This is a genomic window from Mesorhizobium sp. YL-MeA3-2017, from assembly GCF_030814575.1.
Taxonomy (GTDB): Bacteria; Pseudomonadota; Alphaproteobacteria; order Rhizobiales; family Rhizobiaceae; genus Mesorhizobium; species Mesorhizobium terrae.
The window spans coordinates 2,278,015-2,334,744 of record NZ_JAUSVH010000001.1; the positions used below are offsets into that span (position 1 = coordinate 2,278,015).

Sequence of the window (56,730 nt, forward strand, 5' to 3'; positions counted from 1 at the left end):
CATTCTTTACCGCCAACCGGCTGATATTGCCGGAGCGGTCCACTTCCTGGTAGCCCATGAACTTCAGGAGCTCCTCCGTTGCACCGCCGTCCTTCAGGCGCAGCGACACCGAATGGAACCCGCGGATAGCCTCGTCGCCGGGGACACCACCCTTCAGCCAGGGTGCACGGTTGTCGGCCTTGTCCTCGACCAGCGCAAACCCGTCGCCGTCGGGACCAAAGAATTTGAGCCGTTTCTCGCCAAACTTTTCCTCGCGTCCTTCCACGGTCACGCCATGTTCCGAAAAGTGCTTTTCCCAGAAGGGAAGCGTGCCCTCCGGCACCGAGAAAGCCGTGGTGCCGACTTCGCCAACGCCGTGCCTGCCGGAACCGATGTTCGGGAACGGGAAATAGGTCATTACGGAACCCGGCGTACCGAATTCGTCGGCGTAGTAGAGATGATAAACATCGGGCGCGTCGAAGTTTACGGTCTGCTTGACCCTGCGCAGGCCAAGCTTGTGGGTGAAGAAATCGTTGTTCTGGCGCGCATCCGCCGCCATTGAGGTGACGTGATGCAGGCCCTTGATCTGGGTGAGCATGGTCTTGCCTTTCTCTCCGCTGCGGCCCCAGCCGCTGTCCTCGCCAATATGAGCATATGACCCATGGCGGCAAAGACAGTGGAGACAGGATAGACTGTGCTCTAAATGAGAACGATGAGAATGCCTCTGTTCACCAAGAGCGCACGACGTTATCCGCGACGGTCCGCGTCACTCGATGGCTCCTGGTCACCATTTTTTTCTGCATCGCCCGGAAAATTCTCCCGATAGAGCGCATAGGCAAAAAGAGCGGCGAGCGGCCCAAGCAAGGCACCCGTGCCTTCCCGGCTTCGGAGCAGCCCTGGGAGAGCAGCGATGCCGGCGGCAATGCCGAGCGCCGCGAGATTCGTCCGGCGCTTCTCCGCCCGTCGACGAGAACGGCTCTTGGCGGTCAGTCGATATGAGATGACGGTCAGACCCGCAACGGCAAGAAAACCGCCACCGAAGCCCAAAGACGCCTCGATGGCTCCGAACCGTTTGGCGGCCCAAAGATAGGCGGCGGCCAGAAGAAAGCAGAAACCGAACAGCGCCGCGACAAGCGCCACCCCATAGACGATCGCTGCGCCCCGGACCTGCTTGGCTATGGCGCTGGCCTCACCGGTAACCAGGCCAGCCAGAAGCGAGGTGAGAGATCCCACGCGGCGCGACCCTACCGCTCAGCGCCGCGACAGCAGCGCGAACAGGAAGCCAATGCCGACCGCGACAGCGAGCGCCGTCATGGGCTTCTCGCGAACGCTGGCAACCACCTGCGCTTCGATATCGCGCGCGTTGCCGCTCAAACTCTCCATCGCGGCTTCACCCTTCTGGCGCAACTGCTCGACACCTTCAGCGGCGGCGCGCTTCGCTGCGCCGATGTGCTGCTCGCCCGCCTCTGCCAGTTGCCTGGTCAGCTTTTCGATATCGGCTTGCAGTCGACGGATATCGGCTTCGAGTTCGGTCGTGGATTTGGGTGTCTCGGCAGTCTTGTTTACAGGCTTGGCCATACTGCACTCCTCATGGTCGCCACACCGCCTGGCCTTTACTCAACCCTTGGGCGAGAGATGGGTTCCATTGAAGGGATTTTCGCTGTTTTCGTCCAGCGGCAAATAGGCAATGCCTTCAAGCTGCCGAGGTCGATCCCGTAACCTGGGCGGAAATCGCATCCGGCCCGAAATCGTCTTCGCCGGAAATCTTCAGAATTTCCTGCAGCCGCACCCGGGCACGGCTGACCCGGCTCTTGATGGTTCCGACGGCGCAACCGCAGATTTCGGCCGCCTCTTCATAGGAAAAGCCAGACGCGCCGATCAGAATGATCGCTTCGCGCTGATCCTCCGGCAACTGCTCCAGCGCGGTGCGAAAATCCTTGAGGTCGAGTTGTCCGTGCTGGGCAGGATGAACGGCAAGCCGCGCGGTCATAATGCCGTCGCTGTCTTGCACTTCCCGGCCACGCTTGCGCATCTGCGAATAAAATTCGTTGCGCAGGATCGTGAATAGCCAGGCTTTCAGATTGGTGCCGAGTTGAAAACTGTCCTGCTTGTCCCAGGCCTTGACCAGCGTCTCCTGTACCAGATCGTCGGCCCGGTCGGCATTCTGGGTCAGCGATACGGCAAAGGCGCGCAGGCTCGGAATGGCGCCGAGCAGATCGGTCCGGAAACCCTCGGATGCGGACATTCGTCAGTCCTTCTTGCGCCCTGGTTCGACTTGATCCAACTGCGCGAGCAATTGGGCGAAGCGATCCGGCACTTCGTCCGAAACGAGTTCGTCGTAATATTGCTTGAGTTTGCGGCCGATTTCCGAATTGGCGCCAAGCGGGTCGACAATGCCGACCTGGCGTTCAGGGACGCCAGTCTTTTTAGTGTCCTTCATTCGCCTTTTATCCAGTCCCCCGGGCTGTTTCCGGCCTAGTCCAGTCGACGACATCCTCCCTGTCGTCTAGCTGGCCCGTAACGTCTCCCCCATGACAATGGTTCCACCGCAGTGGAACTTTTTCATTGCAACGACGTTCGTTGGCCAAGTTATATGTTCTTCTAACCTGTACTTTATCGATACGCCATCCGAGGGAGCCATACGTCATGGGTTTATCAGCCGCCATCGCCCCGCACCTGCCTTACCTGCGCAGGTTCGCGCGGGCCGTCTCCGGCTCCCAGGAAAGCGGTGACGCCATGGTAGCGGCAATGCTGGAAGCCATCATCGCCGATACCTCCATCTTCCCCGAGGCTTCTTCGGATCGCATAGCGCTCTACAGGATTTTCGCGAAGCTGTTCACCTCTGTGGTTATCCGCGTCCCTCAAGGCGACGCGACCACCAGTTGGGAACAGCATGCCGCCGCCAATCTGGAGGCGCTTGCGCCGCTGCCACGCCAAGCCTTCTTGCTGATCGCCGTCGAAGGCTTCAGCGAGGCCGAGGGCGCTGAAATCCTCGGCGTCAGCGAGAGCCGGTTCGCCGATCTTCTGACCGAGGCCAGCAGCGAGATTTCCCGCCAGGTGGCCACCGACGTGCTGATCATCGAGGATGAACCCCTGATCGCCATGGATATCGAGGAGATGGTCGAAAGCCTCGGTCACCGGGTGGTCGGCATTGCCCGCACGCATTCCGAGGCTGTGGCGCTGTTTGCCAAAACGCACCCGAAAATGGTGCTTGCCGACATCCAGCTCGCCGACGGCAGTTCGGGTATCGACGCGGTCAACGAAATCCTGCGGACGACGTCCGTGCCGGTGATCTTCATCACCGCCTTCCCCGAACGGTTGCTGACCGGAGAGCGGCCTGAGCCCACTTTCCTCGTCACCAAGCCCTTCAACCCCGACATGGTCAAGGCTTTGATCAGCCAGGCGCTGTTCTTCGACCGTCAGGCCAGAGCTGCGGCTTGACGAAGGCGGCTCGGATCGTGTTTTTCGCGCAGGAGCGGAACAAACAATGGCGGCAGCACGTTCTGCCGTATCAATCGAAGGAGTCGGTTTATGCTATACTGGGCGCTGGTGTTCTTGGTCGTTGCGATCGTAGCCGGCGCACTTGGTTTCGGCGGCATAGCCGGGGCGTCGGCGGGTCTGGCCAAGATCTTGTTCTTCATCTTCCTGGCTTTCCTCGTCATTTCTCTGCTCGCCGGCATCTTCAAACGAGCATGACACCCCGCGGCACACAGCCTGCCGAATTTGGAAGTCGCCATAAAGCGGTTTTCGATGGAATGACCCGCTGGTCGGGCTGGCGTCTCGGTGTCGACGCTTCAGCGGAAAGACAGGGCGCCAGATGAGCCTGTCCGCCAAGGAAAAGCTGAAGACCACGGTTCCGGATCTGGCCGTTGTGTCGGATGTCGGTCAGGACGACCTGCCGCCTGGCTGCGATGCACAGATCCGGCGAGCCTTCGGTCTGGCGGTCCGGCATACCGGCATCTATGTGGCGTACCACGATCGAACCCTGAACAAGATCTGGACCCGAAACATCCTGGCGCCGCTGGCGCCGAAGAAGAAGGGCGGCGGCCTTCCACCCGCCCAGGCCGAGCGGATCGAAGCCGCGCAGCGGCACGTACTCGGAACCGGAGAATCGCAGCGCATCGAGGTCGGCCTTCCACATGAGGAGGGCGTCCGCTGGTTCGACATCTGGATCGACGCAGACCGGGACGAGAACGGCACCATCCAGGGCGTTGTCTCGACTTGGGTGGAAATCACCGAGCAGAAACGCCGCGAACAGACGTTGAAGACGTTGCTGCGTGAGGTCAGTCATCGCTCCAAGAACCTGCTCGCCATAATTCAAAGCATCGCCAGCCAGACCGGCCGCTACTCGGTCGATATCGGCGACTTCCTGACCCGCTTCCGCGGAAGGCTGCAGTCGCTTGCCTCTTCGCAGGATCTGGTGACGTCATCCAACTGGCGCGGTGCGCGGTTGCGCGAGTTGATCGAGGGCCAGATGGAGCGTTATGGCGCCGATCCGGCACGCGGCCTGAATTTCGATGGCGTCGATCCTTTCCTCAATCCCAACGCTGCTCTTCACATCGGCCTTGCCGTGCACGAATTGACGGTCAATTCGATGAGCTACGGTGCCCTGTCGCAAGCCTATGGCACTGTTGAAGTGAAAGCTGGCTTGGTGGAACCGGGCGAAGGCGCACCAGGGCTGTGGTTGCATTGGAGCGAACGGTACCCCGTCTGCAAGAAACCGCTCGATCAGAAGCGCTTCGGCTCGGTGGCGCTGGAACGCGTGGTGCCCAGCGCCCTCGATGGCATGGCCACCTTCGAAATTTCCGACGACCGTATCGAATATCAACTCGTCGTCCCGGCGGGCAATTTCGCCGCGGATTGAACGCGCACGATCGTGGTTAACGTCATATTCACCATGATTTTCGATACTTTGCCGGCGTCCTTGGGATCCGGGCAGACGCGCAACATGGGGGAATTGGTGCCGTGACCGCCGACATGCAGGGCTTGGAGCGCGCAGCTCGCCTTTCGCTGGGCAATTTCGAAGATCAGCCGAGTTCGGCGGAGAGGAAACCAATCCATCGGCACCGACTTGCGGTTGCGTTGGTTGCTTGCGGGGCGATCCTTCTGGTCCCGCTCGCCATACTGATTGCCAGTTGATATCCTGATGCCGTAGAGCGGATCAGTTCGCCAGCCGCCTCGAAAAAACCTGCCAAAAGGCGGGGCAATCGAGGGGGGCAGACAATATCCATATACCCATGCTAAACAACCGCTTGGAAGTGGATAACACGCGGCGACGCGAGGACTTCAAGCGAGAGGAGTAAATTGATGCGTAAGACTATTTTGGCTCTGGCGGGCGTGCTCGCGCTTAGCGCATGTACCACGACCGAGCAGGACGTGTCGGTGGGTACCGCCGCCGGCGCGCTGATCGGCGGCGCGGTGGGTGGCTGGAAGGGCGCGGCTATTGGCGCTGCTGTCGGCGCCGGCTCGGGTCTGCTGGTTCGCAACCTGCGCAATGGTTATTGCCAGTACCGCAATCCGGACACCGGGCGCATTTACACCCGCCGCTGCAACTGATCTGCACGGCACGAAATCGAAAGAGGCCGGCTTGCCGGCCTCTTTTGTTTTTGACACCTGTCCGCTCGCAACCTCAGTTCGAGTGCGGAATCCGGATTTTCACCTGTAACCCGTCTTCGCGAAACTCGCGCTCGATCGTGCCCCGCAACTCGCGGGTGATGTTCATGTCGATCAGCTTGGTGCCGAAGCCCGTCTTGGCCGGTGCCTCCAGATTGAGCTTGCCAGCCTCGATCCAGTTGAGCGCCAGCATTCTCTCGCGCCCTTGCCCGTCCACGGACCAATCGACCCTAAGCGCGCCGACCGAGCTGCCGGCCTCCCCATATTTCAGGGCATTGGTAGCAAGCTCGTGAAAGGTCAGGCCGAGCGCCTGGGTCGTCGTCTCATCGAGCAACACTTGCGGGCCTGAAAGCAGCCCGTCCGGCAGATCCTTGCCGAAAACCTGACCGAGCTCGATGCGCAGCAGATCGCCCAGATCGGCCTGCTGGCGGCGCGAGCGCGTCAACATATCCTGCGAGGCAGCCATCGATTGCAGCCTGGCGGAAAACGAACTCGAAAACTCCTTCAGATCGGCGGAATGCGCCGCCGTCTGACGGGCGATAGCCAGCACCCGGGCGATGGAGTTCTTGATCCGGTGCCGCATCTCCTGCAGCATCAGATCCTTCTCCATCAGGCTCTTCTCGGTGGTCTCATGCAGCCGTGTGGCCGCGTCGAAGGCACGTTCCTGGTAGCGGGCGATCATTGCGATGGTGCCCGCAAGCAGCAAGCCGAACAGCCCGAGCACCACTGGCACGAAAGGCGAGGATGGCTCGGTGAAGGCGGCAGTCGGCCGCAGCACGACGGCCCATGGCCGGCCGGCCACCTCGATCATGCGCATCGTCTTGAGACCGTAACCGTGTACGGGCGAAATTTCCGAGCGGTACAGCAGATTGCCCAGATCGATGGACTGGTCGTAGACCTCGAGATTGACCGGCAGCTGCGGCGCTTTGCCGAGCGCCACCTCAAACAGATCGCGCGCACGGAAGGCCGCGTAGAGAAACCCCTTCGTTTTCGCGACCGCATCTTGGCCGGCAGGCACGCCGTCCACTCCCAAGCGCGCAAAGATCACGAAACCCGGAACGGCCGACTTCGCCTCGCCCTTCGCATCGGGGAGCGGGTCCAGCATGCGCCGGCCACTTGCATGAAGGGCACCATCCGCCATCGCCTGTTCCATCGCGGCGCGCGACACCGAGTCAATGGCCACGTCGTAGCCGAGATAGCGCTGGCTTTCCCCATCGTGGGGCTCAATCAACGTGATCGGCGCGTGCCATTCCAGCCCGTCGGCCAACGGGAAGGCCGGGTCGATACCGTAATTGCTTCGGATTTCGTCCCTGGCGGCAGCTTCGCCGCCTGGTCTAATCAACTTGAGGTAGCCAAGGCTGAGCAGGCCCGCGAAATTTCCGTCGACATCGAGTGTCTGATAGAATTTGTCGAATTCCGCGCGCGAGACGCCACCGGTGCGAGCACTGAAAAACGCCTCGGTCGCCCGCAACAACGATGTGTGCAGGTCAAGCCGGCTTTCGATGCGTCCGACCGCATCGTCCGCCGCTGCCTCGAATTTTATCCGTGCCGCCTCGCGTGCCGCAAAATAGGCAAAGCCAGCCAGAACAAGGCTGGCCAGGGCGACGGCAACGAATGCTATCGTCGGGAAAAATTTTCTCAATTCCGCAGCTAGCCCGCAAAAGCCCCCGCGAATCTTTTAGCCCACGAAGGCCTCGTCCGAAAGCGGTATGCTTTCTTAGCCTGGTATCGATCACGTGATTGGTAAACGCGGCTGAGCGCGTCAGGCAGCTTCCCTGATTGCACCTGGGCCTGGAATGGCACCGGGCGGACATTTGCCAAGGATGATCATGCCGAGCACCTCGTCCTTGGTGACATCCTTTGTCCGTGCCGTCCCCACAACCTGGCCATTCTTCATCACGCAGACACGATCGGCGAGCTCGAACACGTCCTGGATGTCATGGCTGATCAAAAAGATGCCAAGCCCGTCGGCCTTCAACTGCTTCACCAGTTCGCCGACTTGCGCCGTCTCCTGCGGACCGAGCGCCGCGGTCGGTTCGTCCATGATCAGGATGCGCGCGTTGAACAGGATGGCGCGCGCGATTGCCACCGACTGGCGCTGGCCTCCCGACAGCTTGACGACCGGTTCCTTGAAGCGCTGGAAGCGCGGATTGAGGCGCCCCATCACCTTGCGCGCTTCCGCCTCCATGGCGACGTCGTCAAGCGTGCCGTATTTGGTCATCACCTCGCGGCCCAGGAACAGGTTGGCTGCTGCATCCACATTGTCGGCCAAAGCCAGCGTCTGGTAGATCGTCTCGATCCCATATTTCTTGGCATCGCGTGGATTGGAGATCGTCGCCTCCTCCCCATTGATGAAAATCTGGCCCGCGTCGCGCTTGTAGGCGCCGGACAGGATTTTGATGAAGGTCGACTTGCCGGCGCCATTGTGGCCGAGAAGCGCCACCACCTCGCCCGGATAGAGGTCGCAGGAAGCGCCATCCACGGCGCGGATGCCACCGAAGGCGATCGAGATGTCCTTCATCTCGACGAGAGGGGTGCTGGTCTGTTCCATGATCCTGCCTCCTTCCTAGACGCGCTTGCGATACATGGTGTCGAGCCAAACGGCGACGACCAGCACGAGGCCGACCACGATATTCTGAAGCGGCGTATCCAAACCCAAAAGCACCATGCCGGACTGCAACGACTGCATCAGCAACGCACCCAGCATCGCGCCGACCACGGTGCCCGAGCCGCCAGCCAGCGAGGTGCCACCGATCACGGCGGCCGCGATAACCAGCAGTTCGTCCAGCGTGCCAAGCGAATTGGTCGCCGCATTAAGCCTGGCCGACGAGATCGCCGCGGCGATTGCCGCCAGCACACCCATGATCATGAATACCTTCATCGTAACCCAGCGGGTGTTGATGCCGGCAAGATTGGCTGCCTCCGGATTGCCGCCGATGGCAAAGACGTAGCGACCAAACCGGGTACGGTTGGTGACGAAGGTCATGATGAGCCCGACAGCCACCGCCATCAGCACGGGAATGGCGATGCCATGCGCGATGAACAGGCCGCCTTCGGGTATCGGAATGTTATTGGCCGCAGCGTATTTGCTGACAACGCCGGCAGGCCAGGGGTAAGAATTGGCGACCTTGACCGCGCCAAGAATGGCAACGCAGGTCATCACGCCCAGGAAAATCTCGGCCCAGACAGGCCGCAAAGGAAACTTGAAGCGCTGGCGTTGCACACGGCCGTTGAGAAGCATGGCGATCACGCCCGCACAGGCCACAAGGCCGAGTATCCAGCTCCACGTCGCGCCGATCGAACCGGCCGGGCCACCGCCCATCAATTGAAAGGTCGCGTCGAGCGGCGCAACGGTGCGACCGCTGGTGATCCACCAGGCAGCACCCCGCCAAATCAACAGCCCGCCCAAGGTGACGATGAAAGCAGGCACTTCCAGATAGGCTATGATGAAGCCTTGCAGGGCACCGATAACGAGGCCAAGGACGACGCCTATGGCCAGCGCAACGACCCACAGCCACGGATTGCCAAGCTGCATGCCCATGACCCTGATCAGGAATTCGGCCTGGGCAACGCCCATGATCATGCCGACCACGCCTTCGACAGAGCCCACCGACAGATCGATGTTGCGCATGACGATAACCAACACCATGCCGGTCGCCATGATGGCGACCGACGACGTCTGTACCGAGAGGTTCCACAGATTACGCGGCGTGAGGAACAGACCGCCCGACAGAAGGTGTAGCCCGACCCAGATGACAAGCAGCGCCGCCACCATGCCAAGCATGCGAGTGTCGAGTTCGGTTGCCTTGAGAAAACGCCCAACGGCCGTCAATTCGGCTGCACGGGCGCGATCGACCGGCGCATTCGAGGTCGTATCGGTCATGATATCCTCCCATCCATGCGCCGAGCGGCGGCGATGGAGCGTCAAGTCGCGAAACCGGTCTTCTCGGCTTTGAAACGGAGTTTTTGAGAAAACCGCGGCTCGAGAGCCGCGGTTTCAACCCAAGCGAAGCTCAGCTTCAGTTACAGGCCTTCACCGAGCCTGCCTTGGCGCCCTGGCAGACAACGTCCTTGGAAACCCAGCCGGCGTCAATGACGACGTTGAGATTGTCCTTGGTGATGGCCACCGGCGTCAGGAACAGCGACTTGACGGTATTGCCCGCCGGGGTCGTGAAGTCCTTGGCTCCGGCGATGTCGCCCATCTTCTTGCCGTCGGCGAGTTGCGAGGCGATCTCGGCGGCGTTCTTGCCGAGTTCGCGAGCGTCCTTCCACACGGAAACGGTCTGCGTGCCAAGCGCGATGCGGTTCAAGGCGGCGTGGTCGCCATCCTGGCCGGAAACCGGCACCGAGCCGGCGAGGCCCTGAGCGGCAAGCGCGGCAACGGCACCGCCGGCAGTGCCGTCATTGGCGGCCACGACGGCATCGACCTTGTTGTCGTTGGCGGTCAGAAACTGCTCCATGTTCTTCTGCGCATTGGCGGGCAGCCAACCGTCCGTATAGGCTTCGCCAACGTTCTTGATCTTGCCGGCATCGATCGCAGCCTTCAGCACTTCCATCGAACCCGCGAACAGGAAGTCGGCGTTCGGGTCGGCACTGGAGCCCTTGATGAAGACGTAATGGCCTTCCGGCTTGACGGCGAACACCGCCTTGGCCTGCAAGCGCCCAACTTCCTTGTTGTCGAAGGTCAGGTAGAAGGCGTCCTTATTTTCGATCAATCGGTCGTATCCAACGACGGGAATTCCCTCGTCGACCGCCTTCTGCACCGCCGGGCCAATAGCGGATGCGTCCTGCGCCAGGATGATAAGGGCGTTGGCACCCTGGCCGATCAGGCTTTCCACGTCGGTGAGCTGCTTGCCAGGGTTCGATTGCGCATCGGCAGAGATATATTTGTCGCCGGCTGCCTCGATCGCCTTCTTCATTGCCGCTTCGTCGGTCTTCCAGCGCTCTTCCTGGAAATTGGACCAGGACACGCCGATAACCTTGCCCTTCGCCTCGGCGACGGCCGTAAGCGCGAACGTCATGGCGACACCCGCCAGAATGGCGGTTGTGAACTTTTTCATGGTTTCCTCCCTGCGCCCAATGGCGCGCTGGTATGCGTTGCCCTTGGAGAAGCTTTTTTTCGAGCTTCGAAAAAATAATTGCAGCGGCAGGCTCTTCTGTCAACCGGTTTCAACAATCCAGTTTTATTTATTTCGTGCCTCGAAATAATAGTGACGCGGGAACGGGCTTCTGCCACTATCTGTGGAGGAGGTTGGTGGCAGGACACCAAAATCGAAACGGATTTTGCATTCGCCTGCGCTGCGACCTATGGACAGAATGCACGCTTCCCGATGCCTTGCGGGACTTGTGCGCAAACAGCCTCGAATTCACGAAGGGCTGGCGGAGGAAGGAACGGCAAGGACATGACCGTCGGAATCCGGCACGATGACTTGCGCCGCAGGAACCGCGCGATGGTGATCTCCGCCGTGCGCCGCTCCAAACAGCCTTCACGCACCGAAATCACCACGATAACCGGTCTCAGCCACTCGACCATTTCCGCAATCTCTTCCGACTTGATCGCCGAGGGCGTCCTGATGGAAGGACGCAGTGAATCGACCGCCGCGAAACGTGGCCGCCCGCAGGTCGGGCTGGAACTTGCCGCGGACGCTGCGGCGGTGATCACGGTGATCCTATCGCTCAACCTCTTGACCGCGACGGTCACCGACTATGCCGGGCGCGTTTTGGCCCAGGATGCCCGCAGGCTGGACACCCTGACCCTGCCGCGGGAAGCCCTGATCGAGGAATGTGTCACGATCGTGCGGCAGCGCCTCGAAGACGAAACCACGATTGGGCGACGCGTGCTGCGTATTGCCTTCGCTGTCCAGGGCACTGCCGATTCCCATGCGCGTGCCATGCTTTGGACGCCAATAACGCCTCACGGCAATATTCCGTTCGCAGATATCCTCGAAGAGGCGTTCGGCATTCCTGTCATCGTCGAGAACGACTGCAACATGATGGCCGTTGCGTTGCGCTGGCGCGGTACCGACCGTTATCGTGACGACTTCATCGCCGTCCTGCTCTCGCACGGTATCGGCATGGGTATCGTGCTCAACGGCGAATTGTTCATCGGCACACATTCGTCCGGCGGCGAGTTCGGCCACATGATCCATCGCCCGAAAGGCGCGCTGTGCCGCTGCGGCCGGCACGGCTGCGTCGAGGCCTATGCCGGTAACTATGCGATCTGGCGAAGCGCCAATGGCATCGACGAAAACGCGGAACCGGCTGCCGACATCCCTGATAACGAGATGCAGGCGCTAGCTGATAAGGCACGCATGACAGCAGGCCCCGAACGCGACGCCTATCGATGCGCCGGTGAGGCGCTGGGCTACGGTCTGGGGTCCCTGTTTGCCGTCATCGACCCCGCCCCGGTGACGTTCGTCGGTATCGGCGCGACGGCCTTCGACCTGATCGAGCCGGCACTGCGGGAAGCGATTGCCCAGACCGCCGGCGGCCAGCATTCCGCTTCGATTTCCTTCGACACGGAGCCGAACGAGCAAATGCTGATCCGGGAAGGGTGCGCCATGCGCGCACTGACCTTCATCGACCAGGAAATCTTCGCACTGGGCGGTCCGATGGCAACCATGCCCCCGCCGCCACAAGGCGGCGAAGGCTAGGCTCAGTCCTCGCGGATAGCGTAACCGGATCCGCGGATGGTGCGGATGACATCCGGCATGCGACCGTTGTTGACCGCCTTGCGCAGCCGCCCGACATGCACATCCACCGTGCGTTCGTCGATGTAGATGGTCTCGCCCCACACATTGTCGAGCAACTGGCTGCGCGAGAAAACGCGACCGGGATGGCGCATCATGAATTCCAGCAGGCGGAATTCCGTCGGCCCGAGCCGGATTTCACTCTTCTTGCGGTAAACCCGGTGCGACTCGCGGTCGAGCACGATGTCGCCCACCTTGAGCACCGAGGATAGCACCTCAGGCTTGGCCCGGCGCAGCAACGCCTTCACCCGCGCCATGAACTCCGGCATCGAGAACGGCTTGACCAGATAATCGTCCGCTCCCGTGGAAAGCCCACGCACACGGTCGCTTTCCTCGCCTCGCGCCGTCAGCATGATGATCGGCAGACGTTCGGTTTCGGGGCGCATCCTGAGCCGACGACACAATTCGATACCGGATACGGCCGGAACCATCCAATCGAGCACCAGAAGATCTGGAACATTCTCTTGGAGCCGGATTTCCGCCTCGTCGCCTCTCGCCACCACCTCGACCTGGTAGCCCTCGGATTCCAGATTGTAGCGGAGGAGAACGCCCAACGGCTCCTCGTCCTCCACCACCATGACACGCGGCGCGATCATCTTGCCGTCGTCCTTTTGCTACGCGGCCGGGACGGCTGCGGCCGTCTCGTCGAACTTCGGCCGATTGGGCGGCAACTGCTCGCCCGTCAGCACGTAGTAGGCATTTTCGGCGATATTGGTGACGTGATCGCCGATGCGTTCCAGATTCTTGGCGCAGAACAGCAAATGCGTACACGGCGTGATGTTGCGCGGATCTTCCATCATGTAGGTCAGCAATTCGCGGAAGACGGAAGTGTATTTTACGTCGATCCGTTCATCGTCGGCCCTCAGCTGAGCAAGCCCCTGCGGATCAGCCGCCGCATATTTCTCGATCACCCCGTCGACCTGGACGAGTACGAGCTGCGCCATGGCATCGATGGAATGCGAAAATTCGCGCGGCGTCCCGCTCTGCCCGACCGCGCCAACCCGCTTGGCGATGTTCTTGGCAAGGTCGCCGATGCGTTCGAAATCGCCCGCCATGCGGATGGCGCCGATGACGGCACGAAGGTCCTGCGCCATCGGCTGCCGCTTGGCGATCAGCGTGATCGCACGGTTGTCCAGTTCGCGTTGGCGCGCATCCATGATGGCATCGTCGGACACGACGCGCTGCGCCAATCCATTGTCCGATTTCAGCAACGCCTTGGTCGAGCTCTCGACCATCGATCCCGCAAGGTCGCCCATATCGCGGACAAGCTTGCTGATCTGTCCGAGTTCCTCATCGAACGACGCGACGGTATGTTCACCCATGATCCTGTCCTCGCTTGTCGTCTGCCGCGCTCGTCGGCTCAGCCGAAACGGCCGGTGATGTAATCCTGCGTGCGCTTGTCGTCAGGGTTGGTGAACATCTTGTCGGTAGCCCCCTCCTCGACCAGATAGCCGAGATGGAACATGGCGGTGCGTTGCGACACGCGTGCCGCCTGCTGCATCGAGTGCGTAACGATGACGATCGTGTAGTTCTGCCGCAGTTCGTCGATCAATTCCTCGACCTTGGCGGTTGCGATCGGATCGAGAGCCGAGCAGGGCTCATCCATCAGAATGACTTCCGGCGACACGGCAATTGCACGCGCGATGCACAGGCGCTGCTGCTGACCGCCGGAAAGGCCCGTACCCGGTTCGTGCAGGCGGTCCTTCACCTCATTCCAGATCGCCGCCTTTTGCAGACTGGACTCAACAATCCGATCCATGTCGGCCTTGCTCTTGGCAAGCCCATGGATGCGCGGACCATAGGCGACATTCTCGTAGATCGACTTCGGGAACGGATTGGGCTTCTGGAACACCATGCCGACGCGGGCGCGAAGTTCGACTACGTCGATCTTGGGATCGTAGATGTCTTCCTGGTCCAGCGTGATCTTGCCGCCAACCTTGGCGGAATCGATCGTGTCGTTCATGCGGTTGAGGCAGCGCAGGAAGGTCGACTTGCCGCAACCGGACGGGCCGATGAGCGCCGTCACCTGGTTCTGGCGGATGTCCAGATTGACGTCGAACAGCGCTTGCTTCTCGCCATAGTGCACGGTGACCTTGTCACCACGCATCTTGATCATCTCATTGGTCTGGGCGCTCATCTGGCTGCTCACTGCCTGTTCGAGGGTCTTTTCCGTCATGATATTCATATCAGGCTCCCTTTCTACCAGCGCCGTTCGAAGCGACGCCGGAGCACGATCGCGGTGATGTTCATGGCCATCAAGAAGACCAGAAGGATGATGATGGCGCCCGACATGCGTTCCACGAAGGCGCGCTCGGCCTCATTGGCCCACATATAGATCTGCACCGGCAGCGCCGTCGCCGGATCGAATGGCGTCGTCGGATAATCGGCCACGAAAGCCACCATGCCGATCAGCAGCAGCGGAGCCGTCTCACCCAGCGCGCGTGCCAGGCCGATGATGGTACCGGTGAGGATGCCCGGCGCAGCCAAAGGCAGGACGTGCTGGAAAACCATCTGCATCTTCGAGGCGCCAAGACCGAGAGCAGCCGAGCGGATTGAGGGCGGCACGGCAGCGAGAGCAGCGCGCGTGGCGATGATGATGGTAGGCAACGTCATTAGCGTCAGCACCAGGCCACCGACGAAGGCGGCAGAACGCGGCATGCCGAGGAAATTGACGAAGACAGCGAGGCCTAGAAGGCCGAAAACGATCGACGGCACCGCGGCCAGATTATTGATGTTCACCTCGATCAGATCGGTGAAACGGCCCTTCTTGGCGAATTCTTCGAGGTAGATCGAAGCGGCGACGCCAATGGGCAGCGCAAGCAGCAACACGATCACCATCATGTAGAACGAACCGATGATCGCGACACCGAGACCCGACGTTTCCGGACGGCTGGAGGCGCCGAAGGTAAACAGACCGGTGTTGAAATGCTCGGCCATTGCGCCTTCGGCCTTGAGCTTGTTCATCCATTCGACCTGCTGGTCGGAAACCTTGCGGCGATCTTCCGGAACGCTCAAATCGATCTGGCCTTTGAAAGCCGAGTCGAGGTTGGCGGCGGCAAGGATCTCGACGTTGCGCGTCGTGCCGATCACCGCCGGATCGGAAACGGCGACGTTTCGCAGCTGAACGCGAGCGCCTTCCGACAGAAAGCCTTTCAGCTTCGCCGCCATCGGCTTGTTCTTCGGATCAATGCCGAGCTTCTCCATCAGGGCGCGTTGCGCCAAGACCGGATAATTGGCCGTGACCAGCACGTCTGGATCCGATGCCCGTTTGTTGTCGGGGTCGATGACCTTCTCGTCGAAGGTAATCGGCAGGGTGATCGTCGTTTGCCAGAACGAGGTGTAGCCCTTGCCCACGATCGAAACCAGCATGACCGCCAGGAAGGCCAGGCCGACGAGGATCGCCAACACACCGTAGAGGCGGAAGCGGCGCTCAGCGGCATAACGTTTCTTGAGGCCGATGTCGCGACGTGCCTGGGGAACCGAGGCGGCGACCGTATCCAAGGTGACGTCGGTCATTCGTACTGCTCCCGGTATTTGCGGACGATGTAAAGGGCGACGATGTTCATCACCAGCGTCAGCGCGAACAGCGTGATGCCGAGCGCGAAGGCAACCAGCGTCTGCGGTGAATTGAATTCGAGGTCACCGGTCAACTGGTTGACGATCTTGACCGTGATGGTGGTCATCGCCTCGAACGGATTGAGCGTCAGATTGGCGGCCACACCGGCGGCAAGCACGACGATCATGGTTTCGCCGATGGCGCGCGAGGCGGTGAGCAGGATTGCGCCGACGATGCCCGGCAGCGCCGCCGGCAGGATGACCCGCTTGATCGTTTCCGAGCGCGTCGCGCCAAGACCCAGCGAGCCGTCGCGCATGGCACGCGGCACCGCCGTGATGATGTCGTCGGAGAGCGAAGACACAACCGGGATCAGCATGACACCCATGACGAGGCCGGCGGTCAGGATCGATTGCGCCTGGATAAAGGACGTACCGCCGGCGAGAGCGGCGCTCAAATCACGCAGGAATGGTCCGAGCGTGACGAGCGCGAAGATGCCGTAGACGATGGTCGGGATGCCGGCCAGCAACTCGAGCGACGGCTTGACCGCGGCGCGCACACGCGGCGAAGCGTATTCGGCCATGTAGACAGCCGACATAAGACCGATCGGCACCGCCACCAGCAACGCGACGAAAGCAATATAGAGCGTACCAGCCAACAGCGGGATCAGGCCAAATTGCCCCTCGGAGCCAACAGCACCGGCGGCGGCGAAGCGTGGATCCCACACCGTGCCAAAGAAGAAATTCGAAAGCGGAACCCGATGGAAGAAATTCAGCGTCTGGAACAGCATCGACAGCACGATGCCGATCGTGGTCAGGATGGCGATGGTGGACGCGCCGAGCAGACCCCAAAGCATCAGCCGCTCGACATTGTTGCGGGCTCGAGCCCGCGGCATGACCTGCGAGATCCCATAGGCGGCACCCGCGAGCGACAGCGCAACGGTGGCAACGGCGCCAACCAGTCCCAGCGTATCCTGGACCTTGTTGGCCGCGGCCGCGATCGAGATCATGTAGTCTTGCGTATCGGTGGCCAGGGCAACGCCCTTAGCGGCAAGCGAAGGTCGCAGTTCGGCGAAAGTCGCCGGCAGCGATGCGACCTGTTGCGGGTCCAGCTTGCGCAAGCCGTTGGCGAGGCTCTTGGTCAGGCTGACGGCCAGGGGTTCGCTGGCAACACCGGTCTGCGCCGGCATCTGCGCATGCAGATGGCTATTGAGATAGACGGACGAGCCTATAACCCAAAGCGCCAGAAACAGGGCGGCCGGCAACGTTGCGAGCAGGAATGCCCACCAGCCATGATAGTGGGCTCGCGAATGCGGCTTGACCTTGCCGTCATCCTGGGCTGCCGCTCTCTGCCTTGCGATGATGAAGGCGCCAATTCCGATCGCGACGACGATTGCCAAGACGAGCATGGATGACATGGAGCGGCCTCTGAAAGGTCACGGAAACAGCCGGACCGGGTCCGACTGCAATGACCGGGGCGCGAACTTAAGTCCACGCCCCGGCAGCAGGAAAATTACATCGTCTTTCCAGCGTCGAAGGCTTCGCGCTGGCCCTTGCGCTCGGCTTCCGGAGCCGAAACCAGACCATACTCTGCCAGCGGGCTGTCCGGGCCGATCATCTGGTCGGTCAGGAAGAAGTCGACATATTCCTTGAGGCCGGGAACGACGCCGAGATGCGCCTTCTTCACGTAGAAGAACAGCGGACGCGACACCGGATATTCACCCTTGGCGATGGTCTCGGTCGACGGCGTGATGCCGGAAACGGTGGCCACCTTCAGCTTGTCGGCGTTGTTCTCGTAGAAGGCCAGGCCGAATACGCCGACGCCGGTCTTGTTGGAGTCGATGCGGGCGAGCGTCTCGGTGTAGTCGCCGTCGATGTCGATAGCCTTGCCGTCCTTGCGGATGGCGATGCAGGTCTTGCCGATTTCCTTTTCATCGGTCACGCCAGCAGCCTTCAGAGCTGCCTTGTCGCAACCGGCGTCGAGCAGCTTGGTCTCGAAGACTTCGCGCGTGCCGTGCTTTTCACCCGGAATGTAGGCAGCAATATCCCACGCCGGCAGCTTCGCGTTGACCTGGTTCCACTTGGTGTTCGGATTGTCGACCAGCTTGCCGTCGACGACGATCTTGGCGGCCAAGGCCTTGTAGATGTCGGCCGGAACCAGCGCCCAATCCGGACCCTTGGCGTCGGTTGCGAAGACGATGCCGTCATAGCCGATCTTCACTTCCTGGATTTCCTTCACGCCGGCGTCCTGGCACGACTTGATTTCGTCCTTCTTGATCGGACGCGAGGCATTGGCGATGTCGATGGTGTTCTCGCCGACGCCCTTGCAGAATTCCTTGATGCCGGCGCCCGAACCGCCGGACTCGACCACAGGGGTCTTGAACTTGTTGAAGGTTTCGCCGAACTGCTCGGCAACGATCTTGGCATACGGCAGAACGGTCGACGAACCGGCGACCTGAACCTGGTCGCGCGCGGCGGCGAAGCCAGCCGAAGCGGCGAGCGCGAAGGCAGCGGCCGACGCGGTGAGAAGAGCTTTTTTCATTGGGCCTGCTCCTGTTAGGAAGGTGGTCTCTAGACGCCTTTCCTGCGGCGCCGAGTGAGGCCATAGCGCCCGTTTATTACAGTCGCATGACAGTTTCATGTCACCCTAGTAACGACTGGCAACCGACCACCAAAGCACACACGAACCGTCCCCAGCGGAAAGCAGGGTTCCGCCCGCGAAATCAGCGATTTGCTTGAATTTACCGGCAGCGACAGCCGGCAAATGAAATTTCATTGGAAACACCGGCGTCAAAACGCCGGCTTCTTATCCGGCACTGCGGCGAGCCTCATATGCGCCACCGATCCACCGATCGAGCTTCTCCAGCAGCGCCTTGGGGCTGATCGGCTTCGGCAGATAGTCATCCATACCCGCTTCCAGGCACCGCTCCCTGTCGCCTTTCAGCGCATGCGCAGTGACACCGACGATAGGCACGTGCGTGCCGTTCCCGGCCTCGCGTTTGCGAATTTCGCCCGTTGCCTCCAGCCCGTTCATCTCCGGCATCGAGACATCCATCAGGATCATCCGCGGTCTCAACTCGCTGGCGGCTTCCAGAGCCTTGCGGCCGTTGCCGACGATCTCGAAGCTGTATCCCGTGTCAGCCAGGATCTGGGTAAAGACCAGTTGGTTCACCTCGTTGTCCTCGGCAACGAGGATGTCGAGGCCGCCTTCACTCTTGGTCGCCAAGGGACGAACAGGCGCGATCTGTGGCGCCGGTTCGAGGGCCACGGCAAGCGGCATGGTTGTCCGGGTTGTGAAGCGACCGGTCGCATCGACCTCACTGGGAGGCAGGGCAGCGCTGCGATGGCGCTGAATGGTCGAAACCAGCGCCTCCAGGAGGATCGAAGACCGGGCCGGCTTAATGAGATGAGCCGCGATGGCGAGGTCGCGATAGCTGGCATTGCCGAGTGTCTGGTCGACCGAGGTCAACATGATGATCGGTGTACTGGCGAGACCTTCGGTGTTGCGGATGACACGCGCCACTTCGGCCCCCGTCATGCCCGGCATCTGATAGTCAAGCACCACGCAGTCGACGGGAACGCCATAGGCCGCGGCAGCGGCCAGAACCTTCATCCCTTCCATGCCACTCGCCGCCGCGCAGGCGTCAAACGACCAGGAAGCCATCTGCTCGCTCAGGATGGATCGGTTTACCGCATTGTCGTCGACGATCAGAATCCGGGCGCCCGTCACGTCGATGGGCATCACGCGCTGCCCCTCTGTCTGCTGGGCAACGGGCAACGTCACGGTGAACCAGAAGGTCGAGCCCTTGCCCTCGGCGCTATCCACGCCGATCTCGCCGCCCATCAGCTCGACAAGACGTGAGGTGATCGCGAGCCCTAGTCCCGTTCCCTCGTGACGTCGCGTCGACGACGTGTCGACCTGGCTGAACTTCTCGAAAATCTGGGACAGTTTTTCCGGCGGAATACCGATGCCTGTGTCGGTAACCGAGATGGTCAGCTTGGTGCCGGCGGGCATCCTGTTGCCGGCGACATCCACCAGCACATGGCCTTCGTCGGTGAACTTGACCGCATTGCCGAGCAGATTCGTGACGATCTGCCGGATACGGCCGACGTCGCCGACGAACATGCCATCGAGACCGGGCTGAACGCGCACGATCAGCTCAAGGTCCTTTTCCTTTGCCCGCGTCGAAACGAGGGTTGCGACGTCTTCGATCGCCTCGGCCAAATTGAACGGAGCAGGGTCGAGCACCAACTGCCCGGCGTCGATTTTCGAGAAGTCGAGAATATCGTTGATGATGGTCAGCAACGCATTGCCCGACTTCACGATGATGTCGGTGAAGGTCTTTTGCTTGGCATCCAGATCGGACTTGGCCAGAAGCTCCGCCATGCCGAGCACGCCGTTCATCGGCGTTCGGATTTCGTGGCTCATATTGGCCAGGAATTCCGATTTGGCGCGGTCGGCCAGCACGGCCCGCTGGCGGGCCTCCTTGAGTTCAGCCTCGCGTTCCTTCAATTCGGTTATGTCGGTGGTCGAGCCGATCAGATAGAGCGAGCCGTCGGAGGCGATCATCGCGCCCTTGCGCGCGAACTGGTGCCTGGTTACGCCATCCGCCGCCGTGATCGCTTCCTCGACCTCATGGGTTTCTCCGGTGCGCAGCACCGCCAGATCGCCATCGACGAACGCCTGACCCTCCTCCCCGAAAATCTCGATATCGGTCCGGCCAATCGCATCCTTGCGCGCAACGCCGGTCAACTCGCACCATCCCTTGTTAACGTAGAACAGTTTGAGATCCGAGCGCTTGGCGTAGATGGAGACCGGCACGTTGTCGATGAGAGACCTGAACACCTCGTTTTCGCTCATCGATTCCTGGAGCGCGCGTTCCCGATCCTTCAGTTCGGTGATGTCGACGCGCACCCCGATGAAGGTGCCGTCATCGGTACGCATGTCGAAAGCCTGATACCAGAGGCCATCGGGGTTCTGCCGTTCGAAGCTCGAGCTGCGCAGGCGGCAGCGTGCCATCATGGCATCCAACCAGCGATTGCGATCAACGTCATAGAGCTCGTCGATCTCGGGATCGCCGCTAAGGCGGAAACAGCCATTGGCGTGGCCGAGTTCCAGGGAATCGCGGAAGCTGCGCCCGGTCTGCCAGGCCGGTTGCAGGACCGGGATCGAATCCAGCAGCTTCTTGTTGGCGAAAACGAAACGGTCGTCGCGATCATAGATCAGCACGCCGGTCGGCAACGATTCCAGGACACTGGCGAGATACCGCCGCGCTTCCTCGGCTTCAGCCTCCCGCTTCTTGACCTCCGAAACATCGACGTAGGAAATCAGCCGCTTGCCGCCGGAGAGTTTCGTGACCGAATAGATCATGGTGTGACCGTCGGCTCTGCGGAACTCGCGTGGCGCCACATCACCCGCCTGGATTTCGGCAACGCGCGAGGCTACATAATCCTCCCAATGCTCGTCGGCGATTTCATAGACGCCATTGTAGCGGTTGACATCCATGAGGGCGCGGAACGGACAACCGACGGAAATCTGGTCCGTCGTCACATTCCAGATGTCGTAGAAGGCTCTGTTGATGATCTCGGCATTCATCTGGGCATCGAGGATGATGACGCCCATCGTCATGGAATCGATGGTGCGCTGCAGGTCAGATTCCAGCTCCTGGCCACGCTCGCCGGCAGCCTGCGCCTCGGTACGGCTCGCTTCGAATTCCGTGACGTCCGTGCAGATCGAGATGGTACCGCCCTCGGCCCCTCGCATTTCCCGATGGATGACAATCCGTCCATCGGTAAACCGTAGCGCCGATGTCGACGAAACCGCGTCGCAGCGTCGGTTCAAGACGATGTCACGCCATGCTGCGTGGCTCATCGCCTCCGTATCCCACAGTCCCCGTTCGAGCCCCGTCTCGATCAGCTCATCAAAGCTCAAGCCCTTGCGGATGATGTCGGCAAGGCCGTGGTACATTGCCGGCAAAGCATCATTATAGAGGACCAGTCGGTCCTCCTCGTCGTAATAGCAGACGGCATCGCTCATCGCGTTGAGCGCCGCCATCATGTGATCCATGTGCGCTCCGCGCTCGCCAGCCTCGTCGGTGGCGAGACCTTTGATTTCGTCCACCGCCTCGACGAGGGCCGTGACGTTGCGGGCAACCCCACGATAGCCGCTGAAGCGGCCTTCGGCGTCGAAACGTGGAAAGCCCGACGTCGACACCCAACGGAAGCCGGGGCGGCTGTCTTTCGGCTGATAAACGAAGTCGCTGAACGGACGACGTGCCTCCAGATTTTCCAGATGCGCCGAGGCGCCACGGCTTCCTTTCTGGACCTGGTTGAGAAAATCGAAGCGGAAATGGCCGAGCACCGAGGCAGGGTCAGCGCCGGTCACCGTCCGGTAGCTTTCGGAGAGCCAGGAAAAGCGCAGCTCGGCATCGGTTTCCCAAAGCCAGCCGGAGCCAGCCTCGACAAGGTCTTGCAATGCCTGCCGGGATAGCGCGTCCGTTGCGCCATGTTCTTTTACCGCCGGCGGCTCGTCTGCCCCGACCGCTCCACCTACAATATCCATCCCCGTCAGCCCCCAAAACCAGCCCCCGGCCCCTCCCGAGACCGGCGGCCAAATCTGACAGGGAAGGCTTAACGGGCAATTAACCTTAACAAATCGGAACCGCGCCCTGCACCAAGCGCCCGTGACGATTGCCGGGTTGCGATAGGCTTCTCACGCGAGTAAGCAGGCGCGAAGATGCTTTTGATGCGACGGACACTCCTTGGGATCACGCTTTGCCTGCCGGTGGCGGCAGGGGGATGCGCACGTACGGATGACGGAACCGTGGTGATTCCGCCTTCGATGGACATGAGGCGTGCCTGGCAACGCAACGATCCTGCCGTACAAACCCCGCCCGTGGAAAGCGGCACTCAGGTCTTCCCGACCGGTCCGGAGGCGCAGCCGCTTCCATCGACGAAACCGGCAATATCGCGCAAGAAACCGCGTCGGCATGCACGTACGACCTTATCTCAGCCCGCCTCGCAGCCCGGTGGCCAATCGTCTTCGCCGATTGCTTGTGGACAGGCAAGGCAGGCCGATGGGCGCGTGCATGTCTCCTGCCAATAGGCAGGCTCTCCGCCACTCAAATCTGCCTTCCCTGTCTTGCGATGAGACGCTGCACGTTGCGGTTGGTTTACCAAACCAAGCGTTTGATGACGTTTGGCACTTCATATCTGCCTAAATTAACGCCGCTTTAGTCTGTCGGCGACCCATGTGCTATTCGATAGGCGGCGCCTGCCGCTGCCGTTTGGATAACTGCCATGCCCGCATCGCCCGCCCCCCAATCGCCCAGCCGCGACACCAGCCCATTGGCGGTGCAGGTCGTGCGACAATATCTGCCCAACCGCGGCGGATTGGAGGAGGTCGTTGCCAATCTTTCGACACAGCTTCGCAAACACGGCTACCGCGTGCGTGTCGTCACGCTCGACCGGCGTTTCACGGCGCTCGACGAGACCTTGCCGGCCATCGAGACCATCGACGGTATCGAGGTCGTGCGCATTCCTTTTTCAGGCAGCACACGCTACCCCCTCGCACCACAGGTCTTTCGCCACATCGGCGATGCCGACATCGTGCATGTTCACGCCATCGACTTTTTCTTCGATGCTTTGGCCTGGACACGTCTCTTCCACGGCAAGCCGATGGTCGCCACGACCCATGGCGGCTTCTTTCACACTGAAAAACATGCCGGACTGAAGACGATCTGGTTCAACACCGCTACGCGTCTGTCCGCCCTAGCCTATCGCCGCCTGATCGGCTGCAGCGCCCAGGATACACGCACATTCCAGGCAATCGCCGGAAATCGCGTCATCCAGATCGACAACGGCGTCGATACCCGGAAATTCGCTGACTCCGGCTCGCGGCAAGCCGTTCGCAACATCGTCACGCTCGGCCGTTTCTCGATCAACAAACGGCTGGACAATCTGCTCGATGCCACGCGCAAGCTCGTCGATCATTCCAAGGATTGGCATCTCGACATCGTCGGTGTGCCTGGAGATTTGAGCGAAGCGGAACTGCGGCGAATGATCGCCGAACGCAGCCTCGATAGTCACGTCGATGTCCATATCGGGCTGCCGAACCAGGAGATCCGCAATGTGCTCGGCCGCTGCTCGCTGTTCGCTTCGGCTTCAGACTATGAGGGTTTTGGTCTTGTCGCTGTGGAGGCACTAAGCGCAGGTTTGATGCCCGTGTTGAATGCCAATACGGCTTACAAAGACCTCGCTTCCAGGCACGGCGAAATCAGAATTTGCGACTTTGCCGACAGCGACGCGACCGCGGCAGCGATCGAGGCTGCCTTCGATGTCATCCTTGCCGACACTCAGCGCTATCGCTTGTCCGCCATGCAAGCTGCGTCCGCCTACTCCTGGGATCAGGTCGCCGAACATTATGTCGACGTCTACCGCGAGGTGCTGGGTCGCCACGCGCCCGTGACACGCGCCGTACCGGCGCCCGAACCACGTTAGGTTACAAATGGCCAAGCAACTCCGGCTAACAAAGCGGATCCTGACGATGTTCCTCGCCACGGCAGCCCTTTTGCCCCAGACCGCATCAGCCGGGTGCCTGAGCGGTGTCAACCTGGCCGGTGCCGAGTTCGGCAACGTGCCCGGTGTTTACGGCAAGGACTATGCTTATCCGAGCGCCACGACGATCGGCTATTTCGCCAAAAAAGGTTTCAACGCCGTGCGCCTGCCGTTTCTGTGGGAGCGGCTCCAGCCCGACCTCAACAAGGCTTTCGACGAGACCGAACGGAGCCGGCTGGCCGATACCGTGGCGCAGCTCAAGGGGGCGGGAATGATCGTCATCCTCGATCCGCACAATTATGGACGATACCGGGATGTGGAAATCGGTTCCGACGCTGTCCCGGATACCGCTTTCGCCGATTTGTGGAAGCGCCTGGCAACCGAATATCGCAACGATCCGGCAATCCAGTTCGGATTGATGAACGAACCGCACGACATCGATGTCACGCAATGGCTGACGTCCGCGAACGCAGCGATCGCCGCCATTCGCCAGGCCGGCGCGAACAATCTCGTGCTGGTGCCCGGCACCAACTGGACTGGCGCGCACAGCTGGCAGAACGAAGATCCCAAACAAGCGAACGGCACCGTCATGCTGGGCGTCGTCGACCCCGCCAACAACTACGCCTTCGAGGTTCACCAATATCTCGACAGCAATTTCTCCGGCACGCACAAAACCTGCGATCGGGCAGACGATGCTTTGACGGCACTGAAGGACTTCTCTACCTGGCTGCGCAAGAACGACAAGCGCGGTTTTCTTGGTGAATTCGGGGGCGCCGCCAATCGGACCTGCATGACCGGCATCACGGCGATGACAGCCTTCGTCGATGCCAATTCCGATGTCTGGACGGGCTGGACCTATTGGGCCGGTGGCGATTGGTGGCCGGAGAGCGAGGCGCTGAATATTCAGCCGACCCCAAAAGGGGACCGGCCGCAACTAAAGGCGCTGGAGGCCGCCGGCCGTCTGCCGCCTCGAAAGGGCGCCTGCCCGGCGTTTCAAAAGAAAGGCTGACGCCTTCGGAGACCCTATCGGGCAGCGGCCAACATAGCGTGCCGCGAAGCAAGAGGCTCCGGACGGAGAGGTTTGCCGGATAGGCTGAGGCTACGATAAGAGTTGGAAGTGCCCAGCAGGAACCAGAGCAGAGCGGCGGTCTTGATCGAATAGAACGAGTCGCTGATCAGCATCAGAAGCAGCAGATAGACCATCACCATGCAGTGGAAACGCCAGGCGCGCGCCTCGGCGGCGGGCGCATAGGCGAGCACTGTCCACAGCACCACAAAACCAAAGATGCCAAAAGCGGTAAGCGAATAGGCAAGGCCGGAGTCCGCCGTGAACTGCGTGGTCTGCTCGGTGCCGAGCACGACGGCGGCCGAAAGCTGGGTCAGGATGTGGGCCGTCACCATGAACCGGCCGGTGAGGTCGTTCGCACCGCCACCGGTACCCGTGGTGATGCCATAGGCGGCCAGCACAGCAAGAAGCAGAAACGGCAGCACGCTCCAGGCCAGGCGCGGTATGAAATTGTAGAGGGGGTAGAGCAGTGTAATCAGCACGCAGGTGTAGAGGCCAAACCGGGCATCAGCGAGCGTAATGACAGTCAAGGCCATGAACATCGCAAACCAGCGCCCTTTGAACGCGCGGCCGCGATAGAGTGCCCAGGAGTAGACGATCACGGCGAAATTGCCCATCGACACCGGCTCGAGAAACACCGACGACACGCGATGCTGGCCAAGGAACGGCAGGATGGTGCGCGGTTCGGGGCGAGTGCCGGAAATAAACAAACCTTGCGTCGCACCGAACAGCTGATCAGTCGTTACGGTGCCACGCGCCAGATAATACCCGATCACATTGAAGTAAGAGATGTAGGTGTCGACCGCCAGATATTCGAACAGGCCAGCACCGATCACGATCAGCGCGCTGACCAGGACAAGCCGGTCGCCCAGTTTGGGGTCATGCAGGCGCATGCCCGCGAAATAGAAGGCGATCGGAATAAGGATGTCCCGCACCGGCTTCAGGTTGAGCTGACCGCCGCGCAGTGCAAAAATGAACATCATGTAGCTGACGAAGACACCGAGCAGCAGATACAGCGGCGCGCGGCGGGTCAAAGCCACGATGAAGACGGTGCCGACAATCATCATCTCCGACAACATCACATAGCTGTCGGTGATGTGCATGACCTTGGTGTTCACGAAGCAGAGGAAGAAATTGAACACGAGGGCGGCGATCACGGTGACGATCGCCAAAAGGCGCAACAATGCCGGCGCCGTTTCGCTCGGCAAGGCCGGTTGCGCCAGCGTCATGGCAGACGATGCAGTCCTGCCGCCAGTTGCCGCTAACGCCGCCACGCTGTAGCTCCGCCTCTCACGCGGCTTTCTTTCCGACAACAATGTTACCGATCAGTTTCTCGCGCCACGGCTCGATCTCGCTGACCAGCACCGCCAAATCATTCTTGTGGGTGGAACCGATTTCAGACTGGACGATGATGCCATCGGCATATTTCAGCAGCACCGGCAACAATTCCTGCGCTTCCGTGCCGCAAGCGTCGACGATGAAGAAGGGCGAGGTTTTGGCGGTCGATCGTTCCAGCTCGGACGCCAGTGAAAGCAGCGCTCCCGACCGCTTGGAACTGTTACCGACGCGCTCGTAGACCAGGACGTCCTTCAACGGATGCTGTTCGGCGACTTCACCGACACCACGGGCGTCGCGTTGCCGCAATCCCGTCTCCGGCCGCAACATGCCGTTGAACAGATAGACGTCCTCGCCGAGGCCATGCAGCTGATGGGCGATGCCTGTGGCGGCACGCTCGCTGATCTGCGTCGGATCGGCGGCCACCACCGCGACAACCGTCGGCAACCCGTCTTCGCGGCGAAGTCCAAGCAGACGATTGACCCTGGCTAGGCCAAGTTCAGGCACCAATTTGCCCTTGATCCGAAGCGGCGGATCGCCGGCGCGTCTCAATCGGAAGGCCTGGGCAAGACGTTGGCGCCAACCGGGCTTGCCGCTTTCCACCATGCGGTCAACGGTGGCCAGCATCGGTGCACCGGTCGCAACCATCAGCTCGCGCTCGGAGCGTACGGCACCACTGATCGCATCGCGAAGCACGGCCAGCACGCTGCCTGCGGCCAGGCCGAACAGAACTGCGGCTATGAGCACGATGCTCTTCGGAGCCTGCACCGGTGTCGATGAGGGAATGGCTGCGGAAATGACACGGGAATTGCCTTTGCCGATGTCTTGCTGGCGCCCGAGTTCTTCCGAGCGGGTGAGGAAAGACTGATAGACCGCGTTGATCGAAGCAGCCTCGCTCTCGAGTTGCGCCAGCTTAATACGTGCCTTGCCTTCCTCGCTGTTTGCGCCGGCCTGAGCGTCAAAACGCGTCTGCAGCGAATCCAGATTGGCTTTCGCGCGCTCGGCGTTGGATGCGGCCGTCTTGCGGATGCGTTGCAACTCGTTCTCGATCGTGGTGCGCATGGTCGCGACCTGCGAGCGTACCGCACGCATTTGCGGATGTTCGGAACCCAGGCTGGTGGCCAACTCCGCCTGCCGGTCGAGCAATTGCGCGTAGCGGCTGCGCAGGTCGGTCAGTGTCGCCGACTGCAGGGCCTCTGCGATAGCCCCGGTTTCGACATTGGAGATGTTGAGCTGATTGGCTTGATCAGCGATTGCCTTTTGCTGCTCGGCAACCTGGCGAGCCGCCAGAAGCTGCTGGTTCAGCCCCGCCAGTTGCTGGTCAGTGACCAATCCCTGCTGACCCGTGCTGATCAGCCCGTTCTCGGTGCGGAACTTCTCCGCCACCGCAAGGGCGTCGAGCAGCCGCCGGCGCAAGGCCTCGGTCTGCGCCTGAAGAGCGGTGCTGGTGCGCTGACCGGCATCAGTTTGCGATTGGTCGGAACTGTTTAGGTAGGCTTCCACGACGGCGTTGGCGATCTTGGCCGCCATTTCGCTGTCGCGATGCTTCATCGACACTGTCAGCACCAGTGACTCGCCAGCTTGTTCCACGGTCAGGTTTTTGATCAGCGCATCGACAACCGCGTCGGTACGATCGCCAGTCGTCGCCGGCGGCGCCCCGCCGAACAGGCGCTGCCGAAGCCCGCCGCCCGTCGCTGCAAGATAGGGATCGTCCGTTAGATTGAGGGTCTTGACCACTTCGCGCAGCACGTCGCGCGATTGCAGCACGTAGATCTGACTGCCAACCGACTGCTGCGCGCTGACCTGACCGTTGGCGGAACCGCCAGTGCCAACCACTGAGCCACGATTGAGATCGAGCAGGATTTCGGCCGTCGAACGAAAATAGGGTTTTTGCGTTGCGAGAAAGGCCATAGCCAGGAGTAGGCAGGCCAGCACGGTCAGCACGACATAGTGTGCCCGTCGCTTCAGAATCCCAGGCAGTTGAAAAATGTCTATGTCCATGGAGCGCCCGAGATGAAAGCCGTCACGCCTAGCCCCTGGCTGGCGGCACGACCTGCCCCCATTTCTGCCTCGACGCGGACTGTCGCGTGCGGATTCGCGTGTCTCGACTCTTCCAATTTATGGTTAAGAAACCCCTAAGTCGTCCACCGGAATCTTTAACGCCGCGGCAGGCGGCATGACCCTTTTCAGTATCGAGGCAGCGCATGGCAGCGACTAAAGGCGCGCTTCAAACCGACACGATCTGGTTTTAGCTAGCAGGCATGATTCTCATTTCGCGCCTTGTCTCGGTCTTTCTCCTGTCCCTGATCATTTTCGCGACCCTCTCGCCGATCGGCTTGAGGCCACATCTTGGCGACCCCAATCTGGAACGGGCGGTTGCCTATCTGCTGTTCGGTGCCGCACTCGCACTTGGCTTTCCTCACCATGCCTGGCGAACGACTTTCTTCGTCGTTGGCGTAGCGGTGCTACTCGAAGCATTGCAGCTTATCGACCCCGGTCGTCATGGTCGCTTCAAGGATATGGCGGTCAAAGCCGTGGCCGGCATCCTCGGGGTTTTGATCATCACCATAGCGACGAGGGTCTTGCGTCGTTTGCGAGCCTGAAGAGGTCAAGTTTCGACGATGAAAATGCGTCTTTTCACGGCAATTTAACGCGTCCAGCCCAAGAGTAGTTTGCAATTTCGCGGGATACGCCTGCGGACGAAACCTCATTGCCACAGGGCGCGCATGTCCCGGACCGTTCCGGAAATCCAGACCTCCATGGTTGTCGCCACGCTCGGCCGTTCGCACGAGCTTGAAGGGCTGTTCAACTCGCTGGTTGGGCAAGATCGGGACGATTTCGAGGTGATCGTCGTCGACCAGAATGATGACGACCGGCTGGCACCGGTGCTGATGGCCTTTGCCGGCAAGTTGGAGATCATCCACCTGCGCACTGACAAGCGCGGCGTTTGTCGTGCCCGCAACCTGGGCGCCGCCCGCGCACGTGGGCGCTGGTTGATATTCCCAGATGACGACTGCTGGTATCCGACCGATTTCCTGTCACGCGTCGACGCATTGAGAGCGGCACATCCCGCCGACTTCTATTGCGGTCGTCCTACCGATACGACAGGCCGGACGATCATGGGCGATTTCGCCACCGAGCCAATGCCGATCGAGCGCCCGACCATCTGGACGACGCTGATCGAATGGATGCTGGTGGTCAAGAAACCGGCATTCGACGAGGCGGGCGGCTTCGACATCGCCATCGGCCCCGGCTCCGGAACCCCTTGGGGCGCCTATGAGATCCAGGATCTGGCGCTGAAGCTGCTTGCGACCGATCGGCACGGCTGGTACGACCCGGCCTTCACCGGCCATCATCCGGAAGATCGCGGCGACCAGACCACGCCCGCCGCTGTTGCCAAGATGCGCGTCTATTCCTCCGGTCTGGGTTACGTCATGCGCAAGCACGGTTATCGCTTCGTCGATTACCTGCCGCGTTTGCTGCGCCCTTTGGCCGGCGTCGCCATCTACACGTTCGCGGGCAAACCGGGCATGGCTCGTCGTTCATGGAACATTGTTGCCGGCCGCTGGTTCGGCTGGCGCGCCGCGCCCCGTACGATGACGGCTACCCGCGCCAAAGCTTCTTAAGGTTGTTTGCAACGTGCGCGCAAAACGCGTTCCGACTAATGTATTAACGGGATCGGCGTCTGGCGCGCCGCGAGGTCGGGGGCATCTTTGAGCAGAAGCATTATGTCGAATTCGCTGATCAATGCGGCGGCAGGCATGCTGCTGTTGATCATCGGCTTTGCTTGCTCAGTCATCGTCGCGCGCCTGCTTGGTCCGGCTGCCAACGGCACCGTTGCCTTTGCGCTGTGGATCGCGGCCACCGGCTCGCTGATCGCCGAACTGGGCACCGGCGTCCTGCTCCTGCGGGTCCTGCCGCAACTCGCGGCCAAGGGTGTGACTGCGCGGGAGCGTCGCGGCTTCGCTGCTTATCTGGCTTTACCAGTCCTGCTTTCCACGACACTTCTTGCCGCGCTCTACGCCCTTTTCTGCTGGAAAGGCGGCGGTCTCGAATGGACCGACGCGACAACTGGTGTCGCTGTACTCACCACCGCGCTGTTGTTCATCCAGTCGGTCGGTTCCTTTACCAAGAATTACCTGATCGGCGAAAAGCGGCTTGGCACGTTCTTCGTTTTCACCGCGATCACCTCGGTGCTGCAACTTGGCATCGTTCTCGTCGGAGCATTGTTTGCTGGTGTAGAGGGCGCGCTGCTTGGCTATATCGCCGGCCAGTCGGTCTTCTTCCTCTACACTCTGGGCATCCTTTTCACCCGGCGTAACAAGGCAGGCCAAAGCGCGCGCGCACTCGCCGCGACCTCCCTGCTTGTGTTTTTTGAATTCGTCATCACGGCAATCTTCCTGACGAGGCCGGAGCTCGTCTTCCTCCAGCATTTCCGCACGACGCAGGATGTCGGCTTCTACGCGGTCGCGCTGTCGCTGGCGAACCTTGCGCTGCAACTCCCGGTCCAGCTCACCGGCAGCCTGATCCCCTTCTATGCGGAGCGCCATGAGGCCGATGACGGCGCCGGCGGCACCGACCTCTTTGCCAGCGTGGTGCGCTCTTTCTCCTACATCACCTTTCCATTGTGCTTCGGCCTTGCTGCCGTCGCGATACCGCTTGTCGTTTCCGTCTACGGCACCGCCTTCGAGCCGGCAGGTCTCGTGGTCGCAATCCTGGCGATCGGCTCGCCCGCCTACGTCTTCATCCAGCTCACCACCCAATATCTCTACTCGAAAGACCAGATTAAGGGCCGCCTCGCCATCAGCGGCATCGGCGCGATCCTGATGGTGGCAGGCTGCCTCGTCGCCGTGCCGCTGTGGGGTATCATCGGCGCGTCGACAGTTCGCGGGGTGGTCTTTCTGGCCATGGCCGCGCTCCTGCTCTCTCGCGTAAGGCTGCAGAGCGGCGCCGGCGAATTGATCATGGTCGTGCTCAAGGTCGCATTGGCCGCGATAGTCTGTGGTGTCGCGGCACTCCTGGTCACCCAGGCACTGCACGGCGTTACGGGTATTGCTACCGGCGTTATCGTAGGTGCCATGGCCTACGCGCTGACACTGCGGCTGCTTGCTGCGGTTCCAGGCCAGGATGCGACCGTCATCGACCGGCTTCTTTCACGCCTGCCCGCTGGCATCGGACGAATCGCGAGACTGTTCTTTTCCTTCATCGCCCCTCTCCCTGCCGCGCCGCAGGTGCCGAAATGACGGCGCATTCCACGCCTCTGGAACAACACCAGACAACGGCGCGACAGTCGGCGACAAAACAGCTCTCCGCCGCATTGCCGGTCACCTTCGCCGATACAGTCGGTCTTTATTCTGCCGCCGCGCCAGGATCGGCGCCTCACGACAGTGCGGTCCTCTTCCTCAGCCCTTGGGGTTTCGAGGAGATGTGTACGCGCAAGCTCTGGCGCGATCTCGCCGAGCGCCTGGCAGCGGCTGGTGTTGCCAGCCTGCGCTTCGACTATCCGGGCACCGGAGACGCGCTGGATCGCACGGAATTCGCGGACGGCCTTGCCATCTGGGAGAGAGCGGCACTCGTGGCTGCTGAAGAACTGCGCCGGCTTTCCGGGACCTCCCGGCTTATCCTGATCGGCCATGGCCTCGGCGCAACGCTTGCCGCCCTCGTCGCGCCGCAGCTGAAAGCCCTTGATGGTGTCGCCTTGATGGCGCCGGTCGTCAATGGGCGCATGTATCTGCGGGAGCTCGCCGCCTGGTCGAAGATGGTGGACGAAGGCCTCGGCCTGCGGGATGACCAGCGCATCACCGATCATGTCGCCATAGCCGGCCTAGTCATGCCCGACGAGGTTGCCGCCCATGTCAAAAAGCTGAACATCGAAGCCATCCCCCATCTGCCTGCCCGGCGAATTTTGATGGTGGAGCGGCCGGCACGCGACAAGGATATCGCGCTGTCGGCGCACCTGACGGCACTCGGCGCCGAGGTAACCCGTCAGCCTTATCTGGGCTATGACGATCTTGTCTCGAACCCGACCATCGCCACGCAGCCGCTCACGGTCGCTGGCCAGGTGGTCGACTGGGTGGCCGATGTGGCGGTGCCTCTTGCCCACAAGAGCAGACAAGTCGCCGTTTCGACGCCCGAGCCGCTCGAAGGGCCTGACTTTGTCGAAACGCCGTTGCGTTTTGGCGCGGATGAACGTTTGTTCGGCATACTCTGTCAACCGCGCGGCGAACGGCGCGGCGCAACTGTCGTCTATCTTGGCACCGCCTATGATCGGCAGGCCGGCTGGGCACGCACGGTCACTGAAACCGCGCGCTACCTTGCATCCAACGGCGTCGCGTCACTGCGTTTCGACGCGGCCAATGTCGGCGACAGTCCGCCCGTCATAGGTGCGCCCGAACAAGTGCTCTTTTCCGATCATCAAATCGACGATGTCCGCGCCGCCTTCGACCTGCTGGATGGCATGGCGCTCGGCCTGGCGGTGCTTGCCGGCCGTTGCAGCGGCGCATATCTCGCCTTCCGCAGCGCTGCCGCCGACGAGCGTTGCAAGGCGGCTGTCGTCATCAACCCCTTCACTTTCGTCTGGGACAAGGACGAGGTGGTGGATGATGCGCTGCGCTACAATGCCCGTTCGCTCGAGGACTATAGCCGGCGCATGGTCAGCATGGACACGTTGCGCCGCCTGCGGGCCGGCCGCATCAATGTCCGCCACGCTACAGCCAATATCGCCAAGCAGCTCGCCCGCCGCGTTGCGGGTTCGATGCCGACGACATTCGCATCGCTGTCCAAATACGCTCGTCTCAAGGAGGCAACATATTCGGCGTTTCGGCGTCTCAGCCAAAGACACATGCCGCTTACGCTGATCTACAGCTCCACGGACATAGGTCTCGACCGGTTCCGCTTCTATCTCGGCAGGAAAGGCGAAGGCCTTAAGCGTTATGGCAATGTCTCGGTCGAGATCATTCCCGACGCCGACCACAACATCACGCCAGCGGCAGCCAGGATGATTGTGCGCAAGCACATTCTGGCGGCGGCTCTCAAAGCGAACGAGATACCGCCTACCTTGTAGGTGGAATGCCCGTTAGAACCGCACGGTCGATTTGGCGTTCAACGCGCTGACCTCGCCGGAGGGCTTGGTCGCGCCGGCAAGCGGAACAAGCCGCACCGCCTTGGCTTCTCCCGGCGCCAGATGGAACCAGTTATCGGACGGCCGGAAGCCGGATACGTCGACATGGACCGACTGCGCAAAACGGTCGGTGGATAGCACCAGGGACCAATGTCCCTCCTCTTCTGAAAGCACCGCCGTCAAGATTGCCTCGTGCATGGCAGCGGCGCGACCGAGCGGAAAATGAAACGCCTCGGCAATCAGGCTCTGATCGTCAGCGTCCCGCAGCCTAGCCACGGTGACATTGTGTGCCGGTGGCCCGAAGCGGAAAGCATAGGCGGTGTCGAAGAAGGCACCGAACAGGTCTGTCGCGGGCAATGTAACGCCCTGGCGGGCCCGAACGCCGAGTGTTCTCGCCCCGCGCACCACCGGCTGCGCCCCGTCACGCAGGCAGGCAATCTCGACATTGATCTGACGATCCTTGCCGCCGTCATTGACGACATGCACGTCGACGCCGTTCGTACCCTCGTCGCTCAACACGAGCTGGAGCGGCCGGAAGGCACGCTGCAATGCAAACCAGGCTGGCTTCGGCAGGCCGGTCGCATCGACAACGCCCCAGCCTGCCCCCGGCAACAGATCCTGGAATGTCCAGACCAGCGCCCCGTTGCAAGTCGAACCCGGCCGCCGCCACTCGGCGAAGGTCGCCTCCATCACCTCACCCGTCACTGCCCGCGACAGATCGAGGTAGCGGGCAGTATCCTCGCGTCGCAGCCGCGTCGGATCGACACCGTAGAGCAGGGCCAGATAATGCTCGCGGATATCCTCGAAATCCCATGACGCGTCACGGTCGCGCGGCACGGGCGCCTTCCAGCGCGGATCGTGCACCGCAGGCACCGGCAGGTGCACGTCGAGCGTCTGCTGTTCCGGCACATTGGCGAAGGCCAAGCATTCGGCGGCAAAACGCACACCAGCGCGTCGCGCATCTTCCAGCGGCCGACAATAGGCGCCAACGCCATAATAATGGGTGATGCCTTCATTGGGCGAAAACGGCATGGCCCCGCCACTCGGACTGTTCGGCACATAGGGCACGTCGGGCCTGATCTCAGCGGCGATGGCGGGCAGCAATTCGTCGACAAGCGGCCCGGACCATGCACTCGGCGGCAATCCGAGCATCGCAGCCTGCTGCGCCATTTCGCTGCCGCCGCACAACACCGCCAGCGACGGCGAGGCCGAAATGCCGCGCAGGAACTGTTCCGCTTCCTTTCGCACCAGCGCCGCGAACTCCGCGTCACCCACCGGATAGTCGAAGTTGGCGAACATGAAGTCCTGCCAGACCATGATGCCGAGCTCGTCGCACAATGCGAAGAACTCCAGCGTCTCATAGACCATGGTGCCGCCGACGCGGATCATGTTCATATCGGCATCGGCAGCGAGTTGAAGCAGCGGTGCATAACGATCGCGCTCGCCGGGAAGATCGACGATATCGGCGCTGGTCCAGGCTGCCCCTCGGCAGAAAACCCGCACGCCGTTGACGATCAGCGCGAAGTCTCGCCCGTCGGAACCGCGATCGACGGCAATACGCCTGAAGCCGGTGCGGCCGAGCGATCGGCGCTGGCCGCCACTCTGGATCTCGACATCGTGCAGCGCTGGCATGCCATGCGTGCGCGGCCACCATGCGGCAACGTTCGGGATCGAAAGACTGCCTTCGAAGTGTCCATTCTTGCCTGCAAGTTCGACCGCGCGGCCGGCACATGAAAGGCGAACCGGCTCGACAAGCCCTGGTGCGGTGAAACGAACCGCGAGCTGGCCGGTGCCGTCGTCGTCCAGTGTTGTGGCGATATGAACATCGCGCGGCGTGGCACCATCCTTCCGCGTCAGCCTGACGGGGCGATAGGGTCCTGCAGCATGGATTTCCGGACACCAACCGGGCATGTAGCCAAGCAGGGTCGTGCGGACCAGGCGCAGGCCTGGTGGCGTAATCATCTGCGGTCGCCAGCGCGCACGCGGACCGCGTTTGTCGAGATGCGGGGCCAGCGCCCGAAAGCAGAGGGCGAGACTGTCCTTGCCTGTCAATGCGACAGCTAATTCGTGTTCAATGAACATCGAATTGGAGGTCAGCACCGCATCGCCGTTCCAATACACCTCGGCAATCGTTGCGAGACCATCGAAATGCAGTATCGCAGTGCCCGGTTGTTCCCCGGTGAGGTAAAGAAAATACCAAGCGTCGGATATGTTGAGCGGTCTTGGCGCAGTCCGGTCGAATTGACCCGCTCTTTCCAACGCACCGGCGACGGTGCCGGGTACCGGCGCCTTGTACGTCTGAATAGCCGCGATATCCGCCGGCGGCTCACTCCAGGCACCGGCCGCTGTCAGCGTCATGCGCCAGCTTTGATCGAGAATGCGGCCGCTCGCGGCCGGAGTGCGCGCGCTCACCGCCTCGCTCAATCCAGTCGCCCGGCCAGGTCGCGCATCAGGGCGTCCCACGCCTCAGCGGCAGGATCGAGCGCGGTAGCCAGCGGTTCGAACTTGCGTCGCGCCACGGCGCGCGCCACCTGGAACTGCGTTGCCTTGGCGACCTCGGAGATGCGCCGGGCATGGCCAGCGGCTTCGACCAACGAACCGTCCGGACGCAGCCAATCGAGGTGGCTGGCGGCCAGTTCGAAATTAGCGCCGAGCTGACGCAGCGTGTTGAACGCATATTTGTGGAAGAAGTCGAACGGCCGCTCCGCCACCTTCTCGACCTGGCTGGGGAACAGCTTTGCGAAGGCCGCAACCGGATTGTCGGTCGGCCGCCGCGCGAAATGCTGCTTGGCCAGCCGCTCTGCCTCGGAACGCAGATGGCCCGGCGTAGGCTGTTGCGCCGGGAATTTGACGAACTCGGTATAGGGCAGGAACGGCAATTCCTCGGGCCCGTCCTTCATGTGGAACAACCCGTCGAAATCATCGCCCTCGAGCCGGAAGAAACCGGCATTGTGGAAATAGTCGATGCTACGACCGGCAACGTCGAGCCGATTGATCGCGACCGTCGTCTTGCCATGTTCGCCATGATAGCCGACGCCATGCGTGTCGGGCATGTAGAAGCTGTCCATCTCGACCAGGCAAAGCCGGCCGCGCCGCAATTGTTCGGCGACATGTGTCTCGACCCGGTCGTAGATCGCGAGTTCCGTGCTGCGAATGCCGTAAAGTGCCTCGAGGTCTTCCAATGGCACCTTGAAGAAGGTGAACTGGTCGCCTTCGAAATCCTGCATGAGCGTGAAACCCAGCATCGCCTCCGGTTCGCTGCCGAAGGCATGTAGCGTTTCGATCCACAGATCGACATAACAGTTGGTTTCCGGCCACATGCGCTCCGGCTGATGCAGCGCATGCGGCTTGTAAGTATCGGGGCCGAGCCCGCTAAAGATCGTCGGCAGCGCCAAGGTCAGAACCCGAGCGTCTTGCGAACCGGGTTCGGCCATTTATCGATGTCCAGCCCGTGATGGTGGAGCAGTGCCAGCGCAATGCGCTCCAGCCCGAAACCGACACAGGCGGAGTGGGCGACTTCGCCGCCCGCCGTGCTGATCTCCCAGCCCTTGCCGAAATGATCCTGATGATAGTTGAAGCTCATGCAGGCCGTCGGTTTGGTCGTCGACGTGATCGGGATCAACAGCTCGAACTTGAGGTTCTGGTCGCGTTGATTGTTCTTCATCATGCGTCCGGCACGGCCGAAGAACGGATCGTTGGCGACGTCGATCTCGACAGGCAGGCCGACAGAGGCCATCAGCGCCTTGCCACGCTCCATCCAGTCGTTGCGAAAGGCCATCACCTGGTCGGGCGTACCCATGCGCACATATTCGCGCATACGAAACAGCTGCATGCGGGCCGGATCGTTGGAAGGTTCGTGCCGGAAGCAGTAGGACTGCAGATCGAACAGCCCGCCGCCCTCGGGCAGCGCTCCGCGCTTGGCCACCGTTGGATAAAGCGGATAACAGGCCGCAGGCGTCAGCACGATATCGGTGCCCGCCTGGCCCTTTGTCCAGTCGTCACCGGCCTCCATGCACTGAAGCAGGTTCATGTGGTCGAGTTCGTTGCCGCAGAACGAATGCACCGTGCCAGCAAGCTGCGGGAAACTTTTCATGTAACCGCTGCCCTCGAAATGCGCGCGGTTCATGCCAGGCGGGAAGCGGATCGGCTCAGCTCCGTCGCCACTGCCGATCGTGTCGATCAGCGCCTCGAAACGGGTGATGATATTCTCGAAACGACCGCTACGGCCATAAAGGCCCTCGACGCCGGTTTCGATGAGCAGGCCGGTCTCGAACAGTCTGTCGAGAAGCGAGGTTTGCTGATCCATGACCTACCCCATCAGGCTGGTGTCCTGCTTGTGGACAAGCAGGAGGTTCGACGTGTTGCCGAGAATACGGTCGTTGGAGATCATCAATTGCGCCGAATGCGCGTCGCGCAGATGGCGGCCGAGGCTGTAGGGCGTACCGTTCTTGTAGCCAAGAATGCCGCACACCAGCATGGCGTGGTTGATGATGGTCAGGATGGTCTCCGAGGAGCCGATCTTCACATTGTTCATCGCCACCGCGAAACCGATGGAAGACAGGCGATCGTGGTCGGCCTTCGCGGCCTCGAATTCGCGCAGGCCCGCAATGATGTTGGACTTCAGAAGCTGCAGCAGGCTGGACGCTTCGGCCAGACGCAACGCGCCGGGCGGAGGCGCGCCGGGGCTCTTGCGGGCCGCTGCACGCACGAAGCTTTGGGCACGGGCCATGGCGTTGACCGCGATGCCGTACCAGACGGCGCTCCACAAAAGATGCGAGGTCGCCAGCATCGACTGCGCCGCGATCTCCGCGAAGGGCTTCGGCAATATCTGCATCGCCGGCGCATCGCCCTTGAACAGATAACCGTCCGAGCAGGTACCGCGCATGCCGAGCGTATCCCAAACCTGGGTGCGTTCCAGCGTGTACTGGTCCTTTGCGAACACCGTCATCACCTGGTCGGTGGAAGCAGCCTCCGCATTGGCGCGCGAGGTGATCAGGATGGCGTCGGCATATTCGCCGTACGAGATGACGGTAGCATCTTTCTGCAGATGGCAGTCGGCGCCGTTCACCTCGATGGCGCAGATGCTGTTGCGCAGATTGCCGCCGATGCCGCCTTCCGTGGTGGCCGAGGCAAGCAACAGCTGGTCGTCGACGACGCGGCGCATGAATGCCAGGTGCCAGTCGCTCTCTGAGCCATGCGACACCAGGCTCGAAAGCTTGATGTGGTGCATGGCAAAGACCATCGCCGCCGAGGCGCAGGACTGGCCGATGAGCGAGCAGATTTCGGCGACGTCCGAGACCGTCGCGTCCTCGCCGCCGAGACCGCCTGAGATCTGGATGGACAACAGCCGCTCAAGCCGCATGGCATCGACCGCCTCGCGCGGAAACCGGCTCTTGGCGTCGACATCGTCGGCGTGGACGGCAGCAATCGCCGCGACACGGGCGGCGCGTTCACTAAGGGTGGTGCCAGCCGGCGCGTTCATTCTCCCGCCGGAGCCCCGTTGAGAATTCCTTCCACCGCCGCGGCAATCGCCTCGACGCTCTGGAAAGTCTTGCGGTTGAGCAGCGAGTCTGGAAACTCGAGATCAAAAGCCTCTTCAAGCGCAAGCATGATCTGAACTGAGGCGAAAGAGGACAAGCCCGCAGCATAGAGATCCGACTGGTCGCCCAGCGTCTCCACACCGCCTGGCAAACCGCCACGCGCCGCCAGAATTTCACGAATTTTAGATTTTACATCGCCCACGATACTCACCCGCCGGATAGAAAATAAGAACCAGCCCTGTGCCTGCTGTATATTAGCTGCAATAAAATCGCATGAACGGAGATGGATAATAGCCAGTAAACTGGACCTGTCGTGACCAGCGGTCAAACTGTGAAGGACCAGAACAGGCAGGCCAGTGTCGCGACCGCGAAGATAACCAGGAACAGGCTGCGCAGGAGCACATTGCGCCGCAGTTCGTTCATCACCAAGTGGCAGCCGACCACCGCCGCAACGAACAGGAAACGCCAGTTCCACAGAGCCCACAACGCGCTGCTCTGACCGAAGGCCCAGCGAGCCGCTAGAGAGCCGACGATGCTGGCAAACAGCACCACCACCGCCCACACGACGATGTCGGCGGCGTTGAGCAGCACCAGGCTGGCGGCACGCAGCGGCAGCACCATCATCATCATCGCCGAAAAAAAGTAGAGCGCGGCAAGCGGCAGGAAGGTCGAGGCATTGGCAATGTCGTCCAGCCGCTTCACGCCAACGGCCCCGAATGGATAGCCGTGCTGCGCGACAGCGAAACTCAACGCCATCAGCACAGCGGAAAAAACGGCGACCAGCGCGAATGACGTGACGATCTTGCTCATGGTTCTCACCCCTACGAATCGAACGAGAACGATTTTAGCTCGATGTCGTAAACCGCCGGTAAGCCGCGAGCACGAACGCAGGCCCCGGCATGTCAGATCGCGCCGGCGGCGCCTTTGTGTGCGGCCTCGGTACGAGCCTTGAGGTCCCGCAGCGTCTTCAATTCCAGCGCGGTCGGTTCCGGCGTCACTTGAATGTCGTCGGCAAATTTCACCGTCCAGCCGCAGGTCTCTTGAACCTGCGCACGCCTAACACCTGGATGCAACGACACGACGGTGAATTCCTTCGTATCGGGATCCGGCCGCCAGATGGCGAGATCGGTGATCAGCAGCGTCGGCCCTTTCGTGCCGATGCCAAGACGCTGCCGATGGTCGCCGCCTTCGCCATGACCGAACGATGTGTAGAAATCGATCTTGTCGACCATTCCGCGCTTCGACTGCGTCATGGTGATGTAGACCTCGCGCGACGAGGTTGCGATCTCCGGCGCGCCGCCGCCGCCGGGCAGTCGTGTCTTCGGGTGGTCGTAATTGCCGATGACCGTTGTGTTGATATTGCCGAACCGGTCGATCTGGGCCGCCCCCAGAAAACCGATGCTGATGCGCCCGCCCTGCAGCCAGTGGCGAAACATTTCGGGCACCGAGACGGTGGTGATCGCCGTCTCGCACAATTCGCCGTCGCCGATGGAGAGCGGCAGCACGTCCGGTGCCGTGCCGATCGTGCCGCTCTCATAGATCAGGGTAATGTCCGGCGCATGCGTCAGCCGCGCCACATTGCAGGCTGCCGAAGGCGCGCCGATGCCGACGAAGCAGACATCGTCGTTCTTCAAGGCGCGCGATGCGGCAATCGTCATCATCTCATTCGGCGAGAACGCGCTCATGCGGCCTTCCTCAAATGCTCGACCCTGGCTGCAAAGTCGCCGGCATCCGCCTCGGTGACATTCTTTTGCATCCAGTCGCGGAACCGCTCGCGGTCGGCCGCAATCTCATCCCATTCCAGATAGGCGGCATTGTCGCGGGCGTAGTAGCCATGCGCATAGGACGGATGCGATCCGCCCGGAACTACCGCGATCGCCGTCACCGTCCAAGCTGGCAACACCGTCAGGTTCGGGTGCAGGTCGTCGAAATCCTCGACCACTTCCTCGACGGTCACGACAGCCCGGCTTGCGGCAAGAACAGCTTCCTTCTGTATGCCGATGATCCCTTCCACCAGCACATCGCCCCGCCGATTGGCCTTCTGGGCGTGGATGAAGGTGACATCGGGCCTGAGCGCCGGCACCGCTGCCAGGACCTCGCCAGTGAAAGGGCAGGTCACTTCCCTGATGTTGGGATTGACCGCGGCCAGCCCAGCACCGCGATAGCCGCGAAACACGGCACAGGGCAGACCCGCCGCGCCCGCCTCATAGGCGTTGGCCATCGCGGCATGGCTGTGCTCCTCGATCTCTAGTCGGTGCGGATATTCGTTCTCGACCGCGTCACGCAGACGGCGCAACAGACCGACGCCGGGATTGCCCGCATAAGAGAAGACGATCTTGCGCGCCATGCCCATGCCGATCATCTGGTCGTAGATCAGGTCGGGCGTCATGCGCACCAGTGTCAGGTCTTTGAAACCCTGGCGGATTGCCTCATGCGCGGCGGCGGTCGGGATGAGATGGGTGAACCCCTCGAACGCGACGGTGTCGCCATCATGAAGGTTCTCGGCCACCGCCTGTTTGAGAGGCAGGAATTTCGCCATTAGCGCCTCATTTCAAAAAAGTTCGCATTGCGAACATATGTTTCCTATGCGATACAAGCTAGATGGACGATAGCGACGAGTCAACGGAAGCTGACCGGCGTGACCATGTCGGCTCGCTGGCGCGCGGTCTTCAGGTGATGGAAGCGCTCGCCCGCCATCCAACGGGCGCTACGCTCACCGAAATGGCTACGGAGATTGGCCTGACGCGCGCCGCGGCGCGCCGCTTGCTTCTGACGCTGGTGTCGACCGGCTACGCCACCCAGGATGGCCGGCGCTTCATGCTGTCGTCAAAGCTCATCTCGGTGGCACGCGGTTGGATCGGAGGGGCTTCCTTGTGGAGTTTTGCCGAGCCGTTCATGCGGGATGTCTCAACCGTCCTGGGCGAATCCTGCTCGGCAGCCGTGCTGTCCGGCGACGATGTCGTCTATGTCGCCCGCGTACCCGGCCGCCGTATCCTGAGCGTCGCCCTTCACGTCGGCACCAGGCTACCGGCCTATTGCACGTCGATGGGCCGCGTCCTGCTCTCGGGCCTGACGGACGATGAACTCCGCGCATTTCTGGCCGAAACCGCCCTCGTGCAGCGGACACCGAAAACGGTGACATCGGCGGAAAGGCTAGCCGCGCTTGTCGCCAAGGCCCGGGAAGAAGGCCATGCAATCGTCGACGAGGAACTGGAACTTGGCCTCAGGTCAATCGCCGTACCCATCCGCAACCGCAATGGCGCGATCGAGGCCGCGATCAATGTTTCCACGCAGGCCGCGCGCTTCTCCATACGCGACTTGCGAGACGAAATCCTCCCGCACCTGACCGGCGCAGCGAAACGTATCGAAGACTATTTCGTGGTGGAGTAAGGCCCGCCTCGGGATCGTCTGTCGTCGCGTGTTTTTTCAAAACCGCCGCAGCCGCCCCCGCGTCATCATCGCCTCAGCGTCTTAGACGCTTTCGCGCGCGAATGACGAATTCGCGATGATGATGGACACCCCTGCATCCTCCAGCATCCTCGCATCCGCGTCGCTCAGCCCATCGTCGGTGACGACGGCACTAACGCGCTGAAGCGGCAGCACGGCATGGCGCGGCCGGATCGAGAACTTGCGGCTGTCGGCAAGCAGGATCACCTGGTCCGCACGGCGACTGAAATTCTCGACCACGACCCTCAACAGGGGGTGCGATTCGAGCAGCCCTTCCGCGCCGACGCCTTGCGCACCAAGGAAGAATTTCGATGCATAGAAATTGGGGGCGCCCGCCGAAACATCGTGAATGATCGAAGGCTCGCGATAGAGCTCGCCACCGGCAATCGCCAGATGACAGGAGCCATGCTCGCCGAGATAGGCCGCAAGCGGCATGGAGTTCGTGTAGATGCGAACATTGCGATTGGCGAGCCGAGAGCCAAACTCAAAGCAGGTCGAGCCGGCGTTGATGATGAGCGAATCGCCATCCCGCACCAAAGTTTCGGCCTGCGCGGCTATGGCACGCTTCGCTTCAACAGCGAGATCGCGATTTTCGTCATAAGGACGGGCGGCGAGGCCGGCACCTTCAACGGAGGCGATACCGCCATGCACCTTCCGGACCTTGCCCATTTCATGCAAACGGTCGATATCGCGACGGATGGTTGCCGCCGAAACGTTCAGACGCTCCTGCAAATCGCGAACGGAAGCGAACGGCACCCGGCCCAGCATCTCGGCGATGGCGACATGGCGATCCGAATCACGCATGATTGCACTGCTCCATTTTGATCAAATTACGTCATGATTCTTGGTGCAACAAGCCGAATTGACACACTTCGCACCGCTTGTTGACGAAATAACTTCAAGCTCGTACCTTCCTCGCATTGACGCTCCGACGAATGACGGCGACCACTTGCTGGCAGATTCGCGTGGAACTTATCAGGAGGTGCGGAGATGAAATCGACTGTCGTCTCGGCATTGCCAGAGGATTTTCGCCAATTCCTGGCCCTCTCGGCCGAGATCGGCCGGGATATCCTGAAGACGCAAGGGGCCGGCGGCAACACTTCGATCAAACATGGCGACTGCCTCTGGGTGAAGGCCTCCGGCACATGGCTGGCCAACGCGCTCGATGGCAACATCATGGTGCCGGTCGACCGGGTTGGCCTGCTCGAAGCCTTGCGGGCGGGTGATGAAAGAGCTGAAAAGGCCACGGCCTTCATCCGCAACGACCTCGATCCCGGCGCCTTGCGCCCATCGATCGAGACCACCCTTCATGCGGCATTGCCGCAGCGGGTCATTGCCCACTTCCACTGTGTTCACACCATCGCGCTGGCGGTGCTCGCACGACGAGAGGACTTGATCGCCAACCGGATGGCGCATGTTCCCGACTTGAAGTGGGCGCTGGTGCCCTACCATCGTCCGGGCATACCCTTGGCGCAGACTATCGACAGCATTGCCGAAACCCGCCCGGACGTCATCATCCTGGCCAACCACGGGCTGATTGTCTGTGGCGAAACGATCGATGAGGTCCGCAACCGTATCCAACGCGTTACGACGGCGCTTGCCGGCACATCCCGGCACACGCCCGCTCCGGCCTTGCTCTCTCTCGAAGGGATATGCCGCGATACCGCCTATCGTCCGGCGCGCGACGCAGAAACGCATGCAACCGCCCTTTATTCGCAGAACATCCAGATAGCGACCGGTGGTTCCCTTTACCCCGATCACGTCATCTTCCTCGGCACAAGGATCGGACTGCTCGCGGACGGCCAAGTCGTGAGCGACTTTACCTCGATCTTTGAGCGGCGTGGCGAACAACCGCCAAAACTGATCATCGCGCCGGGGATAGGTGTCCTCTTGCCGCAAGACATGACCACGGGCGGCGAGGCGATGGCCCGTTGTTTGAGTGAAGTCGTTTCGCGCATTCCCGACGGTGAGCCGATCATCTACCTGACCAAGCCTGACGAATATGCCTTGACCGGATGGGAGGCTGAAAAATACAGGCAGTCGTTCGACCGCGGGCAGAACGCGCAATGAAGCCAGCAGGCTCTTCGCATGACACGGCGATTGCGATCGGCATCGATGTCGGAACCTCCGGCGTCCGCGCCGCCGCCGTAAATGCCGATGGTGCTTGCCTGGCCTTCGCGCAGCAACACTTCGAGACAAGTGAGGACGCCAGATCCCCCATGCGGTGGCTGGCTGGCGTCCGCGCCTGCTTGCACGATCTGACGCAGCAAATCCCCCTTGCGACCGTTCAAGGCGTCGCGGTCGATGGTACCTCCGGCACGCTCCTGGCGGTGGACGCCAATGGCGCTCCGGTCGCGGGCGCCCTCATGTACAATGAGCCATGTCCCGATCGGCAGATCCTCGAGACGATCTCGCGTCACGCCCCTGCCAACAGCCCGGCTCTCGGCACGAACTCGGCCCTGGCGCGCGCCATTCATCTCAGCCGGCGTCCCGGCGTTGCTCGTATCCTGCACCAGGCCGACTGGATCGCCTTGCAACTTGCGCCAGATCATCTGGCGACCGACGAGAACAATGCGCTGAAGACCGGATACGATCTTGAGCTTGAGGTGTGGCCGGACTGGATCGAAGCGGCAGACATGGACCGAGCGCTCCTGCCCGAAGTCCACCGCGCAGGCGACCCTCTCGGCCTCGTTGGACGCACCGCCCGCGACCTCGGGCTCCCAGCACATTGCCGGCTCCATGCCGGAACCACAGACGGCTGCGCGGCCTTTCTAGCCACGGGTGCCAACAGGATTGGCGACGGCGTCACCTCACTCGGCTCGACCCTGGTTCTCAAGCTGGCGTCAGACAAGCCGCTCAATGTTGGTCGCCATGGTATCTACAGCCATCGAATTCGCGACTTCTGGCTGGTCGGCGGCGCCTCCAACAGCGGCGGCGGCGTGATCAGGGCGCTGATCGGCGACGACCGGCTGGCGGAACTCACCGGACGCCTTCGCCCGCATGAACCGACTGGATTGGACTATTATCCGCTGATCCGGCCCGGCGAGCGTTTTCCCATCAACGATCCCGAGCTTCCTCCCCGGCTCCAGCCACGGCCATCAGACGATGCCGTTTATTTTCAGGCCATCCTGGAAGGCATCACCCGGGTAGAACAGCTCGGTTATCGCCGCCTCCAGGAGTTGGGCGCGCCGACATTGAAGACGATCCGCACCGTTGGAGGCGGCAGCCACAACCCTGCCTGGACCGAGCTCCGGCAACAGGCGCTAGGCGTAACATTCCTCGGCTCCCAGTCGACGGAGGCCGCCGTCGGCACCGCATCCTTGGCCCTTCCGCTGGCGGCGAGAAGTTCATGAAAACCGCCCTGCCCCTGGTCGATTTCGCCGAACTGGCCGATCGATACGATGTGTTTTTTCTCGACCAGTTCGGCGTGCTGCGAGATGACGTCCAGCCCTATCCCGGAGCGGCCGAGGCGCTGCTTGCCTTGAAAGAACGCGGCAAGATCGTCGTGATCCTATCGAATTCGGGACGCAGCAGCGACTTCAACGCCAAACGCTTCGTCAAGCTCGGCTTCGACGCGAGCAGTTTCGACCACTTCATCACCTCCGGGGAAGTCGCCTTTTCGATCCTCGCCGAAGCAATGGCCCGTGGCGCAATCCGGCGCAGTTTCGTCATTTCCAGCGACGGCGATGATGAGGTCTCGCAACGTCTCGGCCTGGAGGCGACAGACGTGGCTGGCGATGCCGACGTCGTCGTCATTTCCGGCAGCCAGGCCGAGCGCATATCGCTCGACCGCTATCGCGACATGCTGCGACCCGCCGCAAGGAGAGGCGTGCCCTGCTATTGCACCAATCCCGATCTTTACAAGCTCGTCCAGGGCGGCCAGGCGCCCGGCGCGGGCATGATCGCCAATCTCTATGAGGAACTCGGCGGCAAGGTCGTGCGGATTGGAAAACCTTACCCGGAAATCTATGCCTTCGCCCTCTCCAAGGTTGAGGGCCACGGCAAGGTCGTTTGTGTCGGCGACAGCCTCGACCACGACATTGCCGGCGCGGCCGGCGCCGGGCTGGACTCGGTGCTTGTCCTGACCGGGTTGCAACAGGGGACGACCGGGGAAACGATTGCCGTCACCTCGGCGGCGCTCGGCGTACGGCCGACATTTCTGATGCATCGCTTCGCGAAATAGCCGCCCACCCGACCATGGTGAGATGATCCCCGCACGAACTCCCTACGACAAGGTTTGGGCGAGTGGGGCCGGCACCGCTTTCGAGACGGCGGGCGTCACCTCTTGCAGGCGACGGCCGCTATCGGCGTCGAACAGCTGCACGTCGGCGGGATCGACCGAGAAGAAGAACGGCTGGCCCGATTGCATGTCGTCGCGCAAGGCGACATGCACGATCATCGCCTGCCCGCCAAACGAGCTGTGCAGCAGTTTGGCGATGCCGAGTTCCTCGGCAAAATCGAAGCGCGCCGAAAGCGGACCGGATCCGAACTTCACCGCTTCGGCACGGAAGCCGGCAGTTACCGGTCCATGGCCGATATCGGGCCAACGATTGCGGTCGTAGGCGAGTTGCTGGCCGTCAGGCAACTTGACGATACCTTCATCAGGATGGGCCGCGCCCTTGAGCAGGTTGAGGCCCGGCGAACCGATGAAGTTGGCGACATAGGTGGTTTCCGGCCGGCCGTAGACTTCGCTCGGCGTGCCGATCTGCTCGATGCCGCCTTTGTTCATGACCACGATACGGTCGGCCAGCGTCATCGCCTCCACCTGGTCGTGGGTGACAAACAGGGTAGTGGCGCCGAGGCGCTGGTGCAGTTTGCGGATCTCGACGCGCATGGCCACGCGCAGCGTGGCATCCAGGTTCGACAATGGCTCGTCGTAGAGGAAAACTTTCGGCTCGCGGATCATGGCGCGGCCCATGGCCACGCGCTGCCGCTGTCCGCCGGAAAGCTGGGCCGGCTTGCGTTCGAGATAATCGGTGAGGCCGAGTGTCGCCGCCACCTTGTTGACGCGCTCGGCACGCTCGGCCTTCGGAAGTCCGGCGATCTTCAGCGAGTAGCCGATGTTCTTCGCCACCGACATGTGCGGATAAAGCGCATAATTCTGGAACACCATGGCGCAGCCGCGCTCGCGTGGCTCCAGTTTGTTGACCACTCGGCCAGCGATTGCCACCTCGCCCGAAGTGATCGATTCCAGGCCGGCGACCATGCGCAGCAGCGTGGATTTCCCGCAGCCCGAAGGACCGAGAATGACGATCAGCTCGCCACCGGCGACATCGAGGTTCACGCCATGCACGACTTCGTTCTTGGCGTAGGACTTGCGCACATTGCGCAGGGTGATTTCGGCCATCGGGTGTTATCCCTTATTTTTCGGTGGAGATGAGGCCGCGCACGAACCAGCGCTGCAGGAAGATGGTGACGAGCACCGGTGGCGTCAGCACGATGAGGTTGGCCGCCATGGCGACGTTCCAGATCGGCGGCTCGCCGAAGACCGGACCGGGCACGATCTTCTGAAGTTGCATGGTCGCGGTGGCGAAGTTCTGCTGATCGGTCACCACCAGCAGCGGCCATAGATACTGGTTCCACGACCATACGAACATGATGGTGGCGAGCGCCGCCATATTGGTCTTGGACAATGGCATCAGCACTTCGAGAAAGAACCGCACCGGCCCGGAACCGTCCATCTTGGCGGCTTCGGTCAGCTCGTCGGGAACGGTGAGAAAGAACTGACGGTAGAGAAAAGTGCCGGTTGCGGTGGCGATCAGCGGCAGGATCAGGCCAGAATAGGAGTTAAGCAGGTTCCATTCCGGCAGGGCTACCGCGATGCCGAACAGCTCGAAGATCGCCCTGAATGGCCGAAGCGCGTCGGCGGCAACGGCATAGGTCGGCACGATGCGCACTTCCAGCGGCAGCATTAGGGTGATGAAGATCAGCCAGAACATCACCATTCTCAGCCGATATCGGAAATAGACGATCGAGAAAGCCGAGAGCGCCGCGATCACGATCTTGCCGATGGTGACGCCGCCGGCGACGATGATCGAGTTCAGCATCACCCGACTGAAGTTTCCACGCTCCCAGGCGGTGGCCATGTTCTCGAGGAAATGGCTGCCGGGCCAAAGCGGCATCGGAACCTGGTTCACGGTATGGAAGTCGTGGCTCGCCGCCACGAAGATGATCCAGAAGGGGATGAGCAGCGCCACCAGGCTGACGATGAGCAGCGCGTGGGTGAGGAAGTCGAGGACAGGGGTGCGTTCGATCACGGCTCGACCTCGGCTCAGCGGTAGTGGACACGCCGCTCGACGAAGCGGAACTGGATGAAAGTCAGCGCGATGACCAACAGCATCAGCACGATCGATTGGGCGGCGGCGAGCGAGTAGTCCTTGCCCTGGAAACCGTCGGTGTAGATCTTGTAGACCATCAGCTCGGTGGCGCGCGCTGGCCCACCCGAGGTGGTGATGTCGACGATGCCGAAACTGTCGACGAAGCTGTCGGTGATGTTGATCACGATCAGGAAGAACAGCGTCGGCGTGATCAACGGCAACTGGATATCCCACATGCGTCTTAGCACGCTGGCACCGTCCACGGCGCCGGCTTCCGAGATCGTGCGCGGGATCGACTGCAGCGCCGCCAGGAAGAAGATGAAGTTGTAGCCGACCATCTTCCAGCTCTGCGCCAGCACGATAAGCGTGAAGGCGTCGTAGCCGTTGAGCGCAGGGTTCCAGAAACCGGGAAATGCGCGGTTGATAACCGATACGAAGCCGGCGTCCGGCGAGAAGATGAAGCGAAAGGCGAGACCGACCGCAGGTGCCGCCAAAGCGTAGGGCAGGAAGAAGGTGAATTTATAGACCTGATGGCCGGGCAGCCGGCGGTCGACGAAGAGCGCAAGCAGCGTGGCGATGGCGAGCGAGAGCACCGTTGCCGAGAAGGCGAATGTCAGCGAGACCCACACCGAGGCCCAGTATTTCGGATCCTGGAACACGGTTGTGAAATTCTGCAAGCCAACCCACTGGTTGCTGCCGCCGAACGGCGGCTCCAGCGTGACCGCCCAATAAAGCGCTTCGCCGGAAGGCCAGTAGAAGAAAACGAAGATAAGAAGCATCTGCGGGGCAATGAAAGCTGCCGCCAGCCAGAGGTTGGAGAAGGTCGCACGCTTTTCCACGCGGATGCTCCTTGCCTGTCATGTTTATGAAAGGGCGCCGCGGCAAGCCGCGACGCCCGTGAGAAAGTCTGAACAGCTTACGGCAGCGCCGCGCCCTTGTAGGTCTGCTCGTAGCGGCGAAGGATCTGGTTGCCACGCTCGACCACGGCATCGATCGCCGTCTGCATGTCCTTCTGGCCGGTAAAGGCGGCTTCCAGTTCCGAACGCAGTTCGGCGCGGATCGAGGTGAAGTTGCCGAGGCGAATGCCGCGCGACAGCGGCGTGACATTCGAAGCCGTCAACGAAGCGATCGCGATGTCGCGGTTCACCCGCTTCGGATCCTTGTAGAAGCCTTCAGCCTTCAGGAGCTCGTAGCCCTTGGTCGTCACCGGGATATAGCCGGTGTTCTCGGCGATATACTTCTCGCCGGTGTCCGGAGCCGTGACGTATTTCAGGAAGGCGGCCGCGGCCTCGTATTCTTCCTTGGATTTGCCCTTCATGACCCACAGCGAAGCGCCGCCGACCATCGAGTTGGTGCGCTTGGAGGCGTCGAGAACCGGCATCATCGCAACGTCCCACTTCAGGTCCTTGGCCTGGGTGTTGTGGACGGTGCCGTGGTTGGCGATGGAGGTGATGGTCGCCGCGCAAGTGCCGTCGGCGAAAGCCTGGACGATGTCCTTGCCCATCTGCTTGGTCTGGATCTTGGCATAGCCGGCATCGAGCCAAGACTTGAAGTCCTTCATGTGGCCGACGAAGGCGGTCTTATTGAAGGCGAGCTCGGCGCCGAGACCGCCATAGCCATTGTCGAGCGTGGCAAGCGGAATGGCATTGGTGGCCGAAAACTGCTCGAGATCCATCCAGGAATCGAAGTCGAAGGCAAAGCCGCAAGGCACGCCAGCGGCCTTCATCGCCTTCAGGTCTTCGCCGAACTCGGCCCAGGTCTTCGGCGCTTCGGTCTTGCCGATCTTCGCGAAGGCGTCCTTGTTCCAGTAGAACACGGCGGTCGACGAATTATAGGGGAACGACCACATGTCGCCGGAGCTGGTCGCATAATAGTTGGCGATGCCGGGGAAATACGCCTTCCAGTCGATGTCGAGCTTGTAGTCCTGGGCGAACTTGTTGGCCGGATAGATCGCGCCCGACAGCATGAAATTGACGGTGCCAGCGTCGTAGATCTGCACGATCGTCGGATTCTGCTTGGAGCGATAGGCCGCAATCGTGTTCTGCTCGGCCTTGTCGTAGCCGCCCTGGCCAGTGCAGACGGCTTCGTATTTGTCCTGCGACTGATTGAAGAGCTGGCAGTGCTTGGCCACCACTTCGCCGAGGTCGCCGGTGAGGCCATACCAGAACTCGAACTTTGTGCGTTCGGCGGCGCTGGCGCCGCTGGCAAGGACGACGGCCGTCGTCGCGAGCAGGATTAATCGTTTCATTCGTCCTCTCCAGACAGGAAGGTTGCTGCGCGAGCGGAAACGCCCGCTACGGCGCCTCCCCTAGAGAGGTCACGTGACAGCCGCGTTGTGGTTTCGTGATGATATGACGACAATCCCCACCGATCAGGTGCGCAGGACACTCCAGGCGTCAGCAATCCCGTCGGGTCGGGGTGCGTTGAGGCTCAAGGCCTGTTGATCTGACCCAGCCGTGTCAGACGAGGCTAGACACCGGCATCCCGGATTTCGAAAACATTGCCGCCAGAGGTGACAAAACGCCCATGCTCGCCGCGCCGTACGCTGTAGCACTTCTCGCCACCGTCGCGGAGTTCAAGCCAGGTGGTGCACAATTCACCATTGCGCAACACCCAGCGCCCCTTGTCGCCGTGCTCGTTTGCGTTTTCGATCGTGATCTCGGCCGTGCCATCCGGTGCCAGCAAAAGTAAGCCGCCCCGCCAGCCGCCAGCCTCCCACCAGGCGATTGAGCGGCCGACCAACTCGTTCTGAAGCTCTGTCGAACTGAGGTCGCCTGCCTCCGCTTCGCCGGTTGCGAGCGCCGAGGCGATCAGGATTACCGAACACAAAGCCGTGCTGCGCAAAGCCCGAATCCCCATCCATGACGGTCCGATGACGATTCAATGACATTTGCCGGCTGTTGTCGAGCCGCGATCGCAGGGAGCCAGCGCGGCTTTTCCCCAGATGCCGTCAGGGAAGTGTCACGCGCCGGTCAGACGCCGGACATGAAAACGCGTCATGTTGGCAAACGGCCTGTCGAGCACGCTCGGCCGAACCAGCCCTAAAACAAAGGACCAAGCCTATGTCAGCCGTCACCGGCACCGGAATCTCTGCGCATAAGCGCGCCAACGATCTCTCCGACTTCGCCGAGGAACTCGACATGATCGAGGAACTCGGCGTCGAGGCCATCGAACTGCCGACCTACGACATGGATATCGTCGTCGGCGGCAAGATCAGGAAGCCGCAGCTTGTCGCGCTGAAGCGCACCTGCGCAGCACGCGATATCGTCTATTCCGTGCATGGGCCGCTCGCCATCAACTTCATGGACGAAGCCTATCGTCTGCCGCGCCATTTCGAGGTGCTCGAGGCCTCTCTGGAAGTGGCGGCCGAAGTGGGTGCGGAACACTACGTCATCCACTCCGGCCTGATGGCGACCCAGCAGGCCGACGGCATCGAGGCCGGTTACCAGCGCCAGCGCGAATGGCTGGCCAAAAGCGGCGAAGTCGCCCGCCAGCATGGCCTGATCCTGTGCGTCGAAACGCTTTTCGCGGGCTACGAAGGCAAGGCGCTCGCGGCCTCGCCGTCACGCCTCGCTACGGAACTCGGCGCCATCAACCATCCCAACGTCATGGCGACGCTCGATTTCAGCCATGCCTATTTGAAGCTCGACTTCGACGGCCGCCGCGACGATTTCGTCGAGGAAGTAAAAGCGCTCGCGCCCTATGCGCGCCATCTGCATGTCCATGACAGCTTCGGCCGCCAGGACGATATCTGGATGTACACCGACGGCGAGCGCATCGCCTATGGCCATGGCGACCTTCACCTGCCTGTCGGCTGGGGCGACATCCCTTGGGACAAGCTGATGGCCGAATGCGAGTTCCCGGATGGGGTTCTGTTCAACATCGAGCTCAAAGAACGCTACTGGTACGCAGCCCAGGACACCGTGGACGCAACCAAAAAACTCGCCGAGAAAGCACGCTTCGTACACACCGCGGCAGCAGCTTGAACGACTTGTCCTGATGTTTTGGTGGTTGGTACGCCCAAGGGGAATCGAACCCCTGTTTGCGCCGTGAGAGGGCGCCGTCCTAACCGCTAGACGATGGGCGCAGCCGAGAACCGGCGATATAGGCTGGCCCGTTTGAAAAAGCAACAGGCTGAAACGGGCAAGTTTCATCGTCGGCGTCGACAGCGGTCACGGTCGTACTCGCCCTGGCCGCCGCCACTCCAGAGTGGCGGCGGCCAGGCGTTGTAACCACCCGGCCGGCTATCGCGCCGGCTGGATCAAATCCCAGAGATTGCCATAGAGATCGGCGAAGACGGCAACCGTGCCATAGAGCTCATGGCGCGGTGCTTCACGGAACTCGACGCCGCGCGCGATCATCGCCGCGTGATCGCGCTCGAAGTCGTCGGTCTCCAGGAACAGGAATACGCGGCCACCAGTCTGGTTGCCGACGCTGGCCGACTGGACGGGGCCATCGGCCTTGGCCAGGAGCAGTTTCGCCCCCTGCCCCGACGCCGGCTGCACCGTGACCCAGCGCTTTCCGCCACCGAGATCGACATCCGATGTCAGGACAAAACCCGCTCGGTCGACATACCAGCGGATCGCCTCGTCATAGTCCTTGACTACAAGGGCGACGGTGGCAACGGAACGACCAGCGGCGAAGTCGCTCACGGCTGGGCCCACCTATTGCGCGCGGATGACGAAGCGGCCGACGATGCGCCGCTCCGTCAGATCGTAAATGAAGATCGCGCGGCTGCCATCGGCAAGGTCGACATCGAGAGAGAGCCGGCCGCCCGACAGTGATTGCGACAGCACCTTCGAGCCAACGGGCAGCACGATATCTCCGGTCTGCGGCTCACCCGCCGGCGTCTGAATATCGCCTACCAGCGGTGCAGCCGGCTGCTTTGCCGTGCGCGATTTGTAGACAAGCGCGACTGCCACGACCATAAGGGCAAAGAACAGCAGGCCGAGATTGATGGCCATGAAGCGAACGAGCTTGCGGCGTACCTTCTCGATATTGGGATCCAGCGGCTTGTCTTCCTCATCGGCAAGGGGCCGGGCCATGGGCAATTTCTCTCGGAACGGTTTCGATGGCCGCACCTGATAACGAAGACACCGACGAATTCATAGAGCCGGTAACGATCGCGCTGGAGGCTGGGCAGGAAGCGGCCGGCCAGCGGCTCGACCAGTGGCTTGCGGCCAGACTGGCACCCGATTTGTCGCGCAACCGCATCCAGGCTTTGATCAAGCAAGGTGCCGTGCGCATTGGTGGTAGCCTAGTTGACGAGGCCAAGCGCAAGCTGGCCGTGGGCGACCACGTCTCGGTGGACATGCCGGAGCCCGAGCCGGCCGAGCCCCTGGGCGAGGACATCCCGCTCGACATTCTCTATGAGGACGACGCCTTAATCGTCATCGACAAACCGGCCGGACTGGTTGTCCATCCCGGCGCCGGCAACTGGACCGGAACGCTGGTCAACGCCCTGATTCATCATTGCGGCGCCAGCCTTTCCGGCATCGGTGGCGTGCGGCGGCCAGGCATCGTTCACCGCCTGGACAAGGACACCAGTGGGGTCATGGTTGTCGCCAAGACCGATCATGCCCACAGGGTGCTTTCCGAGGCCTTCGCCGATCACGGCCGTACCGGCGATCTCGCCCGTGCCTATGTCGCGCTGGTCTGGGGTATTCCGGAGCGCGCCATGGGAACTGTCGATGCAGCACTTGGCCGCCATGCCGACCGCGTGCGCCGCGCTGTGGTACCCGAGCATCGCGACGACGCCCGCCATGCCGTCACCCATTTCACGGTGGAGGAGCGCTTTGGCGAAGGACAGCAGAAATTCGCCAGCGCCAGCCTCGTCGAGTGCAGGCTGGAAACCGGCCGCACCCACCAGATCCGCGTGCACATGGCCCATATCGGCCACCCGCTGATCGGAGACCCCGACTACGGCCAGGCCTTCCGCACCAAGGCGAACCGGTTGCCGGATCCCCTGAAGGCAAAGGTCGCCGCCTTTCCCCGCCAAGCCTTACATGCACGCCTCCTTGAATTCAGTCATCCCGATACCCATCTGACGATGACGTTCGAAGCGCCGATGCCAGGGGACATGGAGGAACTGGTCGGCGGCTTTCGGAATCTCTGAACCTGCCACCAAAAAACCTGACTCGTATTGTTCACTTAACGGTGACACACTGTTTTGCCTTGAACAAATACGTGGATTTTCCGGTTTTGTTCCGGTATAAACCATTCGGCGCGACCGTGCAGTCAAGCAGCCGCGTCATTTGCCCGCCACGTTTCGGGGGCAATCCCAAAAGAGAGGAGGGCGCAGTTCATGGCCCAGTCACTACCCAGTATCGTTTCCGGTGAAGGCGGCCTTTCCCGCTACCTGGAAGAAATCCGTCGCTTTCCGATGCTCCAGCCGCAGGAAGAGTATATGCTCGCCAAGCGGTACAATGAGCATGAAGACACCGGCGCCGCCCACAAGCTGGTCACCAGCCACCTTCGTCTCGTGGCCAAGATCGCCATGGGCTATCGGGGCTACGGTCTGCCGATCGGCGAAGTCATTTCGGAAGGCAATGTCGGCCTGATGCAGGCCGTCAAGAAGTTCGAGCCGGAGCGCGGCTTCCGGCTGGCCACCTATGCCATGTGGTGGATCAAGGCCTCGATCCAGGAATACATCCTGCGCTCGTGGAGCCTGGTCAAGATGGGCACGACCGCCAATCAGAAGCGCCTGTTCTTCAACCTGCGCAAGGTGAAGGGCAAGATCCAGGCGCTCGACGACGGTGATCTCAAGCCCGAGCAGATCACCGAGATCGCCACGCGGTTGAACGTGTCGGAAGAAGAGGTGGTCTCGATGAACCGCCGCCTGTCCGGCGACGCCTCGCTTAACGCGCCGATCCGCGCGACCGAGGGCGAAAGCGGCGAATGGCAGGACTGGCTGGTCGACGACCACGACAGCCAGGAAGAGATGCTGATCGAGCAGGACGAACTGGACAACCGCCGCCAGATGCTGGCCGGCGCCCTGTCGGTTCTGAACGATCGCGAACGCCGCATCTTCGAGGCGCGCCGGCTTGCCGACGAACCGCTGACGCTGGAAGAGCTTTCGTCCGAATTCGACATCTCCCGCGAGCGCGTGCGCCAGATCGAAGTGCGCGCTTTCGAGAAAGTCCAGGATGCGGTCAAGGCCGCGGCGCGCAGACAAACCCAGGCGCTGCGCACGATCGACGCCCAGCCGACTGCTTAAGATACGACCTCGCCTCCCAAGGCAAAAAACCGCGCCGGCAAACCGGCGCGGTTTTGTTTTGCGGCAATGATCGATGCTCTAAACCGTCTCAGGAATCGGCCGGAACCCGCTTCGGCGCAAGCGTGGCGGCCAAGCCTTCCATGCGCTGCGCCAAGGCACCCAGCGCGCCGGTCAGCGCCTGATCGTTCTTGTCGGCCTTGGTGAGCGCGTCGTCGCGCGTCTTGCGCAGCGTCAGCACCT

53 protein-coding genes and 1 tRNA gene (2 of these 54 cut by a window edge) are annotated in these 56,730 nt (G+C 61.6%); 18 read left to right on the forward strand and 36 right to left on the reverse strand.

What is annotated here, in order from left to right; translation table 11 throughout:
- The 5 genes from QFZ88_RS10680 to QFZ88_RS10700 all read right to left on the reverse strand — a co-directional run.
- Positions 1-577, reverse strand: partial view of a VOC family protein gene (locus tag QFZ88_RS10680; protein ID WP_024922694.1) — the 5' portion only. Its footprint begins 356 nt before the window's first position; 577 of the gene's 933 nt are visible here — the first part of the coding sequence; its start codon is at positions 575-577; its stop codon lies beyond the left edge, outside the window.
- Between the two features lie 149 nt (positions 578-726).
- Entirely contained in the window at positions 727-1,119 is a 393-nt protein-coding gene (locus QFZ88_RS10685; RefSeq protein ID WP_244437873.1) for a hypothetical protein, read from the reverse strand.
- Between the two features lie 111 nt (positions 1,120-1,230).
- Positions 1,231-1,557, reverse strand: coding sequence for a DUF883 family protein (locus QFZ88_RS10690; RefSeq protein ID WP_024922696.1), 327 nt, complete (start codon positions 1,555-1,557; stop codon positions 1,231-1,233).
- A 115-nt stretch (positions 1,558-1,672) separates the two neighbouring features.
- Positions 1,673-2,224, reverse strand: a complete 552-nt coding sequence (locus QFZ88_RS10695) for an RNA polymerase sigma factor (protein ID WP_024922697.1) — start codon at positions 2,222-2,224, stop codon at positions 1,673-1,675.
- 3 nt (positions 2,225-2,227) lie between these two features.
- The gene (locus QFZ88_RS10700; RefSeq protein ID WP_024922698.1) at positions 2,228-2,419 is read right to left on the reverse strand and encodes a NepR family anti-sigma factor; all 192 of its coding nucleotides are present in this window, start codon (positions 2,417-2,419) and stop codon (positions 2,228-2,230) included.
- A gap of 206 nt (positions 2,420-2,625) precedes the next feature.
- Between QFZ88_RS10700 and QFZ88_RS10705 the strand changes: the two genes are divergently transcribed.
- The 4 genes from QFZ88_RS10705 to QFZ88_RS10720 all read left to right on the forward strand — a co-directional run bounded on the left by QFZ88_RS10705 (position 2,626) and on the right by QFZ88_RS10720 (position 5,535).
- On the forward strand, positions 2,626-3,420 hold the full coding sequence (locus tag QFZ88_RS10705) for a response regulator (RefSeq protein ID WP_024922699.1): 795 nt from the start codon (positions 2,626-2,628) through the stop codon (positions 3,418-3,420).
- 90 nt (positions 3,421-3,510) lie between these two features.
- Entirely contained in the window at positions 3,511-3,675 is a 165-nt protein-coding gene (locus QFZ88_RS10710) for a DUF1328 domain-containing protein (RefSeq protein WP_024922700.1), read from the forward strand.
- Between the two features lie 121 nt (positions 3,676-3,796).
- Complete coding sequence (locus tag QFZ88_RS10715; protein WP_024922701.1) at positions 3,797-4,843, forward strand: sensor histidine kinase; 1,047 nt, start codon at positions 3,797-3,799, stop codon at positions 4,841-4,843.
- Positions 4,844-5,286: 443 nt separating this feature from the next.
- Positions 5,287-5,535, forward strand: a complete 249-nt coding sequence (locus QFZ88_RS10720) for a YMGG-like glycine zipper-containing protein (protein ID WP_024922702.1) — start codon at positions 5,287-5,289, stop codon at positions 5,533-5,535.
- A gap of 73 nt (positions 5,536-5,608) precedes the next feature.
- On the opposite strand, the gene QFZ88_RS10725 is transcribed toward QFZ88_RS10720, so the two are convergent.
- The 4 genes from QFZ88_RS10725 to xylF all read right to left on the reverse strand — a co-directional run bounded on the left by QFZ88_RS10725 (position 5,609) and on the right by xylF (position 10,652).
- On the reverse strand, positions 5,609-7,234 hold the full coding sequence (locus QFZ88_RS10725) for a CHASE domain-containing protein (RefSeq protein ID WP_179654207.1): 1,626 nt from the start codon (positions 7,232-7,234) through the stop codon (positions 5,609-5,611).
- Between the two features lie 120 nt (positions 7,235-7,354).
- Positions 7,355-8,143, reverse strand: a complete 789-nt coding sequence (locus tag QFZ88_RS10730) for an ATP-binding cassette domain-containing protein (RefSeq protein ID WP_024922704.1) — start codon at positions 8,141-8,143, stop codon at positions 7,355-7,357.
- A 15-nt stretch (positions 8,144-8,158) separates the two neighbouring features.
- Positions 8,159-9,475 (reverse strand): sugar ABC transporter permease, encoded by a 1,317-nt coding sequence (locus tag QFZ88_RS10735; protein WP_024922705.1) that lies wholly within the window; start codon positions 9,473-9,475, stop codon positions 8,159-8,161.
- Between the two features lie 136 nt (positions 9,476-9,611).
- Positions 9,612-10,652 (reverse strand): D-xylose ABC transporter substrate-binding protein, encoded by a 1,041-nt coding sequence (gene xylF, locus QFZ88_RS10740; RefSeq protein ID WP_024922706.1) that lies wholly within the window; start codon positions 10,650-10,652, stop codon positions 9,612-9,614.
- A gap of 342 nt (positions 10,653-10,994) precedes the next feature.
- On the opposite strand from xylF, the gene QFZ88_RS10745 reads away from it, so the two are divergent.
- The gene (locus QFZ88_RS10745) at positions 10,995-12,245 is read left to right on the forward strand and encodes an ROK family protein (RefSeq protein WP_024922707.1); all 1,251 of its coding nucleotides are present in this window, start codon (positions 10,995-10,997) and stop codon (positions 12,243-12,245) included.
- A 2-nt stretch (positions 12,246-12,247) separates the two neighbouring features.
- On the opposite strand, the gene phoB is transcribed toward QFZ88_RS10745, so the two are convergent.
- The 7 genes from phoB to QFZ88_RS10780 all read right to left on the reverse strand — a co-directional run bounded on the left by phoB (position 12,248) and on the right by QFZ88_RS10780 (position 22,455).
- On the reverse strand, positions 12,248-12,937 hold the full coding sequence (gene phoB / locus QFZ88_RS10750) for a phosphate regulon transcriptional regulator PhoB (protein ID WP_036254589.1): 690 nt from the start codon (positions 12,935-12,937) through the stop codon (positions 12,248-12,250).
- An 18-nt stretch (positions 12,938-12,955) separates the two neighbouring features.
- Positions 12,956-13,663 (reverse strand): phosphate signaling complex protein PhoU, encoded by a 708-nt coding sequence (phoU, locus tag QFZ88_RS10755; protein WP_024922709.1) that lies wholly within the window; start codon positions 13,661-13,663, stop codon positions 12,956-12,958.
- Between the two features lie 38 nt (positions 13,664-13,701).
- Positions 13,702-14,526: a phosphate ABC transporter ATP-binding protein PstB gene (gene pstB, locus QFZ88_RS10760; RefSeq protein WP_024922710.1), complete on the reverse strand. Its 825-nt coding sequence runs from the start codon at positions 14,524-14,526 to the stop codon at positions 13,702-13,704.
- Positions 14,527-14,540: 14 nt separating this feature from the next.
- On the reverse strand, positions 14,541-15,857 hold the full coding sequence (gene pstA / locus QFZ88_RS10765; RefSeq protein WP_024922711.1) for a phosphate ABC transporter permease PstA: 1,317 nt from the start codon (positions 15,855-15,857) through the stop codon (positions 14,541-14,543).
- Positions 15,854-17,311: a phosphate ABC transporter permease subunit PstC gene (pstC, locus tag QFZ88_RS10770; RefSeq protein WP_024922712.1), complete on the reverse strand. Its 1,458-nt coding sequence runs from the start codon at positions 17,309-17,311 to the stop codon at positions 15,854-15,856. The genes pstA and pstC overlap by 4 nt, the downstream gene beginning before the upstream one ends.
- 95 nt (positions 17,312-17,406) lie before the next feature.
- Positions 17,407-18,435 carry a substrate-binding domain-containing protein gene (locus QFZ88_RS10775; RefSeq protein WP_024922713.1) on the reverse strand — a complete coding sequence of 343 codons (1,029 nt, stop codon included), beginning with the start codon at positions 18,433-18,435 and terminating at the stop codon, positions 17,407-17,409.
- Between the two features lie 264 nt (positions 18,436-18,699).
- Positions 18,700-22,455 carry a response regulator gene (locus QFZ88_RS10780; RefSeq protein WP_036254586.1) on the reverse strand — a complete coding sequence of 1,252 codons (3,756 nt, stop codon included), beginning with the start codon at positions 22,453-22,455 and terminating at the stop codon, positions 18,700-18,702.
- A gap of 728 nt (positions 22,456-23,183) precedes the next feature.
- Between QFZ88_RS10780 and QFZ88_RS10785 the strand changes: the two genes are divergently transcribed.
- On the forward strand, positions 23,184-24,392 hold the full coding sequence (locus tag QFZ88_RS10785) for a glycosyltransferase family 4 protein (RefSeq protein ID WP_024922715.1): 1,209 nt from the start codon (positions 23,184-23,186) through the stop codon (positions 24,390-24,392).
- A gap of 46 nt (positions 24,393-24,438) precedes the next feature.
- Positions 24,439-25,458, forward strand: a complete 1,020-nt coding sequence (locus QFZ88_RS10790; protein ID WP_244431190.1) for a glycoside hydrolase family 5 protein — start codon at positions 24,439-24,441, stop codon at positions 25,456-25,458.
- A gap of 14 nt (positions 25,459-25,472) precedes the next feature.
- On the opposite strand, the gene QFZ88_RS10795 is transcribed toward QFZ88_RS10790, so the two are convergent.
- Complete coding sequence (locus QFZ88_RS10795; RefSeq protein WP_024922717.1) at positions 25,473-26,744, reverse strand: hypothetical protein; 1,272 nt, start codon at positions 26,742-26,744, stop codon at positions 25,473-25,475.
- Positions 26,745-26,805: 61 nt separating this feature from the next.
- The gene (locus tag QFZ88_RS10800) at positions 26,806-28,851 is read right to left on the reverse strand and encodes a GumC family protein (protein WP_036257102.1); all 2,046 of its coding nucleotides are present in this window, start codon (positions 28,849-28,851) and stop codon (positions 26,806-26,808) included.
- Between the two features lie 260 nt (positions 28,852-29,111).
- Between QFZ88_RS10800 and QFZ88_RS10805 the strand changes: the two genes are divergently transcribed.
- The 4 genes from QFZ88_RS10805 (at position 29,112) to QFZ88_RS10820 (ending at position 33,913) form a co-directional block, all read left to right on the forward strand.
- Positions 29,112-29,453 (forward strand): VanZ family protein, encoded by a 342-nt coding sequence (locus QFZ88_RS10805; RefSeq protein WP_051504813.1) that lies wholly within the window; start codon positions 29,112-29,114, stop codon positions 29,451-29,453.
- 123 nt (positions 29,454-29,576) lie between these two features.
- Positions 29,577-30,476, forward strand: coding sequence for a glycosyltransferase family 2 protein (locus QFZ88_RS10810; protein ID WP_051512159.1), 900 nt, complete (start codon positions 29,577-29,579; stop codon positions 30,474-30,476).
- A 102-nt stretch (positions 30,477-30,578) separates the two neighbouring features.
- On the forward strand, positions 30,579-32,093 hold the full coding sequence (locus tag QFZ88_RS10815; protein WP_051504815.1) for an oligosaccharide flippase family protein: 1,515 nt from the start codon (positions 30,579-30,581) through the stop codon (positions 32,091-32,093).
- Positions 32,090-33,913 carry an alpha/beta fold hydrolase gene (locus tag QFZ88_RS10820; protein ID WP_036254580.1) on the forward strand — a complete coding sequence of 608 codons (1,824 nt, stop codon included), beginning with the start codon at positions 32,090-32,092 and terminating at the stop codon, positions 33,911-33,913. Before QFZ88_RS10815 ends, QFZ88_RS10820 begins: the two co-directional genes overlap by 4 nt.
- Before the next feature lie 12 nt (positions 33,914-33,925).
- On the opposite strand, the gene QFZ88_RS10825 is transcribed toward QFZ88_RS10820, so the two are convergent.
- The 8 genes from QFZ88_RS10825 to QFZ88_RS10860 all read right to left on the reverse strand — a co-directional run bounded on the left by QFZ88_RS10825 (position 33,926) and on the right by QFZ88_RS10860 (position 42,049).
- Entirely contained in the window at positions 33,926-36,382 is a 2,457-nt protein-coding gene (locus QFZ88_RS10825; RefSeq protein WP_036254615.1) for a glycoside hydrolase family 2 protein, read from the reverse strand.
- 8 nt (positions 36,383-36,390) lie between these two features.
- Positions 36,391-37,404, reverse strand: coding sequence for a DUF1839 family protein (locus tag QFZ88_RS10830; RefSeq protein WP_081766823.1), 1,014 nt, complete (start codon positions 37,402-37,404; stop codon positions 36,391-36,393).
- A complete protein-coding gene (locus QFZ88_RS10835; protein ID WP_024922723.1) occupies positions 37,368-38,276 on the reverse strand; it encodes an amino acid--[acyl-carrier-protein] ligase in 909 nt (302 codons plus the stop codon). The genes QFZ88_RS10830 and QFZ88_RS10835 overlap by 37 nt, the downstream gene beginning before the upstream one ends.
- 3 nt (positions 38,277-38,279) lie before the next feature.
- Positions 38,280-39,452, reverse strand: coding sequence for an acyl-CoA dehydrogenase family protein (locus QFZ88_RS10840; protein ID WP_024922724.1), 1,173 nt, complete (start codon positions 39,450-39,452; stop codon positions 38,280-38,282).
- Complete coding sequence (locus QFZ88_RS10845) at positions 39,449-39,712, reverse strand: acyl carrier protein (protein ID WP_036254612.1); 264 nt, start codon at positions 39,710-39,712, stop codon at positions 39,449-39,451. Before QFZ88_RS10845 ends, QFZ88_RS10840 begins: the two co-directional genes overlap by 4 nt.
- A gap of 122 nt (positions 39,713-39,834) precedes the next feature.
- Positions 39,835-40,320, reverse strand: a complete 486-nt coding sequence (locus QFZ88_RS10850) for a hypothetical protein (protein ID WP_024922726.1) — start codon at positions 40,318-40,320, stop codon at positions 39,835-39,837.
- Positions 40,321-40,412: 92 nt separating this feature from the next.
- The gene (locus tag QFZ88_RS10855; protein WP_024922727.1) at positions 40,413-41,195 is read right to left on the reverse strand and encodes a CoA-transferase subunit beta; all 783 of its coding nucleotides are present in this window, start codon (positions 41,193-41,195) and stop codon (positions 40,413-40,415) included.
- Positions 41,192-42,049, reverse strand: a complete 858-nt coding sequence (locus tag QFZ88_RS10860) for a CoA transferase subunit A (RefSeq protein WP_024922728.1) — start codon at positions 42,047-42,049, stop codon at positions 41,192-41,194. The genes QFZ88_RS10855 and QFZ88_RS10860 overlap by 4 nt, the downstream gene beginning before the upstream one ends.
- Before the next feature lie 62 nt (positions 42,050-42,111).
- On the opposite strand from QFZ88_RS10860, the gene QFZ88_RS10865 reads away from it, so the two are divergent.
- Positions 42,112-42,900: an IclR family transcriptional regulator domain-containing protein gene (locus tag QFZ88_RS10865; RefSeq protein ID WP_024922729.1), complete on the forward strand. Its 789-nt coding sequence runs from the start codon at positions 42,112-42,114 to the stop codon at positions 42,898-42,900.
- An 81-nt stretch (positions 42,901-42,981) separates the two neighbouring features.
- On the opposite strand, the gene QFZ88_RS10870 is transcribed toward QFZ88_RS10865, so the two are convergent.
- The gene (locus tag QFZ88_RS10870) at positions 42,982-43,761 is read right to left on the reverse strand and encodes a DeoR/GlpR family DNA-binding transcription regulator (protein ID WP_024922730.1); all 780 of its coding nucleotides are present in this window, start codon (positions 43,759-43,761) and stop codon (positions 42,982-42,984) included.
- Positions 43,762-43,947: 186 nt separating this feature from the next.
- On the opposite strand from QFZ88_RS10870, the gene QFZ88_RS10875 reads away from it, so the two are divergent.
- The 3 genes from QFZ88_RS10875 to QFZ88_RS10885 are packed head-to-tail and all read left to right on the forward strand — an operon-like array spanning position 43,948 to position 47,140.
- Entirely contained in the window at positions 43,948-45,027 is a 1,080-nt protein-coding gene (locus QFZ88_RS10875) for a class II aldolase/adducin family protein (protein WP_024922731.1), read from the forward strand.
- On the forward strand, positions 45,024-46,310 hold the full coding sequence (locus tag QFZ88_RS10880) for an FGGY-family carbohydrate kinase (RefSeq protein WP_024922732.1): 1,287 nt from the start codon (positions 45,024-45,026) through the stop codon (positions 46,308-46,310). The genes QFZ88_RS10875 and QFZ88_RS10880 overlap by 4 nt, the downstream gene beginning before the upstream one ends.
- Positions 46,307-47,140: a TIGR01459 family HAD-type hydrolase gene (locus QFZ88_RS10885; RefSeq protein ID WP_024922733.1), complete on the forward strand. Its 834-nt coding sequence runs from the start codon at positions 46,307-46,309 to the stop codon at positions 47,138-47,140. Before QFZ88_RS10880 ends, QFZ88_RS10885 begins: the two co-directional genes overlap by 4 nt.
- Before the next feature lie 42 nt (positions 47,141-47,182).
- Here QFZ88_RS10885 and ugpC read toward each other — a convergent pair whose 3' ends face one another.
- The 5 genes from ugpC to QFZ88_RS10910 all read right to left on the reverse strand — a co-directional run bounded on the left by ugpC (position 47,183) and on the right by QFZ88_RS10910 (position 52,118).
- Complete coding sequence (ugpC, locus tag QFZ88_RS10890; RefSeq protein ID WP_024922734.1) at positions 47,183-48,304, reverse strand: sn-glycerol-3-phosphate ABC transporter ATP-binding protein UgpC; 1,122 nt, start codon at positions 48,302-48,304, stop codon at positions 47,183-47,185.
- Positions 48,305-48,317: 13 nt separating this feature from the next.
- Positions 48,318-49,214, reverse strand: coding sequence for an ABC transporter permease subunit (locus QFZ88_RS10895; RefSeq protein WP_024922735.1), 897 nt, complete (start codon positions 49,212-49,214; stop codon positions 48,318-48,320).
- 14 nt (positions 49,215-49,228) lie between these two features.
- Positions 49,229-50,113 (reverse strand): ABC transporter permease subunit, encoded by an 885-nt coding sequence (locus QFZ88_RS10900; RefSeq protein ID WP_024922736.1) that lies wholly within the window; start codon positions 50,111-50,113, stop codon positions 49,229-49,231.
- Positions 50,114-50,190: 77 nt separating this feature from the next.
- Positions 50,191-51,522: an extracellular solute-binding protein gene (locus tag QFZ88_RS10905; RefSeq protein ID WP_024922737.1), complete on the reverse strand. Its 1,332-nt coding sequence runs from the start codon at positions 51,520-51,522 to the stop codon at positions 50,191-50,193.
- A 221-nt stretch (positions 51,523-51,743) separates the two neighbouring features.
- Positions 51,744-52,118 (reverse strand): hypothetical protein, encoded by a 375-nt coding sequence (locus tag QFZ88_RS10910; protein ID WP_137901172.1) that lies wholly within the window; start codon positions 52,116-52,118, stop codon positions 51,744-51,746.
- A 218-nt stretch (positions 52,119-52,336) separates the two neighbouring features.
- Between QFZ88_RS10910 and QFZ88_RS10915 the strand changes: the two genes are divergently transcribed.
- Positions 52,337-53,260, forward strand: a complete 924-nt coding sequence (locus QFZ88_RS10915) for a sugar phosphate isomerase/epimerase family protein (RefSeq protein WP_024922739.1) — start codon at positions 52,337-52,339, stop codon at positions 53,258-53,260.
- Positions 53,261-53,286: 26 nt separating this feature from the next.
- On the opposite strand, the gene QFZ88_RS10920 is transcribed toward QFZ88_RS10915, so the two are convergent.
- From QFZ88_RS10920 to QFZ88_RS10930, 3 genes are all read right to left on the reverse strand, one after another.
- Positions 53,287-53,361: transfer RNA gene (locus QFZ88_RS10920), tRNA-Glu, on the reverse strand.
- A gap of 157 nt (positions 53,362-53,518) precedes the next feature.
- Positions 53,519-53,926: a VOC family protein gene (locus tag QFZ88_RS10925; protein ID WP_024922740.1), complete on the reverse strand. Its 408-nt coding sequence runs from the start codon at positions 53,924-53,926 to the stop codon at positions 53,519-53,521.
- A gap of 12 nt (positions 53,927-53,938) precedes the next feature.
- Complete coding sequence (locus QFZ88_RS10930; protein ID WP_024922741.1) at positions 53,939-54,319, reverse strand: hypothetical protein; 381 nt, start codon at positions 54,317-54,319, stop codon at positions 53,939-53,941.
- A gap of 26 nt (positions 54,320-54,345) precedes the next feature.
- Here QFZ88_RS10930 and QFZ88_RS10935 point away from each other — a divergent pair, with 26 nt between their 5' ends.
- Positions 54,346-55,389: an RluA family pseudouridine synthase gene (locus QFZ88_RS10935; RefSeq protein ID WP_024922742.1), complete on the forward strand. Its 1,044-nt coding sequence runs from the start codon at positions 54,346-54,348 to the stop codon at positions 55,387-55,389.
- 189 nt (positions 55,390-55,578) lie between these two features.
- Positions 55,579-56,490, forward strand: coding sequence for an RNA polymerase sigma factor RpoH (gene rpoH, locus QFZ88_RS10940; protein WP_024922743.1), 912 nt, complete (start codon positions 55,579-55,581; stop codon positions 56,488-56,490).
- An 88-nt stretch (positions 56,491-56,578) separates the two neighbouring features.
- Here the strand turns inward: rpoH and QFZ88_RS10945 are convergent, their stop codons facing one another.
- Positions 56,579-56,730, reverse strand: partial view of a cell division protein ZapA gene (locus QFZ88_RS10945; protein WP_024922744.1) — the 3' end only. 226 nt of this gene lie beyond the right edge of the window; 152 of the gene's 378 nt are visible here — the last part of the coding sequence; the start codon falls outside the window, past its right edge; it ends in the stop codon at positions 56,579-56,581.

What these genes read in the sequence shown, in the direction of transcription:
- QFZ88_RS10720 (WP_024922702.1), top strand. Translation starts at nt 5,287, where the DNA reads ATGCGTAAGACTATTTTGGCTCTGGCGGGCGTGCTCGCGCTTAGCGCA.
- ugpC (WP_024922734.1), bottom strand. Translation starts at nt 48,304, where the DNA reads ATGGCCGAAATCACCCTGCGCAATGTGCGCAAGTCCTACGCCAAGAAC.
- xylF (WP_024922706.1), bottom strand. Translation starts at nt 10,652, where the DNA reads ATGAAAAAGTTCACAACCGCCATTCTGGCGGGTGTCGCCATGACGTTC.
- rpoH (WP_024922743.1), top strand. Translation starts at nt 55,579, where the DNA reads ATGGCCCAGTCACTACCCAGTATCGTTTCCGGTGAAGGCGGCCTTTCC.
- QFZ88_RS10690 (WP_024922696.1), bottom strand. Translation starts at nt 1,557, where the DNA reads ATGGCCAAGCCTGTAAACAAGACTGCCGAGACACCCAAATCCACGACC.
- QFZ88_RS10835 (WP_024922723.1), bottom strand. Translation starts at nt 38,276, where the DNA reads ATGGATCAGCAAACCTCGCTTCTCGACAGACTGTTCGAGACCGGCCTG.
- QFZ88_RS10865 (WP_024922729.1), top strand. Translation starts at nt 42,112, where the DNA reads ATGGACGATAGCGACGAGTCAACGGAAGCTGACCGGCGTGACCATGTC.
- QFZ88_RS10715 (WP_024922701.1), top strand. Translation starts at nt 3,797, where the DNA reads ATGAGCCTGTCCGCCAAGGAAAAGCTGAAGACCACGGTTCCGGATCTG.
- QFZ88_RS10745 (WP_024922707.1), top strand. Translation starts at nt 10,995, where the DNA reads ATGACCGTCGGAATCCGGCACGATGACTTGCGCCGCAGGAACCGCGCG.
- QFZ88_RS10855 (WP_024922727.1), bottom strand. Translation starts at nt 41,195, where the DNA reads ATGAGCGCGTTCTCGCCGAATGAGATGATGACGATTGCCGCATCGCGC.
- QFZ88_RS10840 (WP_024922724.1), bottom strand. Translation starts at nt 39,452, where the DNA reads ATGAACGCGCCGGCTGGCACCACCCTTAGTGAACGCGCCGCCCGTGTC.
- phoU (WP_024922709.1), bottom strand. Translation starts at nt 13,663, where the DNA reads ATGGGTGAACATACCGTCGCGTCGTTCGATGAGGAACTCGGACAGATC.
- QFZ88_RS10710 (WP_024922700.1), top strand. Translation starts at nt 3,511, where the DNA reads ATGCTATACTGGGCGCTGGTGTTCTTGGTCGTTGCGATCGTAGCCGGC.
- QFZ88_RS10730 (WP_024922704.1), bottom strand. Translation starts at nt 8,143, where the DNA reads ATGGAACAGACCAGCACCCCTCTCGTCGAGATGAAGGACATCTCGATC.
- QFZ88_RS10705 (WP_024922699.1), top strand. Translation starts at nt 2,626, where the DNA reads ATGGGTTTATCAGCCGCCATCGCCCCGCACCTGCCTTACCTGCGCAGG.
- QFZ88_RS10735 (WP_024922705.1), bottom strand. Translation starts at nt 9,475, where the DNA reads ATGACCGATACGACCTCGAATGCGCCGGTCGATCGCGCCCGTGCAGCC.
- QFZ88_RS10930 (WP_024922741.1), bottom strand. Translation starts at nt 54,319, where the DNA reads ATGGCCCGGCCCCTTGCCGATGAGGAAGACAAGCCGCTGGATCCCAAT.
- QFZ88_RS10780 (WP_036254586.1), bottom strand. Translation starts at nt 22,455, where the DNA reads ATGGATATTGTAGGTGGAGCGGTCGGGGCAGACGAGCCGCCGGCGGTA.
- QFZ88_RS10885 (WP_024922733.1), top strand. Translation starts at nt 46,307, where the DNA reads ATGAAAACCGCCCTGCCCCTGGTCGATTTCGCCGAACTGGCCGATCGA.
- phoB (WP_036254589.1), bottom strand. Translation starts at nt 12,937, where the DNA reads ATGATCGCGCCGCGTGTCATGGTGGTGGAGGACGAGGAGCCGTTGGGC.
- QFZ88_RS10935 (WP_024922742.1), top strand. Translation starts at nt 54,346, where the DNA reads ATGGCCGCACCTGATAACGAAGACACCGACGAATTCATAGAGCCGGTA.
- pstB (WP_024922710.1), bottom strand. Translation starts at nt 14,526, where the DNA reads ATGAATATCATGACGGAAAAGACCCTCGAACAGGCAGTGAGCAGCCAG.
- pstC (WP_024922712.1), bottom strand. Translation starts at nt 17,311, where the DNA reads ATGTCATCCATGCTCGTCTTGGCAATCGTCGTCGCGATCGGAATTGGC.
- QFZ88_RS10870 (WP_024922730.1), bottom strand. Translation starts at nt 43,761, where the DNA reads ATGCGTGATTCGGATCGCCATGTCGCCATCGCCGAGATGCTGGGCCGG.
- QFZ88_RS10830 (WP_081766823.1), bottom strand. Translation starts at nt 37,404, where the DNA reads ATGGCCGAACCCGGTTCGCAAGACGCTCGGGTTCTGACCTTGGCGCTG.
- QFZ88_RS10860 (WP_024922728.1), bottom strand. Translation starts at nt 42,049, where the DNA reads ATGGCGAAATTCCTGCCTCTCAAACAGGCGGTGGCCGAGAACCTTCAT.
- QFZ88_RS10795 (WP_024922717.1), bottom strand. Translation starts at nt 26,744, where the DNA reads ATGACGCTGGCGCAACCGGCCTTGCCGAGCGAAACGGCGCCGGCATTG.
- QFZ88_RS10700 (WP_024922698.1), bottom strand. Translation starts at nt 2,419, where the DNA reads ATGAAGGACACTAAAAAGACTGGCGTCCCTGAACGCCAGGTCGGCATT.
- QFZ88_RS10695 (WP_024922697.1), bottom strand. Translation starts at nt 2,224, where the DNA reads ATGTCCGCATCCGAGGGTTTCCGGACCGATCTGCTCGGCGCCATTCCG.
- QFZ88_RS10815 (WP_051504815.1), top strand. Translation starts at nt 30,579, where the DNA reads ATGTCGAATTCGCTGATCAATGCGGCGGCAGGCATGCTGCTGTTGATC.
- QFZ88_RS10800 (WP_036257102.1), bottom strand. Translation starts at nt 28,851, where the DNA reads ATGGACATAGACATTTTTCAACTGCCTGGGATTCTGAAGCGACGGGCA.
- QFZ88_RS10850 (WP_024922726.1), bottom strand. Translation starts at nt 40,320, where the DNA reads ATGAGCAAGATCGTCACGTCATTCGCGCTGGTCGCCGTTTTTTCCGCT.
- QFZ88_RS10790 (WP_244431190.1), top strand. Translation starts at nt 24,439, where the DNA reads ATGTTCCTCGCCACGGCAGCCCTTTTGCCCCAGACCGCATCAGCCGGG.
- pstA (WP_024922711.1), bottom strand. Translation starts at nt 15,857, where the DNA reads ATGACCGACGTCACCTTGGATACGGTCGCCGCCTCGGTTCCCCAGGCA.
- QFZ88_RS10820 (WP_036254580.1), top strand. Translation starts at nt 32,090, where the DNA reads ATGACGGCGCATTCCACGCCTCTGGAACAACACCAGACAACGGCGCGA.
- QFZ88_RS10880 (WP_024922732.1), top strand. Translation starts at nt 45,024, where the DNA reads ATGAAGCCAGCAGGCTCTTCGCATGACACGGCGATTGCGATCGGCATC.
- QFZ88_RS10775 (WP_024922713.1), bottom strand. Translation starts at nt 18,435, where the DNA reads ATGAAAAAAGCTCTTCTCACCGCGTCGGCCGCTGCCTTCGCGCTCGCC.
- QFZ88_RS10905 (WP_024922737.1), bottom strand. Translation starts at nt 51,522, where the DNA reads ATGAAACGATTAATCCTGCTCGCGACGACGGCCGTCGTCCTTGCCAGC.
- QFZ88_RS10915 (WP_024922739.1), top strand. Translation starts at nt 52,337, where the DNA reads ATGTCAGCCGTCACCGGCACCGGAATCTCTGCGCATAAGCGCGCCAAC.
- QFZ88_RS10875 (WP_024922731.1), top strand. Translation starts at nt 43,948, where the DNA reads ATGAAATCGACTGTCGTCTCGGCATTGCCAGAGGATTTTCGCCAATTC.
- QFZ88_RS10810 (WP_051512159.1), top strand. Translation starts at nt 29,577, where the DNA reads ATGTCCCGGACCGTTCCGGAAATCCAGACCTCCATGGTTGTCGCCACG.
- QFZ88_RS10805 (WP_051504813.1), top strand. Translation starts at nt 29,112, where the DNA reads ATGATTCTCATTTCGCGCCTTGTCTCGGTCTTTCTCCTGTCCCTGATC.